We start from the raw sequence: 54,427 nt of genomic DNA on the forward strand, positions 1-54,427 counted from the left end.
ACGTCGCCTTGCCGGTGGTGATGTTGTAGAAAACATCCGCGCCGGATTTCGAGAGATTGATGAGCTGGGAATCGACGGTCGGATCGGTCAGATCGTAGGTCTGCTCCATGATCACCTGCGCGGTGCCGCCGGCATCCGCCAAGACCTTCTTGAACGGGCCGAGGAAGTCACGGCCGAAATCGTCGTTCTGGTAGAGGATGCCGATCTTGGCATTCGGCTTCACGCCGACGACGTGCCGCGCCAGAATGCGCGCCTCGGTTGGATAGAGCGGCAGGCCCGCCATCGTCCATTTGAACTCTTTCGGGTTGTTCCACTTCGACGCGCCGGTGTTAAGCAGCAGCTGCGGCACACCCTTGGAATTGAGATATTTGTGTACCGACGTCTGCGGTGCGGTGCCGAGCGAGCCGTAGAGCGCGAGCACTTCCTCCTGCTCCACGAGCCGCCGCGTCGCCTCGACGCATTTCGGCGCACTGTAGGCGTCGTCCATGGTCAGGAACTTGACCTTGCGTCCGTTGATGCCGCCCTTCTCGTTCAGCATCTGGAAATAGGCCTCGCCGATACGGCCGAGCACGCCATAGAGCGAGCCGGGACCCGAATGCGGCACGGTCTGCCCGATCTTGATCTCGGTGTCGCTGGCGCCCGCGTCGTATTTTTTCTCCGCAGCCCAGACGTAAGGCGCGGGCAGGACGGATGCGGCAATGGTGGCAAGCGCGGCGGCGCTGATATCGCGCCGCGATGGATTCTTCGTCATTGTTGTTTCTCTCCCTGGTGCGCGCATTGTGCTGGCTTCGACCAGCGGCTCGCAAGTGGGAAGTCGTCGCTTTGCGACGCAATGACGCTCAAATCGCCTCCAGGCTAGCGCCTAGACTCAAGTTTTCTCGGCAACGACGACGAGGCCGCGCACCGGCTCGTTGTTCTCGATGCGCGGTGAGGCCGGCTCCAGTGTCAGCAACTTGAGTCCGGCCTTCGCAATGGCACCGCGCGCATATTCCGCGGAATGGGCATAGCGCAGGCCTTCGCCGAGAACGATGCCGCTTCCGTCATGCGTCTCCAGCGTGAAGGCGAGCACGCCACTTGGCGCAAGCACGCGCCTGGCCTCGATCAGCACTGGAGCGAGGTCGGAGAGATAGACGAACGCGTCCGCCGCAACGACGAGGTTCGCGCTCGCGTCAGTCTTGCCGCGCAGGCCGTCGATCATGTCGGCGACTTCGAGCTCAACGTAGAGCTCGGTGGCGCGCGCCTGCTTGATCATGCCGGCCGACAGATCGATGCCGGTGAAATGATCGACCTGCTTGGCGAAGGCAGCGGCAGCAAGCCCGGTGCCGCAACCGAGATCGATGGCGCGCTTGAACAGAGCGGGCTTCTTCGCGGCGACGCGCGCGGCCACCACCGCCTTGAAGATCAGCGACGGCGCGCGATAGTCGAGATCGTTAATCAGCACGTGCTCGAAGCGCGGCGCATATTGATCGAACAGCGCCTGCACATAGGCCTTGGGCATCTCGGACAATTGCGCGTCGCCGAGGCGTATCAGATGCAAATGGGCGCCGTGCTGGTCATCGGGATCGGACTCGCGCGATTTTCGAAAGGCCCCAATGGCCTTGTCGCGTTCGCCGAGCTGGCTGCGGATTTCGCCGAGCGTGAACCAGGCGGACGTAAAATCAGGTGCGAGTTCGAGCGCCTGCTCAAGCAGGTCGGCGGCGGCGGGCAGATCGCCCTTGAGCTGGAGGTCGCGCGCGAACTCGAAGCGGCGGTCGGCCATGAGATCGCCGGAGGAGTGGAACAGGCGGAGCGGCATTGGGGACCAGAGAGAGGCGGGCGGATGACTCGAAGACGGGTTGGCGCAACCTATATAACAGGCATGCGTCCGCAAGACATCCTGCTGCCAGCTGCTGCCGGCCTGTGCTGCAAGCCCGGCGGCTTCCATATCGACCCTGTCCGCCCTGTGGAGCGGGCCGTGATTACCCACGGCCATTCCGACCATGCCCGCGCCGGCCATGGTGCGGTGCTGGCGACGCAGGAAACGCTCGACATGATGCGGCTGCGCTATGGCGAGAACTTTGCCGGCTCGACGCAAGCGATCCGCTATGGCGAGCAGATCCGGCTCGGCGATACCAGCGTCAAGTTTCACCCGGCCGGCCATGTGCTCGGCTCGGCGCAGATCGCCGTGACGTGCAAGGACACCTGCATCGTCGCCTCCGGCGACTACAAGGACGCACCCGATCCGACCTGCACGCCGTTCGAGCTGGTGCCCTGCGACGTCTTCATCACCGAGGCCACGTTCGGGCTGCCGGTGTTTCGTCACGGCGATGCGGCCGACGAGGTGAAGAAGCTGCTGGCCTCGGTCGCGCTGTTTCCCGAGCGCGCACATCTCGTCGGCGCCTATTCGCTCGGCAAGGCCCAGCGCGTGATCGCACTGCTGCGGCAGGCCGGCTACGACGCGCCGATCTATCTGCATGGCGCGATGGAGACAATCACGCAGTACTACAAGAGTCGCGGGATCGCGCTCGGCGAGCTGCGGCCGGTCATGGGCGTGAAAAAGGCGGCGCTCGCCAGCACCATCACGCTGGCGCCGCCCTCGGCTACGTCCGATGTCTGGACGCGCCGCTTCCCCGATCCCGTCACCGCCTTTGCATCGGGCTGGATGCGGGTGCGCGCCCGCGCCCGGCAGCGTGGCATCGAGCTGCCGCTGGTGATCTCGGATCACGCCGATTGGGACGGCCTCACGGCGACCATTGCCGCAACCGGCGCCGGCGAGATCTGGGTCACCCACGGCCAGGAAGACGCGCTGGTGCATTGGTGCCAAAGCAAAGGCCTGCGGGCAAAGCCGCTCGATCTCGTCGGTTATGGCGACGAGGAGGAGAGCGAGACGCCGCTTGCGGACGAGGCCGAGGCATGAACCGTTTCGCCGAACTGCTCGACCGCCTCGCCTACGAGCCCGGCCGGAACAACAAGCTGCGGCTCCTCACTGGTTATTTTCGCGAGGTCGGCGATCCCGACCGCGGCTACGCGCTGGCGGCGCTGACCGGCGCGCTCAGCTTCAAGCACGCCAAGCCTGCGTTGATCCGCGATTTGATCGCGGCGCGCACTGATCCGGTGCTGTTTGGATTGTCCTACGACTATGTCGGCGACCTTTCGGAGACGGTTGCGCTGATGTGGCCGAAGGCGCTGGGCGTCCACAACAATCCGCCGCCCCCGACGCTGACCGAAGTCGTCACCACGCTCCGCACGCTCGGCAAGACCGAATTGCCGAAGCAGCTGGAACGCTGGCTCGACGAACTCGACGAGACCGGCCGCTGGGCGCTGCTGAAGCTCGTCACCGGTGCGCTGCGCATCGGCATCTCCGCGCGGCTGGCAAAGACCGCGGCCGCGGCACTCGGCGACAAGGATCCGCATGAGGTCGAGTTGATCTGGCCGGGGCTCAGCGCTCCCTACCTCGACCTGTTCGCGTGGCTGGAGGGGCGCGCCGAGAAACCGGTCAACCGCGATCCCGCGCCGTTCCGCCCCGTGATGCTGGCGCATGCGATCGAGGACAGCGACTTTGCCACGCTCGATCCCGCCGACTATATCGCCGAATGGAAATGGGACGGCATCCGCGTGCAGGCGGTCGCGGGCCGCGACGAGCACGACCAAATCACGGCGCGGCTCTATTCGCGCACCGGCGAGGACATCACCGGCAGCTTTCCGGATCTCGTGCCGTCGCTGCGCCTGCCCGGCGCGATCGATGGCGAGCTGCTGATCCTGCGCGAGGGCCGCGTGCAGAGTTTCAACGTCCTGCAACAGCGCCTCAACCGCAAAGCTGTCTCGCCGAAGCTGATCAAGGAGTTTCCGATCCATCTGCGCGCCTACGATCTTCTGGGCGACGACGAGAACGATCTGCGCGAACTGCCGTTCGCCGAGCGGCGCGCGCGGCTGGAAACGTTCATCGGGAAGCTCGGCGATCCCCGCATCGATCTGTCGCCCACCGTCCCCTTCGCAAGCTGGGACGCCCTTACCGCCGCACGAGCTGATCCGGCGAGTGCTGGTGCGGGGGAGGACGCGGACGCCGTTGAAGGCGTGATGCTGAAGCGGCGCGATGCGCCATATCTGCCGGGACGGCCGAGAGGCCAATGGTGGAAATGGAAGCGCGACCCGCACATCATCGACGCCGTGCTGATGTATGCGCAGCGCGGCCACGGCAAGCGGTCGTCCTATTATTCGGACTATACCTTTGGTGTCTGGACCCAAAGCGAGACCGGTGACGAGCTCGTGCCGGTCGGAAAAGCCTATTTCGGCTTCACCGACGAGGAGTTGCTTCAGATCGACCGCTTCGTCCGCCGCAACACCACGGAAAAATTCGGCCCCGTCCGCCACGTCGTGCACGAGGCGGACAAGGGGCTGGTGCTGGAGGTCGCCTTCGAGGGGCTGCAGCGCTCGCCGCGGCACAAATCCGGCGTGGCCATGCGCTTTCCCCGCATCAGCCGGCTGCGCTGGGACAAGCCGCCGCGGGAAGCCGACCGGCTGGAAACGCTGGAAAAGATGCTGAAGACGGACGAATCCCTACCAACAATTAAGGTCGCAGCAGCAGCCGGCGGCCATTGACGGGGAAATGCGGGTTCCCCATGTCCCCCGCCGTGACCTATAATCGGGGCGAATCCCCGCGAGGAGTTTTTGCGATGGCCCAAGACGTCAGAGATTTGCCGGCCGGCCGCAGTGATGGCCTGCACCGCTTTCTCGGCGGCTCGCCGCTGGCGGTCGCGTTCCGGCTGATTCTGCTGTCGGTGCTGGTCGGCGTCGTGCTGGCGGCGATCGGCTTCGATCCCTGGAACATCATCTACAGCATCCGCCTGCTGTTCCAGCGTCTCTGGGATCTCGGCTTCGATGCCGTGAACTGGCTGTGGCGCTACTTCCTGCTCGGCGCTGTGATCGTGATCCCGATCTGGCTGCTGATGCGCGTGTTCGGCACGCCGCGCCGCTAGACCCTCACGGAGTGCGCAGCCGATGCAACTACGTTTCATCGGCTGCGGCGACGCCTTCGGGTCGGGTGGCAGGCTCAACACCTGCTTCCATATCTCGGGGCGCGAGGCCAAGTTCCTGATCGATTGCGGCGCGTCGGCCCTGCCGGCGCTGAAGCGGCTCGAGATCGAACGCAACGACATCGACCTCATTCTGATCACCCATTTCCACGGCGACCACTTTGCCGGGCTGCCGTTTGTCCTGCTCGACGCGCAATTTTCGCGGCGGACGCGCCCGCTCACAATCGCGGGCCCGCAAGGCATCGAGACCCGGCTCAGCCAGGTGATGGAAGCGCTGTTCGAGCACTCCTCCAAGACCAAGCTGCGCTTCGAGCTCTCCATCGTCGAGCTCGCTCCGGAGCAGCGCCAAACCTTCGGCGCGGTGACAGTGACGCCCTACCCGGTCGTGCACGGCGAATCCGGCGGGCCGTTCCTCGCCTACCGCATCGAGACCGAGGGCCGTATCCTGGCCTACAGCGCCGATACCGAATGGACGGAGACGCTCATTCCGCTGGCGCATGGCGCCGACCTTTTCATCGCGGAAGCCTACATGTACGACAAGGTGGTCAAGAACCATCTCAGCCTGAAGACCTTGGAACAGCATTTGCCAGAGATCGGCGCAAAACGCATCGTCCTCACCCATATGAGCGACGACATGCTGTCGCGCCTCGACGATGTGGAGCACCTCGCCGCCGAAGACGGCATGGTGCTGGTGTTCTGACATGCACGCGCCCGCGTATCCCAAGGTCGGCTCCCGCCAGGTCTTCGCCATCGCCGGCCCCGCGATGATCGCGAACCTCACCACGCCGCTGATCGGCGTGGTCTCGACCACCGCGATCGGACGGCTCGACGATGCCGCCCTGCTCGGCGGCGTCGCGATGGCCTCCGTGATCTTCGACTGCCTGTTCTGGCTGTTCGGTTTCCTGCGCATGAGCACGCTCGCCTTCACCGCGCAGGCGCTCGGCGCCGGCGAGGCGCGCGAGCTGACCGCAATTCTCGTGCGCGGCTTCATCGTCGCAGGCCTGATCGGCGCCGCGCTGATCGCACTGCAATTGCCGCTGACCACCGCGCTGTTCGACCTGATGGGCGGCAGCGAAGGCGTCACCCGCGCCGCCAAAACCTATTTCATGATCCGGATCTGGTCGTCGCCGCTGGCCTTCGCCAATTACGTCATCCTCGGCTGGCTGGTGGGACAGGCGCGCGCCAATCCGGCGCTGCTGCTCCAGATCGTCATCAACCTCATCAACATGGTGGCGACGATTTTGCTGGTGCTGGTCTACGACACCGGCATTGCGGGTGCGGCGGTCGCCGCGCTGCTGTCGGAGACGGTCGGATTCATCCTCGGCGTCATCGTATGCCGGCGCTACGCGGAGGGCGGCTTTGCTGTTCCGTACGCGACCCTGTTCGACCGGGCAAAGCTGATGCGGATGCTGGCGGTGAATTCCGACATCATGATCCGCACTGCGGCCCTCATCGCAGTGTTCCTGTTCTTCACCGCCAAGGGCGCACGCGCCGGCGACGTGACGCTGGCCGCAAATTCCGTGCTCAACAATTTCCTTTTGGTCAGCGCCTTCTTTCTCGACGGTCTTGCCAATGCGGCGCAGCAGCTCTGCGGCCGCACCTTCGGCGCGCGCGACGCCAAAGGCTTTGCGGATTCGACGCGGCTGGTGCTGCTGTGGGGGCTCGGCTTCGCGCTGGTCGTCTCTGCGCTGTTCGCACTGTTCGGGCCGGCGATTATCGACTTCATGACGGCGAGCGAAGGCGTCCGCCGCGCCGCGCGCGATTTCCTGCTGTTCATCGTGCTCGCACCGCTGCCCGGCGTGTTCGCCTTCGGCTTCGACGGCATCTATGTCGGCGCGACCTGGGCGCGCGAGATGCGCAACCTGATGCTGGCTTCGCTCGCGATCTTCCTGGGCGTGTGGTGGTCGCTGCAATCGTACGGCAATACCGGGCTGTGGTGGGCGCTGATCGCATTCTACATCGCGCGCGGCGGATTGCAGGGCGCGCGCTATCCGGCGCTGTTTCGGGCGACGTTCTCTCCTCCCTCGCCCCGCTTGCGGGGAGAGGGTCGGGGTGAGGGGGAGTCTCCGCAGGGACGGTGAGAGCTGGACTCGCGGAGACTCCCCCTCACCCGGAATTTGCTCTCGCAAATTCCGACCTCTCCCCGCACACGGGGAGAGGCGAAGAGCTACATCCCTGGCCAGTCTTCCGCGGTGAGCGTGGCAGCATCGGCGCCGACGATCTCGGACAGCGAATCCCGTCCCGTGCGCAGCAGCGTCGAGGTCAGGTCGCGCTTGATCTCGTCGACGAGGCCGAGACCCTTGTAGACCAGCGATGAATAGAGCTGGATAAGGCTCGCGCCGGCACGGATTTTCGTCAGAGCTGCGCCACCGGAATCGACGCCGCCGACGCCGATCAGCGGGAATGCACCTTCGACGCGCACATAGGTTTCCGCGACCATGCGCGTCGACAACCGAAGCAGCGGCCGGCCGGACAGGCCGCCCTGTTCCTTGGCGCGCATCTCTTCCCGCAGCGTGCTCGGCCGCGCGATCGTCGTGTTCGACACGATCATGCCGTCGACCCGGCGCGAGCGCGCGACCTGCACGACGTCGTCGAGCTGTGCGAGGCTCAGATCCGGCGCGATCTTCAGCAGCACCGGCGTATCGCCGGCCTTCTGGCGCACCCGCTCGCGCGCGTCGATCACTTTTGCGAGGAGATCGTCGAGCAGCGCGCCTTCCTGCAAATTGCGAAGGCCCGGCGTGTTCGGCGAAGAGACGTTGACGGTGAAATAGCTCGCGACCGGCGCGAAGGTCTCGATCAGCTTGACGTAGTCGGCGACACGGTCGGGCGAATCCTTGTTGGCGCCGACATTGACGCCGACGATGCCGCCGTGCTGCGCGCGCGCGGCGAGCCGGCGCAGCGCGACTTCGGCGCCGTCATTGTTGAAGCCCATGCGGTTGATGACGGCCTCGTCGCGCTCGAGGCGAAATAGCCGCGGCCGCGGATTACCAGCCTGCGGCTTCGGCGTGACCGAGCCGATCTCGACGAAGCCGAAGCCGAGCCGCAACAGCGCATCGGGCACTTCGGCGCTCTTGTCAAAACCCGCGGCCATGCCGATCGGATTGGAAAAGTTAAGTCCGAAGGCGCGAACCGCGAGCTTGGGATCATCCGGCCGCGGCTTGACCGGCGGCAGGAAGCGCAGGCCCTGGATCGCAAGGCGATGGGCGTCCTCCGGATCGAGCCAGCGCAACACCGGCAGCGAAAGGGCATCGAAGGCGCGGATCACGGTGCAAGCTCCGGGGTGTCGTGGCCGCCGTCGGAGCGCATGTTGAGGTTCGTCACCGCGATCACCGCGCCGAGATCGAGCTCGCCATAGAGATGCGGAAACAGCTCTTCGTTACGCGAACGCTCCCAGCGCAGCTGGCTGCCGAGCACATCGCCGTCGACCTCGACCAGGAACAGCGCGCGCTGCCCGAAATAATGCTTTCGCAGGGTCTCGGGAACCTGGGGCGCGGTCGAGAAATGGATGAAACCATCGCGCGCATCGTCTGCGCTGCCGAGGTACACGCCCTGCCGTTCCGCCTCGCGCCAGGCCGAGGCCGGGCAGATTTTGTAGATCTTGACCACCGGTTACGAAGCCCTTTGAGTCTCTTGGGTTTTTTCGTCTCGTGCGGGTCTGAAAACCCGGGCGCGACCGTAATGGCCACCCCCTCCGAACTCAAGCGTTAGAGCCTATTCCGTCCCGATGAAATCGGAACGGGGCTCTAGATTCTTGTTTTTGACGCGTTTTCTTGACGCGAACCGGCATCCACTTCGCTTGAAAACGCTTTCCTCGCCGCCTCTTGCGCGAAAACCGGAAAACCGGTTGATTTGAGGACAGTTTTCCTGAGTTGCGACGGGCTGGACCTTCCATGGTCAGGCAGGCCAAAGCGCAGAGGATTCTCTCTCACGACCAGATCTGGGTCGCGCTGGATCGGCTGGCGGAGCGTGCCGGCCTGTCGCCGTCCGGCCTCGCCAAGCGCGCCGGGCTCGATCCCACCACCTTCAACAAGTCCAAGCGCGTCACCTCCGACGGCCGCGAGCGCTGGCCCTCGACCGAATCGATCGCGAAGGCGCTCGCGGCGGCGGATTCCTCGATCGACATTTTTGCCAGGCTGATCGGTGACGATTCCGGCGACGGCCGCTCGGTGCCGCTGCTCGGCTTCGCGCTCGCCGGTGCGAGCGGCGCCTTCGACGAGTCGGGCTTTCCAGCGGGCAAGGGCTGGACTGAATTTGCGCTTCCCACCACTGAAGACAGCCACACCTTTGCGCTCGAGATTTCCGGCGACGCGCTACAGCCGGCCTATCGCGACGGCGACGTCATCCTGGTCTCACCGGGTACGCCGGTCCGCAAAGGTGACCGCGTGGTGGTGAAGACCAGCGACGGCGAGGTGACGGTCGCCACGCTGAAGCGCCGCACGGCTAGGGCACTGGATTTGCAGCCGCTCGATGCGGCGCAAGCCGAGCGGACGATGGCGGTGAGCGAGGTGGCGTGGATGGCGCGGATTGTGTGGGCGAGCCAGTGAGGGGGCTCCGCTGTCATTCCCCGCGAAGGCGGGGAATCCAGTACGCCGCGACGTCTCGAATCAATCACGGCCGCCTCTGGAATACTGAATCGCCCGCCTTCGCGGGCGATCCACACCGAGGATGGTCTACCCACTCCTTGCCAGCGCGCCGTCGATCATGTTGACCGCGTTCTGGATGCCATACACCGCAACGAAGGACCCGAAGCGCGGGCCCTTCTCCTGTCCCAGCAGCACCTGATACAGCATGTTGAACCAGTCGAGCGTGACGCCGGGGCGACCGTCCTTGCCCTTCTTGACCTGGTCGAGGAAGGGATCGCGGCGGCCTATCTCGTAGACAACATTCTGGATCTCCTCGGCCGAGGACTCCGGCCGCAACTGCGACAGCGCATCGCGCAGATCCTGAAGCGCGGCGCGCTCAACGTCGGTCGGTTGGCGGAACTGCTTCGTCGGCGCCACGAAGTCGCGGTAGTAGTTGATGGCATAGCCGACCATCGCGTCGAGCTTGGGATGCGTCTGCGGCGACACGCCGGGGCGGTAGCGGCCGATGAAGCCCCACAGCGTCTCGGCATTCTCCGCATTCGACGACGACACCAGCGTCAGCAGCAGCTGGAAGGTGACGGGCATGTCGGCCTTCGGCGGATGGCCGCTATGGATGTGCCAGACCGGATTGCCGAGCTGCTGCTTGCCATCCTGCTTGGCAAAGCCGTCAGAGAACTGCTGATAGTCGTCGACGTTGCGCGGGATGACGTCGAAATACAGCCGCTTGGCCGCCTTCGGCTCGCGATACATGAACAGCGTCAGCGATTCCGGCGAGGCGTAGCGCAGCCATTCGTCGATGGTGAGGCCGTTGCCCTTCGACTTCGAGATCTTCTGGCCCTGCTCGTCGAGGAAGAGCTCGTAGTTGAAACCCTCGGGCGGCGTGCCGCCGAGCGCTTTCGCGATCGCACCGGACAGCTTCACAGAGTCGATCAGATCCTTGCCGGCCATCTCATAGTCGACGCCAAGCGCGACCCAGCGCATCGCCCAGTCGGCCTTCCATTGGCATTTTACATTTCCGCCGGTCACCGGCGTCTCAACTTCCTCGTTCGTGTCGGGATCGACATAGGTCACGGTGCCCGCCGCGACGTCGCGGCGGATCATCGGCACCTGGAGCACGATTCCGGTGGTCTTGCTGATCGGCAGGAACGGCGAATAGGTGGCGCGGCGATCCGGTCCCAGCGTCGGCAGGATGATCGCCATGACCTGGTCGTAGGCCGCCAGCATCTTCAACAGCGTCGCGTCAAAGCGGCCTGATTTGTAATAGTCGGTCGAGCTCGCGAATTCGTAGTCGAAGCCGAAATGATCCAGAAACGCGCGCAAGCGCGCGTTATTGGCGGCGCCGAACGAGGGATGTTCGTTCGAGAACGGGTCGGGCACGGCGGTGAGCGGACGTCCCAGATATTGCGCCAGCAGGTCCTTGTTCGGCACGTTGTCCGGCACCTTGCGGAAGCCGTCCATATCGTCCGAGAACGCAAGCAGGCGCGTCTTGATCTTGTCCTCGGTGAGCACGCGGAAGGCATAGCGCACCATCGAGGTGCGTGCGACTTCGCCGAAGGTACCGATATGCGGCAGCCCCGACGGGCCGTATCCGGTCTCGAACAGCACCTCGTCCTTCGGGCTTTTCTTCAGCCGCGCGACAATGGCCTTCGCCTGCTCGAACGGCCAGGCGTTGGATTGTTCGGCAAGCGCACGAAGATCGCTCGGACTCATGTTGGGATCGATAACGGACATCAAGGGGCCTCCGGGCCGCGGAAAATAGCGATTTCCGGGCAGAATGCAATTTTGCGGGATGCTGTTGCCGCGTACGCCGTCATTGCGAGCGAAGCGAAGCAATCCGGAGTCTTTCCGCGGAGACACTCTGGATTGCTTCGTCGCTGCGCTCCTCGCAATGACGGTGGAGGAGACAGCGCGAGACTAAAACGGGCTCACCGAAAAATACCGCAGCCACAAATCCGTGTAGCGGCCTTTTTCCCAGACGCGGAACAGGGCCCAGTTCAGGGCCTGGCGCAGCACGTCGTTGCCCTTGCGCACGGCGATGCCGATGCCCTCGCCGAAGAAGCGGCTCTCGACGAAGGGGCCGCCGGAGAAGGCGCAGCAATCGCCGGAATCGGTGCCGTTGATCCAGAACGCCAGCGAGATGGCGTCGCCGAAGATGAAATCGACCTCGCCCTTGCGCAAGGCGCCGCGCATGGCGTCGTCGTTGGGATAGCCGTGCAGCTCGGCGTCGGTGAACATCGCCTTCAGATACGCTTCATGCGCGGAGCCCGCGATCGCGCCGACCTTCTTGCCCTCGAGAAATTCGGGCCGGATCTCCGGCATCACCGCATCCTTGCGCGAGGCGAAGCGCGCCGGCATGCGATAATAGGGATCGGTGAAGTCGACGCGGGCGCGGAGCTGCGGGCTCACCGCCATCGAGGCGATGATGGCGTCGCCCCGATTGGAGGCGAGCGCGTCGACCAGCGTCTCGAAGCGGCGCATCTGCACGGTGCAGGTGACCTTGATCTCCTCGCACAGCGAGCGGGCGAGATCGACGTTGAAGCCGGCCGGATTGCCGTCGGCGCCGGTGTAGTTGAACGGCGGATAGTCGGTCTCGGTCAGGAAGCGGATCACGGTCAGGCGCGACAAATCCGGCCGTTCCGGGCGCCGCCGCGGATCCCAGAAGCCGGGCACGGCCTGGGGGGCCGCCTGGGGTGCAACCTGAGGCGTGGCTTGAGACGTCCCTTGAGACGTCCCTTGGGGTGCTGCGGGAGGCTGCATGGCCGGAGCCTGCGCCTTTGCGCACGGCGCGGCTGCGAGCAGGCAGGCGCCGGCCGCCAGCCCGAGCAGGACACGGCGGACGGATTTAGGCGATTTTACCTGTCGCGATGCGGCCATCGGCGGGAAATGAACGAATTTCATTGGGATCGGAGGGCCTTATAGACCATCCGGCCGGGAACGCGAGCGCCGATTGCGGTTGATGGGGGAGCCTACAGATACCGCTTCAGCTCGGTCGCAGCCTCTTCGGGGCTTCGCTTCAGGTTGAACGGCGAGACGAAGCGGGCGTCGCGGTCCATCAGATAGATCAGCGCGGTGTGGTCCATGGTGTAGTCGCCGTCCTTCATCGGGACCTTCTTGGCATAGACCCGGTAGGACGTGATCACCTTGGCGGTCTCGGCGGGATCGCCGCTCAGGCCTTCGAGATGCGGATCGAAGCTCGACAGATAGTCCTTCATGGTCGCCGGCGTATCGCGCTCGGGGTCGACCGAGATGAAGACGGCATTGACCTTGTCGGCGTCCTTGCCCATTGCGCGCATCACTTCCGAGATCTCGAACAGCGAGGTCGGGCAGACGTCGGGGCAATGGGTGTAGCCGAAGAAGATCAGCGTCGGCTTGCCCTTGAGGTCCTTGTCGGTGACCGCCTTGCCGTTCTGGTCGGTGAGCTGGAACGGACCGCCGATCGCGGCGGGCTGCGCCACCTTGCTGACCCCGCCCATGGCCCAGAACAGCACGAGCAGACCGACAATGAGGCTTGAGGCGAAGGCGGTCGCGATCACCAGCGGACGGGCAGTGGAGTTCATGGGCGGAAAACTTCCTGTCGCGGGTTAGAAGCAGGCGGCAAAGCCGGTCCTGATCATTTCGAAGAACACCTGGCTGCCATAGTGGAACCAGAGCACGAGCGCTGCGGTCACGAAGAGCCCGGCAACACAAGCACCAGCGAACAGCAGCACGGACGGCATCCGGCCGGCAGTGGGCGAATTGTCCGACACTGGATGGGCGGGGTGCAGTGGTTGAGCCATGACAACGATCGGAGCGAAGGCCCCGGTTCCCTAGCCTTCAGATAGGCCTTGGGCCGCCTGCGGGCAAGGCGCCGCTGGCGGGCCAAAGGGATCCCGTCATGCTGAGGATGTCAGTGAAGGAGCTGGCCCCGGGCGGACTCAAGCTGTTCCGCTCGCGGGACAGACCCGCGCGGCGGCTTGATCGCCGAGGCCTGCGCGTCCAGGTAGCAGGGCTTGTACATCGACTGAAGCTGCCTGCCCTTCAGGAACAACATGTGCGGGGTGAGGCCGCCGCGCTGGTTGATCCAGCGCTTCACCTGCGAGGGATACATCGCATAGAGCATCTGGGTCGCCTCGGCATTGGTCACGGCGCGGCCGTTGGTGCCGAAATCCCAGGCGGCATGGAAGCCGAGCGTTGCGTGCGAGGTGACGCAGATCCGGTCGTGCGGGATGGCGCCGAGGACGATAGTGCAGGCGGAGGCGCAGAGGCCGTCGATGATGACGGTGTCACCGGACTGGCGCAGGTCCTGGTACCTATCGACGTAGGTTCCGATCCGGCCGCCGCGGTCATCCGCGATCCGGACCACGGCGTGAGAAGCCCCCATAGCAGCGATCAGAAGAACCGCCGCAAGCAACCCCGTCAGAAACTTCATTATCCCCCGCCCCAGTCGAATTCGAATCTGCGTCTCAGGTGGTGATGCATTGGTAGCGTCTGTCGTAACCGCGGTTTTGTCTAGGCACGCCGGCTCGCTCAAAACAAATTCAGATCCAGTGTTGCGTCCGCGCTGCACTCGGCAGGCCTTGGTCCCAAGCCTTGGTCCCAAACTGGAACAAGTTAATGATGTCTTACGCGACAAGCCCTTGATCTCAGGTGCAACCGCCGGCTTCAATCCGGGCAACTACAGGGGGGAACTCATGAGCGAGCAAGCGGACGTTATTGTCGTCGGCGGAGGACTATCCGGACTGGTGGCCGCGACCGAGATTGCCGACGCCGGCAAGCGCGTGATCGTGGTCGACCAGGAGGGCGAGCAGTCGCTGGGCGGCCAGGCGTTCTGGTCGTTCGGCGGATTGTTTCTGGTCAATTCGCCGGAGCAGCGCCGGCTCGGCATCAAGGACTCCTTCGAGCTCGCGATGCAGGACTGGCTCGGCACTGCCGGCTTCGACCGCGACGAGGATCATTGGCCACGCAAATGGGCCGAGGCCTATGTCGCATTCGCCGCCGGCGAGAAGCGCGACTGGCTGCGCGCGATGGGTCATCGCATCTTCCCCGTGGTCGGCTGGGCCGAGCGCGGCGGCTATGACGCGATGGGCCACGGCAATTCGGTGCCGCGCTTCCACGTCACCTGGGGCACCGGCCCCGGCATCGTCGAGCCGTTCGAGCGCCGCGCGCGCGAAGCGGCCAAGAGCGGACGGCTGATCTTCAAGTTCCGCCACCGTGTCGATGCGCTCTCCATCACCAACGGGACAGTCGATGGCGTCAGCGGCGTGATTCTCGCGCCCGACGATGTCGAGCGCGGCAAGAGCTCGTCGCGCAATGTGGTCGGCGAGTTCGCGCTGAAGGCGCAGGCCGTGATCGTCGCCTCCGGCGGCATCGGCGGCAATCATGACCTGGTGCGGCAGAACTGGCCGGATCGGCTCGGCAAACCGCCAAAGTTCATGATCTCCGGCGTGCCCGAGCATGTCGACGGCCGCATGATCGGCATTACGGAGAAAGCGGGTGCGCGGCTGATCAACCGCGACCGCATGTGGCATTATGTCGAGGGTATCCAGAACTGGGATCCCATCTGGCCGCGCCACGGCATCCGCATCCTGCCCGGCCCGTCCTCGATGTGGTTCGATGCCACAGGCGCGCGACTGCCGGCGCCGCTGTTTCCCGGCTCCGACACGCTCGGCCAGCTCAAATACATCATGTCGACCGGCTATGATTATTCCTGGTTCATCCTGACGCAGAGCATCATCAAGAAGGAATTTGCGCTGTCGGGCTCGGAGCAGAATCCCGACCTCACCGGCAAGAGCTGGCGCATGACATTGCGCCGCGCCATCAACAAGGGCGCGCCGGCGCCGGTCGAGGCGTTCAAGCGCCATGGTGTCGACTTCATCGTGCGCGACAATATCGAGGACCTCGTTGCGGAGATGAACAAGCTCGCCGGCAACGACCTGCTCAAGATCGAAGAGATCAGGATGCAGATCGAGGCGCGCGACCGCGAGATCGCCAATCCCTACGTCAAGGATGCGCAGGTGATGAACATCCACAATGCGCGGCGCTATATCGGCGACAAGCTGATCCGCACCGCGACGCCGCACCGCATCCTCGATCCCGCGCAGGGGCCGCTGATCGCGGTCAAGCTCAACATCCTCACCCGCAAGACGCTCGGCGGTTTCGAGACCGATCTCGAATCGCGCGTGTTCGGCGAGGACAGACAGATCATTCCCGGCCTCTACGCAGTTGGCGAGGCCGCCGGCTTCGGCGGCGGCGGCGTGCACGGCTATCGCTCGCTGGAGGGCACATTCCTCGGCGGCTGCCTGTTCTCGGGCCGCAATGCGGGCCGGGCGGCTGCGAAAGCGGTCGGGTAGATGATGCGATGGCGGATGCGCATCGCGGCGTTTGTTGCGGCGCTCGCCGCCGCCCCGGCCGCGTTCGCCGATACGATCGACGTCAACGGCGTGATGCGGTCCTACACCGCGCAAGTGCCGGCCAAGAAGCCGGCGCCGCTCGTGATCGTGCTGCACGGCAAGACCCAGCGCGGCGCGGACATGATCACGCGGACGGCGTGGCCACAGATCGCCAAGCGCGAGCGGCTCGCCGTGATCTTTCCCGACGGGCTCAACCATGCCTGGGCCGACGCGCGGACGAAGGCGGGACCTGAGCTGCGCGGACCGCCCGCAGGCACCGATGACGTCGCCTTTATCGCAAAACTCGTCGAGAAGTTCGTGGCCGACGGCACGGCCGATGCCAAGCGCGTCTATGTCACCGGCGTCTCCAACGGCGGCGCCATGGTGATGACGCTGGCCTGCGCGCGCGCCGATCTGTTCGTGGCCGGCGCCAGCGTGATCATGAATCTCACCGATGAGGCTGCCGTCACCTGCCATCCGTCGCGGCCGCTACCAATGCTGATCATGAACGGTACGGCCGACCCGCTGATCCCCTACGAAGGGGGACGCGGATCGAGCTATTTTGCCGCAGACGGGTTCTGGTCCACCGAGAAGACCGTTGCGTTCTGGCGCGAACTCAATGGCTGCGAGGCGGACGACGCCAGCGTGACGGACCTGCCTGACAGAGCGCCCTCAGACCAATCTACGGTCACGCGGATCACGTCACGCTGCCCGGCAGGGCACGATGTCGTGCTCTATCGCGTCAACGATGGCGGCCATCGCATGCCCGGATTTGCTCCGGATGCCCGCTTCCCGAAGGTCGCAACGGGCTTGCTCGGGCCGCAGAACGGCGACATCGACGGCGCCGAAACGATCTGGACTTTCTTCAGCCAGTTTCCGTGAACCGCCACGCATGCGTCGACGCCGGCGCATGCGTGGCCGGCAACGCATGCGTGCCCGGGGTGGCACAGCGCAAGCCGCTGGGCTAGACAGGGCCGCCATTTACAGGAGCCCCCCAATGAGCATTCAGCGTTTCGAAGCCGGTCCGCGCATGAGCCAGGTCGTCGTGCACGGCAACACCGTCTATCTCGCCGGTGTCGTCGCCAACAACGCCGCCGGCGAAAGCGTGACCAAGCAGACCCAGGACATCCTGAAGACCATCGACGGCCATCTCGCCAAGGCCGGCACCGACAAGTCGAAGCTGCTGTCGGCCACGATCTACATCACCGATATGAAGACGTTCCAGGAAATGAACGCGGTGTGGGACGGCTGGGTGTCGCCCGGCAACACCCCGGCGCGCGCCACCGTCGAAGCCAAGCTGGCAGCGCCGCAATACACCGTCGAGATCATGGTCACGGCGGCGAAGTAATTTTCGCGGAAATATTCACGCGCGCTGATGACTTCAGAGGTAATCGATCGGCGCGCGTGAACCTTCGATAGTAGCGGTCAGCCGAACACGGCGCCATCGAAGGAGAGCACCATGACCGATCCCATCACCATCGCCCGCCGTTACATCGATCTCTGGAATGAGCGCGCGCAAAGCCGCCGGCGCGAATTGCTCAGCGAGAACTGGACTGCGGATGCGAGCTATGTCGATCCGCTGATGACCGCCGACGGCCATGACGGCGTCGACGCCCTGATCGCCGGGGTGCAGCAGCGTTTTCCCGAGTTCAAATTCAAGCTGATCGGCGAGCCCAACGGCTACGGCGATCATGTGCGTTTCAGCTGGGGCCTCGGCCCCGATGGCGTCGACAGCCCGATCAAGGGTACGGATTTTGCCGTGCTGAAGGACGGCCAGATCAAGCGCATCACGGGATTTTTGGATCAGGTGCCTACAGGGGTGTGAGCGCGCGGCTCGTTACTGCGCCCTCTCCCTTGTGGGAGAGGGCATCTCCACTCGTAAGGAGAGAAGGGGGAGCGCGTTCGCGGCTCACGTCCTCGGCAACCGGTACGCAGCCCTCGCATTCACCCCGAACGCCTTCTCCCGCGCGTTCGAACCAAGCTGCGCGAGGCACGCCTCCAGCGCGCTCTTGATCTCGCCATAGCTTCCCGCCAGCAAACACACCGGCCAATCCGAGCCGAAGATCAGGCGATCCTCGCCGAAGCACTTTGCTGCGTGCGCGACGAACGGAAACAGCCGCGCCGCATCCCAGTCGTTCCATTTGGCTTCGGTCGCGAGACCCGAGATCTTGCACCAGACGTTGCCGCAGGCCGCGAGCGCGGCGGTGCGATCGGCCCAATCCGTACTCCAGTCATCGGCGATCGGCGGTTTGGCGGCGTGGTCGAGGACAAAGCGCGCTTGCGGAAAGGCCTTCGCTGTCGCGATGGCGGCGGGCAGCTCGCGGGTGCGGACCAGGAAGTCGTAGGCGAGACCGCAGGTGAACACGGCCTGGAGACCGCGCTGGACATCTGCGCGCAACAGCCAATCGGGATCAGGCTCGTCGTGGACCTGATGACGGATGCCGACGAGCTTTTCGCCGCCGGGCAAAGCACGCAGCCGGTCGAGCGTGTCGCCGAGCACGGCATCGGTCAGATCGACCCAGCCAACCACGCCGATGACCGACGGCGTCACACTCGCGATGCGCAAAAACGCCTCGGTCTCCTCCACCGCGGAGCGGCATTGCACCACGATGCTCGCGTCGATGCCGTTGGCTTTCAGGAGCGGCGCGAGATCGGCGGGGCCGAAGGCGCGGCGGATCGGCTTGAGTTCAGGCGCGTCCATCCAGGGATAATCGGCCTGCGCGGGATCCCAGAAATGCTGGTGGCTGTCGATGATCACGGCTCACGCCCCGCCCGGTAGCGGCGCCCGCGCATCGACAAGCTTTCGCGCACGCAACTCCTGCCAGAAGGCTTGCGGCACCGCCCTCTCCGACATCGCAATGTTGTCGGCAATCTCGGCAGCGTTGCGCGCGCCGAGCACGGCGACCGTCACCGCCGGATGGGCCATGCAGAACTGGAGCGCGGCGGCCTTCAGCTCAGTGCCGTGCTTACGGCAGAGTTCGTCAAGCTCCAGCGCCCGTGCAATCAGCGCCGCGTCGGCATCCTGATAGTTGAATTTTGCGCCCGTGTGCGGATTGGCCAAAATGCCGCTGTTGTAGATGCCGCCGAGCAGGATGCCGATATTCTTCGCAGCGCAGACCGGAAACAGCGCATCCAGCGCGCCCTGGTCGAGCAGCGTGTAGCGGCCGGCGAGCAGGAAGCAGTCGACCGGCACGGCTTCCGCGAAGCGCACCAGCATTTCCGACTGGTTCATGCCGGCGCCGATCGCCTTGACCGTGCCGTCCGACCGCAAGCGCTGGAGCGAGCGGAAGGCGCCGGCGACGGCGTCGTCATAGTGATCGTCGGGATCATGCACGAGCAGGACATCGACACGGTCCAGCCCGAGGCGTACCAAGCTCTCCTCGACCGAGCGCATCACGCCGTCATAGCTGAAATCGAACACCGGCCGCTCGCGCGACGTGCCCTTGTAATGATCATCCTCGGCAGCCGCGCCGTCCGGCGCGCGCAGCAGGCGGCCGACCTTGGTCGAGATGGCGTAGGACTCGCGCGGCTGCTGCCGCAGGAAAGCGCCGAGCCGTCGTTCCGCGAGGCCAAAGCCATAGAGCGGCGCAGTGTCGTAGAAGCGGATGCCGGCCGACCAACCCTGCGCGATCGTCGCTTCCGCATCGGCATCGCTGACCGGTGCAAACAGCCCTCCGAGCGGCGCGGTACCGAGGCCGATTGAGGTGACGTCGAGTGAGCCGAGCCGCGACCGTTTCATTCCCATTCCTTCCGAAAAGCCAGTGTCTCTCCCGCTTGCGTACGCCGCAAGCGGGAGAGCGCATAGGAGTGTGGGGCTGGCGACACTCCTATTTCAACATCTGCTATTTCAACATCTGCGCGACGTTGTCCTTGGTCACGAGATCGAGGCCGGTATAGACGATCTCCGGCACCTTCTCGCCCTTCTTGATGGCGAGCAGCGTGTCCATCGCCTTCTCGCCCATCTCGAACGGACGCTGGCCGACCAGCGCATTGGCATAGCCGTCACGCAGCAGCTCGAGCTGCATCTTCAGCGTATCGGCGACGACGAGCGTGAACTTGCCACTGTCGATGTCCTTCTTGGACCTCGAGGCAAAGGCCTTGAAGCCCTCGGGGGCGAACATCGGCCAACCGCCGACGGGGACGATCGCGGCGAGATCGGGGGTTGCGGTGCGCACGTCGGTCATCTGCTGAACAGCGAGCGCGGGATCGTCGTTGCAGAAGGTCGGCGAGCCCGCGACCTCGGTCCATTTCGACCCCTTCAGCGCCTCGCGGACGCCATCGACGCGCTCGGCGAGGTTCTTCGCGCCAGGGCCGCCCGAGACCATGGCGTATTTGCCGCCATCGGGCCGGAGTTTCAGCAATTGCTTGCCGAGCGCGACGCCGAACTCCTTGTTGTTGGTGCCGATATAGGCGATGCGCTTGGAGCCCGGCGCGTCGGCATCGAAAGTGATGACGGGGATGCCGGCCGCAGTCGCCGCCTCGATCGTCTTGGTCATGGCTGCAACGTCGGCGACCGAGATCGCGAGCCCGTCGACCTTCTGGGTGACGAAGTCCTGGATGATCTGGGCCTGCGTCGCCGGCTCATGCTCGACCGGGCCCTTGTAGATGCACTCGATATTGCCGAGCTCCTTGGCGCGCTTCTGGCAGCCGTCGCGCGCAAAGTCGAAGAACGGATTGTTCATCGCCTTGGGCACGATCACGAAGCGGTAGTTCGCAGCAAACGCCGGCGTAACCATCATCGCGACGGCAATGCCGGCAAGAAGAATTTTCCTCATTGTCTCCTCCACCCTTTTTCTGGCGCCTATCCTCTCGAAATTCGTCCGGGAAGCGGATAGGCGACATTTTCGTTGCCATCCCGAAACGACGTTACGTCAAACCATCCGCGAGCGAATACGATCGACCAGCACCGCCAGGATGATGATCACGCCCACCAGCGTCTGCTGCCAGTAGGAGCTGACCTGCGCGAGCACGAGGCCGTTGCGGATCACCTCGAGCAGCACACAGCCGACGATGGCGCCGAGCGGGCCACCGATGCCGCCGGCCAGATTGGCGCCGCCGATCACGGCGGCCGCGATCACGTTGAGCTCATAGGAGGTCGCCATGTTGGCCGGCGCAGATCCGAGCCAGCCGGAAATGATGATGCCCTGAAGCCCCGCGGCGAGCGCGCAAATCACATAGACCTCGATCTTCACCCGCACCACCGGGATGCCGGTGAGTTCCGCCGCCTTCTCGTTGCCGCCGAGCGCGAAGACATGGCGACCAAAGGCGCTGTGGTGCAGGATCACGGCCATGGTGAGCGCGAGCATCACGAGATAGATGAAGGGCGCGGGGACGCCGAGCACGTCACCCGACGTGAGCGCGTAAAAATAATCGGCGTCCGGACCACCCGGAAAACTGCCGCGGCCGTTGGAGACGACATAACCGAGCCCGCGCACGATCGAGAGCATGCCGAGCGTGGTGACGAACGGCGATAGGCCGAGCACAGCGATACAGAAGCCGTTGACGAGGCCGGCGATCAGCGCGACGCCGAGCCCCGCCGCGATCGAGACCACCAGGATCAGACCAGGGATATTGGCCAGCACGGTCTTGCCGTCGGCCGCCAGGTGCACGAACAGCGAGGCGCCGAGCCCGCCGGGCGTCGACAGCTCGGTCATCACCATCGAGGTGATCATGGCCGAGAAGCACATCATCGAGCCGACCGAGAGATCGATACCGCCGGTGATGATGACGAAGGTGACGCCGAGCGTCGCGATGGCGATGAAGGAAAAATTCTTCGCCACGTTCTGCATATTGCCTTCGGTGAAGAAATAAGGACTGGCGAAATGCATGATCACCAGCAGCACCGCCAACGCGACCAGGACGTAGCCGGTCTGGGACGCGAAGATGCCGCGCTGCCACCACTTGGTCTTGCCGACGTTCGAGAACGTGACGGGAGATTCCAGGGGCATAGCCATCACGCAGCCTCCTTCGCGCCGGTGATGAGGGCGGTGATTTCCTCAGGAGATGTCGCGTGGATCGGCTTGTCGGCGCGCTTCTCGCCGCGGCGCATGACGATGACACGGTCGCACACCGCGAACACGTCAGGCATGCGGTGCGAGATCAGCATCACGGCGACGCCTTGCTCCTTCAGCCGATGAATCAGGCCCAGCACCTGCTCGACCTGGCGTACCGAAATCGCGGCCGTCGGCTCGTCCATCATCACCAGCCGCGCATTGGAGAGCCGCGTCCGCGCGATCGCGACCGCCTGGCGCTGGCCGCCCGACATCTGCTTGACGAGATCATCGGGGCGCGTCTCCGAGCGCAGCTCTCCGAACAATTCCAGCGCGCGCGCCGCCATCGCCTTGTGGTCGAGCAGGGCAAGCGGGCCGAACTTGCGCTTCAACTCGCGGCCGAGAAACACGTTGGCAGCCGCGGTCAGATTGCCGGCCAGCGCGAGGTCCTGATAGACGACCTCGATCCCGACCGCGCGGGCATCGATCGGCCGATTGAAATGGACCGCACTCCCGGCAAAGCGGATCTCGCCATGGCTGGGACGGAAATTGCCGGCGATGATCTTGACCAGCGTCGACTTGCCGGCCCCGTTGTCGCCCATCAGGCCGACCACCTCACCGGGCAAGACATGCATGTCGACACCATGCAGCGCACGGATTGCGCCGAACTCCTTGCCGACACCGGTGAGCTCGAGGACCGGCGTTGCGTCAGTACTTGCCATCAGAGACCTCGTTCAGACGTAGCGATTGACGAGTGATTCCAGATATTCCTGCCGCCCCGAGCGCGGCTGCGGGTCGAAACCGGGACCGAGCGCACGGTCGGCGAGATCGGCGAGCGAACGCTGGCCGCCGAGAATGGCCCGGCCCTCAGCGCCGGCCCATCCCCTGTAGCGCTCGGCGAGCGGCGCTCTGAGGGCACCGGCATCGACCATGTCGGCGGCGGCGAGGAACGCCCGTGCGCAGGCATCCATCGAGCCGACATGGGCATGGATCAAATCGTCGGGGTCGATCGACTGGCGGCGGATCTTGGCGTCGAAATTGAGACCGCCCGAGGTGAAGCCGCCGCGGTTCAGGATTTCATGGAACACCAATGCCAGCTCGGGCACATTCATCGCGAACTGGTCAGTGTCCCAGCCGAGCAGATCGTCGCCGCGATTGATGTCGAGTGAACCGAACACGCCGAGCGCCTCGGCAAGTGCGACCTCGTGATGGAACGAATGGCCGGCGAGGATGGCGTGGTTCTGCTCGATGTTGAGCTTGACGTCCTTCAGCAGGTCGTAGCGCGCCAGGAAGCCGTAGCAGGTGGCGACGTCAAAGTCGTATTGATGCTTGGTCGGCTCCTTCGGCTTCGGTTCGATCAGGATCGGCCCCTTGAAGCCTATTTTGTGCTTGTGCTCGACGACGAGCGACACAAAACGGCCGAGCTGGTCGAGCTCGCGCTTGAGATCGGTATTGAGCAGGGTCTCGTAGCCTTCGCGGCCGCCCCACAGCACATAGTTTTGGCCGCCGAGCCGGTGCGTCACGTCCAGCGCGGCGCGGACCTGGCCCGCGGCATAGGTGAAGATTTCGGGGTCCGGATTGGTCGCCGCGCCCGCCATATAGCGGCGATGCGTGAACAGGTTTGCGGTGCCCCAGAGCAGGCGGACTTTGGCTGAGGCCATCTTCGCTTCGAAGAGATCGGCGATTGCGTTGAGATTAGCGACGGATTCGCTGAGCGAAGCGCCTTCCGGCGCCGCATCGACGTCATGGAAGGTGAAGAAGGGCACATCCAGCAGGCGGAACAGCTCGAAGGCGACATCGGCCTTGGCCCGCGCCATTGCCATCGGATCGGTGCCGTGATGCCAAGGGCGCAGGAATGTCTCCCCGCCGAAGGGATCGCCGCCCGGCCAGCACAGCGAATGCCAGTAGCAGACCGCAAAGCGTAAATGATCCTCGAGCCTCCGGCCATGAACCATGCGGTCCTTGTCGTACCAGCGGAAGGCGGGCGCTTGTCCGGCATCCTTGCCGGCAAAGGCTACGGGTGCGCTTGCATCGAAGAATTTGGCTGACGCGTTCACTTAAAGACTCTCCTTTAACGCGGGATAAAGCTGGCGCCATCGGCGATAGGCATCGTCATAGGCGCTCATCGCGGATGCGCGGGGTTCGAACGTGGCTAGCCGGCGCGGACGGGTGCAGACCTGCGCTGGATTTTCGCCGGTGACCGCGAGCCGGCCGAGCCGCGCAGCACCGAGCGCCGCGCCGACCTCGCCTTCCTCGACGCGATGGACGGCAATGCCGAGCACGTCGGCGCAGATTTGCGCCCAGAGCGGCGAACGGGAGCCGCCGCCGACGAGATCGACCTCGGCGATCGGTCCGCTCGCCGCGCTCAGCGCCGCCAGATTGTCGCGCGCGGCGAAGGCGACGCCTTCGAGCACGGCCTGGACGATCTCGCCGCGCCCGGTCGCACCACGTAAGCCCACCAAGGCGCCGCTCGCGGCAGCGTCGTTGTGCGGCGTGCGCTCGCCGTCGAGATAGGGCAGGAATTTGATCGGGCTCGGCCCATCGACGCGCTCGCCGAGCGGCGCCAGCAGCGCAGCCGCCGGCACCTCCATCACGCCGGCAAGCCAGGCGAGCGAGGCCGCCGCCGACAGCATCACGCCCATCTGGTGCCACAGGCCGGGCAGCGCGTGACAGAACGCATGCACGGCCGAAGCCGGCGCCGGTGCAAAGCGATCGGTGACGCGGAACACCACGCCTGAGGTGCCAAGCGAAAGAAAGGCATCGCCGGGCGCAATGGCGCCGAGCCCGATCGCGCTCGCCGCGCAATCGCCGGCGCCGCCGGCGACCACGACATCCCTCGCCATGCCCCAGCGCTGCACGAGTTCCGGCGCCAGCACCGCGCTGACCTCGCTGCCTTCGACGAGGCGCGGCATGTGATGGAGATCGAGCCCTGTGGCATTGAGCAGTTCCGCAGACCAGCGGCGCTGGCCGACATCGAGCCACAGCGTACCAGCCGCGTCCGACATGTCCTCGACCATCTCGCCGGTGAGGCGGTAGCGGACATAGGCCTTCGGCAGCAGCACCTTTGCGACGCGCTTGAAGATGTCCGGCTCGTGCCGCGCGACCCAGAGCAGCTTTGGCGCGGTGAAGCCGGGCATCGCCAGATTGCCGGCGATGGCATGCAACGACGGACAGCGCCGCTCAAGCTCGCCGCATTCGTCCTGCGAGCGGCCATCATTCCAGAGGATCGCAGGCCGCAGCGGCCGGCCGTCGGCGCCGAGCAGCGTCGCACCGTGCATCTGGCCGGATAGGCCGATGCCGCGCACCTGCGCGACCTCGCCCGGATGGCGAGCGGCGAGATCATCGACCGCGCCGATCGCAGCATCGACCCAGGCATCGGGATCCTGCTCGGACCACAGCGGCGCCGGATGCGACAGCGCGAGCTCGCGGGCCGCCGTCGCGACAATCGCGCCGGCTTCGCTCACGAGCACCGCCTTCACACCGGACGTGCCGATGTCCATTCCGAGATACACGCCATCCTCCCATTCGCCTGTCGCGGTGGGCGAGCTTGCGTCGCCCTTTTTCCCGCAACCGGCTGTTTGAAAACCCGTCCTGCCGCTACGGCAGATTGTCCCGCATTACGATGTCGATCCTGATCTTCTCCTGTTCGCGCAAGATCGGCTCGCCGCGGGCGAGCGCGAGCAGCACCCGCACCGCGGCGCGCGCCTCATGTCCCGGATTCTGCGAGATCGCGGCATCCATCACGCCCTGCAGCAACAGCCGGCGCGTCAGCACGGTGACGTCGTGGGCGACGAACACCACTTGCTTCTCGCGGCCGGCCTCGCTCAACGCATTGGCGACGCCTTGTGTGCCGGCGCCGACGTTATAAAGGCCGACAATGTCAGCATGTCTGCCGAACAGCCGCGTCAGAAGCTGCTCCGAGCGACCATCCTCGTCGCGGCCTTCCAGCACCGGCAGCACGCTGAGTTCGGGAAATTCCGACGTCATGACCTGGTTGAAGCCGAAAATGCGCTCGGCATGGTCGCGCAGGCCCTGCGAGCCGGCGACGATCGCGACCTTGCCGGACCGTCGGCCGACCAGCCGCCCGACCAGCGCGCCGGCGGTGCGCCCAGCGGCGATATTGTCGATGCCGACATAATGGTGGCGGCGCGACGACGGCACGTCCGAGACCAGCGTCACCACCTTGGTGCCGGCATCGACGAGATCGTCGATCGCGGCGCGAACGCCGGGATGGTCGAGCGCGACCACGGCAACGCCGTCGCAGTCTTCGGATAACGCCTCCAGCGAGGCGGCGAGCACCGAAGGATCGAACACGTCGGTTGCGATCATCTCGACATTGAGGCGGCGTGCCGAGAGCCAGGCCGACATCTCGCCGAGATAGGCCTCGATCTGCTGCATGAACGGATTTGGCCCCGACGGCATCACGAAGGCGAAGCGGCGAGCGCGGCCACGCGCGAGCTCGGCGGCGGCCACATGCGGCTGGAACGCGTTGCGCGCGATCGTCTCCTTGACGCGGCGAACCGTATCCGGCCGGACGCCCGGACGGTTGTGCAGAACGCGGTCGACCGTCGCGAGGCTGACCCCCGCCTCGCGGGCGATGTCCTTCAGCGTCAGTGCGGTGGCTGTCAGAACTTCTTCGGCCATCGCTGAAGGCTAGCAGAGGTACTTTGAGGTACGCAACTCATTTTGAGGGGCGGGGCAGCATTTTCGAGCCAAGGTTGCACTGCGGCCGTCCGGCCCGCAGGCTCAGTGACCGCTCAGATCGAGCGTCAGGAACAGGCTGTTGGGATCCTCGGCATAGCCCTCGAAAGGGCCGCAGAGCACAAAACCGTGCGCCTGGTAGAGCGCGTGCGCGGGTTTGAAATAGTCCCACGAGCCGGTCTCGAGGCTGAGCCGCCTGAGGCTGCGCGCGCGACCCTCGGCAATGATGTGGCGGAGCATCTCGCCGCCAAACCCGCGCCGGCGCGTGGTCTGCAGCGTGTGCATCGATTTCACCTCGCCATGGGTGGCGGAAAGCGTCTTCAGCGCGCCGGTGGCGACCAGTGCCTCGCCGTCCCAGCCGGTCCAGAACGCGACATCGCTGGCGCGAAGCCCGGCGAGATCAAGCGCATGCGCGCTGCCCGGCGCCGTCTGCGCCCGCGCAGCCGCAACGTGATGGTCGAGCAGCGCGACGACGCGCGGATCAAAGGTGTCGCCGGTGCGGATCTGCATCGTCACGGCGCCACCTCGTTCGCGAGCGGCCTCTGCATCAGGACCAGATCGAGCCAGCGGCCGAACTTGCAGCCGACCTCCGGCATGCGGCCGACCTCGGCAAAGCCGAGCGAGGCATGCAATCCAATCGAGGCGGCGTTGGCGGCTTCGATGCCGGCGATCATCGCATGCTTGTTCAGCGCGGTGGCGCGCTCGATCAGCGCGGCGACGAGGCTGCGGCCAATGCCGGCCCGGTGGTGCCGCTCGTCGACATAGACGGAACTCTCCACGGTGTGACGATAGCCGGGCCAGGGACGAAAATCGCCAAACGAGGCGAAGCCGAGGACATCCCTGCCCTTCATCGCGACCAGCACGGGATAGCCGGCCTGCTGCCGCGCGGACATCCACTCGCGCCGCGAGCCGAGGTCGGCCGGGCCGTCGGTCCAGACCGCCGTGGTGTTGAGCGCGGCGTAATTGTAGATGGCGAGGATATCGGCAGCATCCTCCAGCGTGGCATCCCGCACGATCAGCGACATCACATTTTCCCGTAAGAGGTGCCGCGCCGCGTGATGATGACGTAGCGGGCGTCGTGTTTGGTTTCGTTCTCGAAGGTCACGGAGCGCATCACATCAAAGTCGAGGCAGTCGCCTTCACGCAGGCGCACCGCCTTGGCGTCGATATGCACGCAGACCGCGCCCTCCAGCATCAGCAGCTGCTGGGTGAAGGCGTTGCGGCCCCAGGGGCTGTAGGCCACGCGTGCGCCGGCCGGCAGGTCGACGACGATGATCTCGATGCCGCTCGCCGCATCGGCCGGCGAGGCATGACGCCGCCGGTAGCCGCTGTCCGGATCGCGCCATTGCGGCTGGTCGGCAAGCCGCGTCAACCGCTCCGGGGGCTTCTCCGAAAGCGCGACGACGTCGCTCAGCGAGACATCGAGCGCGGAACAGAGCTTGTTGAGCAGTGCTGCCGTGGCACTGCTCTGCGCCCGCTCCACCCGCCCGATCATGGCCCGGCTGACACCGGAGCGCGCTGCGAGTTCGTTCAAGGTCATGCCGGCCTGCGTCCTCAGCGTCTTCAATCGGCGACCGATCGCCCTGTCGAGTTTCTGCTGGTCCATTTTGCGGGTCCTGGCCTTCATTCGAACGCTGCCCGGCGAGACGGACCGCCCCCGCCAAGGCGTGAGGCAGCTTAGCGCGGGCAGAGGCGAGCGCCGGGAGCGAGGGGCTAATATATTAGAAATTTCTAGCCAGGCTATCTGCCTCGGAAGACTGCACGGCGCTTGGCTATTTAAAACCAATGGCGTCATCGCCCTCTCGATTCGACCGTCGCATTCGGCCAGCGGCAGGCGCTTGCGATTTTGGTGCGGACGACATCGATGCCGGCGAGGTCGAAGATCGCGCCGGCGCTGCGGCCGGTGCCGTCGGCTACGGAAATCGAAATCGCTCCGCCGCCCAGCGCGCGCACGACATCGACCGGGTCCTCCGGCATCGAGGCCGTGCGACCGTCGGCCGCCAATCGCCAGCGCATCGGTTTTGCCGCAGGTTGATCGGACGCGATGGTGACCTCGATGTCCCCACCGCGCAAAGCGCGCCAGACGCCATTGGCGCCGAGGGACATCTCGGTCTGCTGGTTCCGGCAACGCAGCATGAGGATTCCGGGCGCATCGGCTGCGACCGGGGCGAGCGCGTACAATTTGGCGACGAAAAGCGGAGAGAAGTCTCTTGGGGATGTGGTCTCGCTGATCAGCCAATTTTTGGCGATTGGACGTCCCGCGCTGGTGTCGTCCCGACGGGGCTGGATTGGCGGCGGTACCGGCGACTCCGGTGCGGCAGGCCCCGGCGGCGTACGGGCGCGTGGCATGGAAGGCGTATCGCCCGGCTGCCGGACCTCGTCCTTGTTCGCGAACAAGCTATCGAGGCACTGTTTCTCCGCACTGTGCGCCCTCAACCTGCATCCGAGACGGGTCGTGCTCTCATTGCCCGCCTGATCGCAGATGGTTTCCGCTGCGCGCGTCTGGGCGAAGCACTCGTCGAGCCCCCTCAGCGTGCTGGATGCGGATTGGCCGCGCGCTTCCGCGAGGCCAAGGCTGGCGAGAAGGCTGGCGAACAGGACGACGGCGAGCCGCCTCATCGAGGTCCCGTCCGGTTGGCGTTGGCCACCTGGGGATCCTGCCAGCTCTCGGCCGCCTTCAGGCGCTGCAGTCCGGGGACATTGGCCGCGGGATCGGCATCCCTCCACTTCGGGTCGAAGCCGGACGCACGCAGCTGGTCGAGCCTGCCGAACAGTTCGCTCACGAATGCCGTGACGCGGTCATAGCGCGGGGTTCCGGGATTCCAGTTATAGGCGACCAGCACCGTCGGCACTGCGATCGTCTCGATATCGTGCCCTGCCTGCACCAGCGCGGGATAGTCTGTCGGCGTCAGCGAAGCCGGCACGTAATAGTCTGCCAGCTTCGGACTCCAGGGTACCGGCAGGAATTTGAAACCCTCGTCCCATTTGCGCTTCACGAACGCGTCCACCGGCTTCGACGTGACGAAAACCACGGCCGCCATGTCGCCTTTGCGCATCATCTCCAGCGCGGCCGGGTGAGGCACGAAGGTCTTCTCCACCTCGATGCCGAGCCGACTGAAGATGAGTGGACCCGAATAGGCGGCGGCGGTCCCTTGCGTATTGAAGTTCACCTTCTTGCCCGCGAGGTCGGCGAGCGAGTTGATCTCGGGACGCACGAAGACATGCAGCTCGGACGGAAACAGATTCATCACATGCACGATGCGCTTTCCGATTTCCGGCACCTGCGCGCGATACTCATCGAGCGAATCGCTGTTGATGATCGCGATGTCGATCCCCTTCAGATAGAGCAGGTCGTTGACGTTCTCGGTCGGTCCGCGCGTCACGACCGGAAGCACGTGCACCTTTCCGCTCTCGTTGACCACGCGCGAGATCTCCGTGGCGAAGCGGAGCGGTGCGCCTTCAAGGAGCCCGGCAGCGAGTCCGACGGTGCCAGCATTGATGCGATCTCTCACGTCCTCTTCCGCCGTCCGCGGTTGGACGGCCCGCACGGTATGGCTGCCGCGCGCGGGCGCAGAAGCGGCCGGCCCAGCGGGTCGTTTGTCACCGCCGGCGGTGGCGGCCGTTTGAGCAGAAACGGGCAGCGTGAGCAGCGAAAGGACCAGCATGAACAGCAGCTTGCGCATCATCGCAGGCCTCCCGTCGCATCCGTCGTCATGGCCGGACGTAGCTCCAGCCCTTCTCCTGCAGCTCCATCATGCGTACGACCCCCGAGGGGACCATGGAGGCCTCGGGCAGCAATTCGAGTGGCTTGCCCTCCTTTTTCTCCATCCCTTCTTTGGTGACGCCACAAGCGGCGAAGCGAACCTTGTTCGGAAAGGCGATATCCGTCATGGCGTGGATGCGATCTGCAACCGGCGTCGTGTCCTTGCGCAGCATGTGCAGTCCCGGACCGAACGCCACGATCTCGACATCGGCCTCTTCACCCCTCTTGCGGTAGTAGTCGAGCACGTTGGTGGCGTTGTTCAGCGCCAGATTCATCACAGCAGGATCGTTCTGGTTGACCTGAATCACGAGCCGATGCGACGCCGGCTTGGCGGGACGCACCGCGGTCTGGCGTTTCGGAATCATGGCGTGCGCCGAGATCGCAGAGTCCTGCTGCTGTTGCATCGAGGTCATGGGATACGCCGGGCTCAGGGCGAAGGTCGCGAGCAGGGCTGCGGTGATATGGATTCGAGCATCAGGCATGGGCCATCTCCCGTCCGCGCGCTGAGCGCAAAGCATGAACTTCGGGCATGCCCCTCGACAGCCTGCAGTTCGTGCTAAGCCCAATGGATTAAGCGCGGGGAGCGTCAGCTCAACCTGTAGTCCTAACAGGACCCCAACTTATCGAGGCGCGCTTGATGGCGACCGCCGTCGAATGTCGTGCTCAGGAACATCTCGACGCAGTCTTTCGCCACCGCTTCGCCGATCATCCGTCCGCCCATCGCCAAAACATTCGCGTCATTGTGCTGGCGGCACAACCGCGCGCCCGTGACATCGTGCACAAGCGCGCAACGGATATGTGCATGGCGGTTGGCGGCGATCGAAATGCCGATGCCCGATCCGCAGATCAGAATGCCGCGCCCGGCCTTGCCGGACTTGATGGCATCGGCCAGCTTGCCGGCGAAATCGGGATAGTCGACGGACTCGGCACTGTTCGTGCCTAGGTCCAGCCACCTCACATCGGGCAGTGCGACCTTCAGGGCTTGCTTGAGGGCAAAGCCCCCGTGATCACAGGCAATGGCTACCATGCGTTCGTCGGCCAATTGTTGCCCCATCAATCAATGGAGCGGGCGAAGGGAATCGAACCCTCGTATGCAGCTTGGGAAGCTGCCGTTCTACCATTGAACTACGCCCGCGGATGCGCGGTAGCCGACGCCCGTCCTGATTAGCCGAGACGGCGCCTCGCGCCAAGCGCTTTGGCGCGTTTGGCCGGACGCTTGTTAACGTCCCGGTAAGATTCCAGGTGCGCCGGATTGTGGCAGTGTTATGATCGCTCCGGGGTTGAGGAACGTACAGCGTGTGGGGCGTGCGCAGGTGGGGCGTGCTTACGCAATATTCGACACGGCCGTAGGCCGTTGCGGCATCGTCTGGAGCAATTCCGGCGTGGTGGCCGTGCAATTGCCGGAGGCGCGGGAGATCGGCACCCGCCGCCGGATCTTTCAGGTCCATCCCGAGGCGCGCGAGCAGCCGCTTCCCCTTAATGCCGAGCTTGCGATCGACGGCATCGCGATGTTGCTGCAGGGCAGCGATCCCGACTTCTCCGATGTCAGCCTCGATGCCGGCGACGTGCCCGCCTTCAACCGGCGGGTCTATGAATACACCTGCACCATCCCGCGCGGCGAGACGCGCACCTATTCCGAGATCGCCAAGGCGTTGGGCGCCTCCGGTGCGGCGTATTCAGTGGCGCAAGCGATCTCGAAAAATCCCTACATGCTGATCGTGCCCTGCCACCGGGTGCTGGAAGCCGGCAGTTATGCCGACCGGATCTCGCCTTACGGCGGGGTGATCTCCAAGCGGCGGTTGCTCGCGCTCGAGGGCGCCCATCCGATCGCCAGCAAGACGCTGTTCGAGGTGCTGCTGCCCGTTGCCCCGCCGCGGCCGAGCTGAAGTGCGATCCAGATCGCGCTTTAGCTTTATCGTTTTGGGCATGATCTTGTCGGAAAACCGCTGACACTTTTCCGGATCATGCCTAGATAGGTGCGATGGATGCGACCAGGCTGCTGACCTCACAATCGATCACGGTCTCCGAGTTTCGCTGCGATGCGGGACCGGGTGACGAGCCGTTCGCCGAATGCCGCTTGGGCCATTCCATCGCCTATGTCCGCTCGGGGAGCTTTGGCTGCCGTTGCCGCGCCGGCTTCTTCGAACTGGTGGCGGGCTCGCTGCTGGTCGGCGCGCCCGGCGACGAATACACCTGCACGCATGAGCATGTCAGCGGCGACGTCTGCCTTTCGTTCTTCTTCAGCGAGGACCTCGTCGATGCGCTGGGCGGACGACGCGAGGTCTGGCGTGTCGGCGCAACGCCGCCGCTCCCCGAACTGATGGTGCTGGGCGAGCTCGCTCAGACGGCGGCAGATGGCAACAGCGACCTCGGCCTCGACGAGATCGGCCAGATCCTTGCCGGCCGCTTTGTCGATGTGGCCTCGGGCAAGCCGCGCAAGCAGGCGACGCCGACCACGCGCGACCGCCGTCGCGCGGTCGAGGCCGCGCTCTGGATCGACGAGAATTCGCATGCCGAGATCGACCTCGAGCAGGCCGCACGGCAGGCAGGCCTGAGCTCGTTCCATTTCCTGCGGCTGTTCTCGAACGTGCTCGGCGTCACCCCCCATCAATATCTGGTGCGCTCGCGGCTGCGGCACGCGGCGCGCCTGCTCGCTGACGACGACATCGCCATCACCGACATCGCCTACGATGTCGGCTTCGGCGACCTCTCCAACTTCGTCCGTACCTTTCATCGCGCCGCGGGCGTGTCGCCGACGAAATTCCGGCAAGCCTCGCGCGGCGAGCGTGAGATTTTTGGGGAACGTCCGGCCCTCAACTGAGGCTGGCTTCCGGTTTGCCGGTAACCGTCTGTTGACCAGGCCAGACGCTACAGGCTGATCCCTGCGGACCATCGCGCTATATTGCAACTGAAGGGTGATAGATCACCATTTGAAGCGATGAGCCAATAGATGGACAGTGCCCCGAGTGACGTGATTGCGGCCACGCTGATGGCGTTGGCGATCGGACTCGCCTTCATCGCGGGCTGCGCCATCTATTATGGCCGAAAGATCACTGCGCCGCGCGTTCCGATGCAGTGGGGCACCAATGGCCGGCCGACCTGGTTTGCACCTCGCCTCGTCGGTCTCTGGTTCAGCTTTGGTTTCACTGCGATCGTCTCTGTCGTCCTGCTCGTTCTCGCTCATTATGAACCGCAGAAGCTCACAGGCTTGATCGTCGCGATAGCCATCGTGATCGGGACCAACATGTGGGTCCAGGCCTATCATCTCAAGCGCGTCAGCCAGTGGCAGACCGAGCCGCCGGCGAACTAGCCGGGCGCGCCCGAATTCGCGCCAACGAAGCGCAAGATTCTCCAAGAGCCTCCTGCCCTGTCCCGACTAGGTTCGTTTCCAGCGTGCGCCACCACACAGGCGCGCTTTGCAGATGGAGACGATAATGTACGACCATATCGGATTGCGCGTTGCCGACCTCGACGCCGCCACGCGATTCTACACCGCGGTGCTGGCCCCGCTCGGTTACGTCCTGTGCTCGAGCGGCGACGGCTATGCCGGCTTCGGGCCGAAGGGCGCGCCGGCGCTCTGGCTGCATCTGAACAAGGGACGCAAGGCCGACGGTGCGCACATCGCGTTTCGCGCAGGGGATCACGACGCGGTGAAGGCGTTCCACGGCGAAGGGCTGAAGAGCGGCGGCCGCGACAATGGCGGCGCGGGGCCGCGCAAGGATTACAGCCCGACCTACTACGCGGCGTTTTTGATCGATCCCGATGGCAACAATGTCGAGGCGGTTTGTGTGTGAGCTCTCTCCTTTGTCATTGCGAGGAGCTCTTGCGACGAAGCAATCCAGACTGTCTCAGCGGATACATTCCCGGATTGCTTCGCTGCGCTCGCAATGACGGCGTTTGTGGCGGCGACTTTCTCAATCAAGGACACTTTCCAAATGGCTTCCATTCATAACGACATTCCCCTCCCCGTCCCCGCCTGCGACGTCTGGGATGCCGTGCGCGATTTCGGCGCGCTGCCTCAGCGGCTGGCGCCGGGCTTCGTCACCGCCTGCACGCTTGACGGCGATGCGCGCATCGTCACGTTCGCGAATGGCTCGGTGGCCCGCGAGGTGCTGGTCGACTGCGACGATGCACGGCAGCGGCTGGTCTACGCGATCGACAATGAACGGCTGAAGCATTACAGCGCCTCGGTTCAGGTGATCGCCGAGAGCGAGACGAGGTGCCGCCTGGTCTGGATCATCGACATGCTGCCGAACGAGCTTGCGCCCTATGTGCAGGGACAGACCAAGGACGCGGTCGCCGCCATACACCGCGCGTTTCCGGCTGCGGCTGCGTGATCTTTCTCACAGAGCCCTGCCCTCAACGGCCGTAACCATGGCGGCGTGCGTCCGGTTGGCTCCGCTCTCCCGGCTGAGCCACGCACGCGAGGAACATGCCATGAGAGGTGCTGACAAGGTGGTCTGCCAGGCAGCTGCCGTGCTGCTGTTGTTTTCGGTCGCAAGTTCGCCGGCTAAGGCGCAGTTCCTCGGCGGCGGCGGCGCCGGCGGCGAGGACATGATGACCCAGATGGCGCCGATGCTGGAGATGATGAAGGCGAAGATGGGCAAGCGCCGCTTCGCCATGATGATGCAGACCATGGGCCCGATGATGAGCCGCATGATGGAGAATGGCGGCGGCGGGATCGGCGGCATGACGGGCGGCGGGGGCATTGGCGGCCTCGCCGGCGGAGGGTTCGGCGCACCCAATTACGGCGGCTACGCGCCGATGGGCGGAGGCGGCAACATGCCGATGGGGATCGGCGGCATGGGCGGCGGCGATATCATGGGCATGCTCGGCGGCGCAGGCGGCGGCGACATGATGGCGATGATCCCGCAATTGATGCGGCTCGCCAATGTCGGCGGCGGTGGCGGCCATCGCCGCCACAGGCATCGTTAGTCGGCGATACCCGAGAGAGCGGGCCTGATTGCAGGCTTCGTCTCGCGCGGCCCCCAGCGTGTCAGCACCACGCTGGAGCATGACAGCAGGCCGAGCACGACCATCGAGCTTGCGGCCAGCCAGAAGAAGTTTTGCGCGGTGGCGTCATGCGTCGACAGCCACCAGCCGCAGCTGGCGATGTAGATCAGCCGCGCGGTCTGCGCCAGCACCGGCCCGATCACCTTGGCCGCACCCTGCGACGAGAAATACATCGTCGAGGCAAGGCCAATGAAGGCGTAGAACGGTGCAACCGTCGACAGATATTGGTGGCTGGTCGCGCGCACGGTTGCACTGTCGGTGAAGATGTTGACCCAGAGGTCGGGGAACAGCGCGACCAGACAGGCCGGCGCGCCGACGGCAACGAAAGCACTCGCGCCGGCAATCCAGGCGATGCGCCGCGCCCGCGCGATGCGGCCGGCGCCAACGGCCATGCCGATCATCGGCACCGAGGCGATGCCAAACGAGAACGCGATCGAGGTCAGCAAAAACTCCAACCGCGCGCCGATGCCGTAGCCGGCGAGGATCGCGGTGCCGAACTTCGCCAGCATGTGGGTGAAGATCGAAATCGTCAGCACCGATTGCAGCGGCGAGAAGCAGGCGATCGCACCCACCTTCAGGATGTCGAAAAACATTGCCCATTGGATGCGAAGCCCACGCAGCTTCGGCACGACGCGGGCGCGGCCGGAGAACAAATACCAACCCATCACGCAGATGTTCATGGAGTAGGCGATCAGCGCGCCAGCGGCGACGCCGCGCATGCCGAGCTGCGGCACGGGTCCGAGACCGAGGCCCATCGTGCCGCCGAGCACGATCTGCCAGACCGCGGAGTTGAGGATCAACAGCGACGGCAGCTTCATGTTGCCGGTGCCGCGCAGCACGCCGGCCATGGTGTTGAGCAGCCAGGGCAGTACGGCGCCGCCGAAAAACACCTGGGTGTAGGCGACCGCATGCGCCAGCACATCACCGCGGCCACCGAGCATCTCGAGCACCTTGGGCCCGAAGATCAGCATGCCCAGCATGAAGACGAGGCCGAAGGTGATGCCGATCAGGAGCGCATGCGCAGCGAGCGTGCCGGCGCGCTCGCGATCGCCGGCGCCGAGCGCGCGTGCGATGGCGGACGCCACGGCACCGCCCATGGCGCCGCCCGACATCGTCATGGTCAGGATCACGGTCGGAAACACCAGCGCCATCGCGGCCAGCGCCTCGACACCAAGACGCCCGATATAGGAGGTCTCCGCGATCACCACGCAGGTGCCGGCCGAGAGTGCGACCACGTTCGGCCAGGCGAGCCCGAGCAGCGTGCGCAGGATCGGGCCGTCGGTCAACGCGCTCCTCAGCGGCCGCAGGGGCGACGGCAGCGGACGCTCTTGTTCATCGACCGGGATTTCGGCGATGTCGGACATTTCCTCTCCCGGGGCATAAGCGCCATCTGCGGCGTCGCAATGCGTAGGTGTGGCAATGAATTTGTTCGCGCGAAAGGCGCGTTCGCCGCTTGTTAGCACGGCAGGTGCCGATTCCTCCTGCGCCGGGCGCAGGCGTGCCCTGCGGCAGCGCATTTCAGCAGGTGGAATTACCCGATGGTCCACACCAGTGGCGACCGGCCATCGCCAGTCGGACGCATATACACACCGATATGCCGCCCACATCCGGCAGCCAGTCCCTCGAACAACCCCTCCAGCACCTTGGCGCAAGCGCGGTGATAGTCGGCGACATCGTCCATCAGCTTCCAGCTCTCCTGGCGGATTTCGAACGCGCCTTCGGACGTTGTCGTCTCGGCCACATCGTCCTGCGCGGCGAATAGTGTGTTGAGGAACGATGCGAACTCGCTCGCGCCGCCGCGGCTCATCGACAGTGCGGCTGCGACCTCGTCAAAATATTGCATGCCGATCAGCTTGCCGGTGAGGTGCAGGAGATAGCCGGCATCCTCAGGCCCGAACAGTTGCACCATCACCGGCGCGGCGGTGCGCACATATTCCATCGCGTAGTTGCGATAGGCTTTCTCGAGCCGCGGCTTCGGCCAGCTCGAGACCGGCAGAGCCGGCGCGGTCCTGGCGTCGAACAGTGGTGCTTCCAGATGCCGCGCGAAGACGAGGCGCTGATCGATCTCGAGCGGGTGGTCGTATTGATGGTAATAGCCCTCGAGCCCGTCCTGGCCGTCGACGCTCTGCTTGGTGCAGACAAAGCCGAGCCTGATATCTCCCAGCGCGACGCCATTGTTGGCGTGCCAGCCGCGCAGCATCGCGCGTGAGACTTCGCCCGGCACGCCGCAGATCGCGGTGCCCTTCCAGATCCAGCGCGGCGGCGGATAGCGGATCCAGGCCTTGGTATCGTTCTCATACATGTATTCGACATGCACGCCGCCGATCCAGTTGGAGAGATAGTGATATTGCGCGGCCGCGACCGCCGGCGGCAGATGGCTGAGCCCGAGCTTTCCCAGCCCCGGCAGGAAGCGCTCCTGCTGCTGGCGGCGAAATACGCGGAAGACGAACTCGGCCGCGTCTGCCGTGCCGCGCCGCGTGACCACGGTGAGGATGAGGCCGGTGAAATAGGCATGATAGAGATCGGCGACCGCGCGCCAGCGCTTCCATTGAGCTTCCTGCGCGGAGTCTGCTGCGGCGGTCATGTTCACTCCCGGCTTGTTGTTTTGCGGGAGTGTGTCATCGCGGATGGGGCGACGCAACCAGACGCGTATTCGCTGTCATCGCCTTCGCGGGGAATGACAGCGGAGAATGTAGCTACACCCGGAAATGCTTGCTCAGCTTCAGGCCTTGCGCCTGGTAGTTCGAGCCGATGCGCTGGCCGTACATCGCGTCGGGGCGGGCCAGCATCTTCTCGTAGACGAGGCGGCCGACGATCTGGCCGTGCTCGAGAATGAACGGTACTTCGCGCGAGCGCACTTCGAGCACTGCGCGCGAGCCTTGTCCGCCGGCGCCGGCATAGCCGAAGCCGGGATCGAAAAAGCCGGCATAGTGCACGCGGAATTCGCCAACCAGCGGATCGAACGGCACCATCTCCGCGGCGTAATCGGGCGGCACCTGCACGGCCTCTTTCGAAGCAAGGATGTAGAACTCGCCGGGATCGAGGATTAGGCTGCCGTCGGGACGCGCCGAGATCGGCTCCCAGAAGTCTTGCACCGAATAGCCGGCGCGACGATCGACATCGATGACGCCGGTGTGGCGCTTGGCGCGGTAACCGACGAAGCCAGTCCCCTTCTCGCCGGAGAGATCGACGGAGACGGCGACGCCGCCGGACAGATCGGCATCGTCGACATCGACGAGGCGCTCGGAGGCATGCAACGCGTCGAGCTCATCGGGATTGAGGATGGCGTCACCGGTGCGGAAACGCACCTGCGACAGCCGCGAGCCTTCGCTGACCAGCACCGGAAACGTCTTCGGGCTGATCTCGGCATAGAGCGGACCGTGATAGCCGGCGCCGATCATGTCGAAGCGGCGAGTACCGTCGGCGATCACGCGGGTGAAGACGTCGAGCCGACCGGTCGAGCTCTTCGGGTTTGCCGCCGCGACGATCTCTGGCGGCAGCGCGAGGCTCTCGAGCAGCGGCACGATGTAGACGCAGTTGGTCTCCAGCACCGCGCCGTCGGCGAGGCTGAACTCGTGCAGCTTCAATTCGTCGATGCGTTCGGCGACGGTGGCGCCGGGGCCGGGCAGGAAGCTCGCGCGCACACGATAGGCGATGTCGCCGAGGCGCAAATCAAGGCTCGCCGGCTGGATCTGGCTTTCGACGAAATCGTAGGCGGGCAGGATGAGGCCCGCGTCCGCCATCGCCGCGATCATGCGGTCGGGCAGGATACCATTGGCGTCGGCGGCAACCGTGAACGTCAACCGGGGGTCCTCATCAGGGGGCAAATGTATCCGGACATGCGGAAAATACAGCTTTTTACGGCTATCCGATGGACGCCTTGACGAAAAGGGCATTGCGGAATATGAGCATGACTTATCCCGTGGTGATTTGAGCCGGCCGGCTTGCAGCCACGTTAAATAAGTCGCTAAACAGGCCGGGGACCTCTGTGATCCCGGCCCGTGGAGATATCCAGGCCGGTTTTTTGTGACCATTTTCGATGGTCACGCAGAGGAGGTCCTATGTCGAAGTCCCCGGCGTCCACCGCCCACTATCGCCCCGAAACCCGTCTGGTCCATTCCGGCACCCTGCGCTCGCAATATGGCGAGACGTCGGAGGCGCTGTTCCTGACCCAGGGCTATGTCTACAACAGCGCCGAGGAGTGCGAGGCGCGGTTCAAGGGCGAGGACCCCGGCTTCATCTATTCGCGCTATTCGAACCCGACCATCGCGATGTTCGAGCGTCGCATGATCGAGCTCGAAGGTGCCGAGGCTGCCCGCTCGGCCGCAACCGGCATGGCCGCGGTGACCACCGCGATCCTGGCGCCGCTGAAGACCGGCGACCACGTGGTGGCTTCAAAGGCGCTGTTCGGCTCGTGTCTCTACGTCATTCAGGATCTGCTGCCGCGCTACGGCATCGAGACCACATTGGTCGACGGCTTCGATCTCGACCAGTGGCAGCGCGCGCTCAAGCCGAACACCAAGACGTTCTTCCTGGAGAGCCCGACCAACCCCACGCTCGACGTACTCGACATTCCCGCGATTGCCGAGATCGCGCACAGCGGCGGCGCGCGGCTCGTCGTCGACAACGTCTTCGCGACGCCGATCTGGCAGAGCCCGCTCGCGCTCGGCGCCGATGTCGTGGTTTACTCCGCGACCAAGCACATCGACGGCCAGGGCCGCTGTCTCGGCGGCATCATCCTGTCGTCGGAAGCCTTCATCGCCGAGCACATCCACAATTTCATGCGCCAGACCGGCCCGTCGATCTCGCCGTTCAACGCCTGGGTCCTGCTCAAGGGCCTGGAGACGCTCGGCGTGCGCGTGCGCGCGCAGACGGAGACCGCGGCGCGCATCGCCGACGTGCTGGCGAGCCATCCAAAAATTTCGCGGCTGATCTATCCCGGCCGCGCCGATCATCCGCAGGCAGCGCTGGTGAAGAAGCAGATGCGCGGCGGCTCGACGCTGGTCGGCTTCGAGGTCAAGGGCGGCAAGCAGGGTGCGTTCCGCGTGCTCAACGAGCTCAAGCTCGCCAAGATTTCCAACAATCTCGGCGACGCCAAGAGCCTCGTCACGCATCCGGCCACCACGACGCATCAGCGCCTGAAGCCGGAAGACCGCGCTGCGCTGGGCATCAGCGAAGGCTTCATCCGCTTCTCGGCGGGGCTGGAGCATGTTGATGACCTGATCGAGGATCTGACCGCGGCGCTGGAGAAGGCGTGAGCGAAGATCGCGGAATCCAGGGTGGGTTAGCCGAAGGCGTAACCCACCTCTTCTGCCTCTGCGGAGATAAACAGTGGTGGGTTGCGCTTCGCTAACCCACCACTACGACATCACATCGGCCGATACGTCCGCACGTCCGCTGGCACGTTCACCCCGAGCTTGATCTGGCCGACCGAGCGGATGATGTCATCGCCCAAGAGCTGGGCGAAGCAGGCATAGCCCCAATCGTTCATGTGCAGACCGTCGGAGATCACAAAACTCTCGACCGGGATCGCCTGCTTCTCGTGCCAGTCGCGCATCACCTCGAAACGCGGGAAAATGCCGACGTGACGGAGCTCGGCGACCTTGCCGAGCAGCTTCACCATCTTGCCGGCGCTCTCGGCGCGCTGGGTGACTTGCGGCGAATATTGCGGGTCGACCAGCACGACATCGGCGTCGCCAGCGGCCTGGATGCGGGTGATGCCGTCCTCGACCATCTTAGCGGTGTCGCCGGGATCGAGGTTGCGCAGCACGGCGTTGGTGCCGACCTGCCAGATCACGAGATCCGGGTGCACGTCGATCACCTCCTTCTGGAGGCGCTTCATCATCTCGGGCGCGTCCTCGCCGCCGATGCCGGCATTGATGACGGTGATGTCGGCGGTCGGATATTTCCGGCGCAGCTGCGCGGCGAGACGGTTCGGATAGTTGAAGTCCGGCGAGCTCGCGCCATAGCCGGCGGTCGACGACGAGCCGAACGCGACGATCACGACCGGCTTGCCGGCGACGAGTTTGTTCGCGACATGCGGCAGCGAACCCATCGCCTTCGCGCCGCCCTTCGGCGACAGGCAGGGCACGCGGCTGAAGATGTCGCCGGCGGAATTGGCGACCTGCTTCACCTTGTCGATGGCACGCGAGGTGAGGCCGCGCTGCTCGGCAGCCGGCTGGCCGGCCGCTGCGGTCTGCGACGGTGATGCGGGCGCGGGATTAGCAGCCTGTTGCGGAGCCGGCGTTGCCTGCGCGGCTTGTGCGTAAGCAGGTACCTGCAGCGTCAGCACCAGCAGCGCTGCCGCTGCGGACGCAGCCAGCCATGCCGACAGGCAAAAAGGGCGGAGAGAACTCATTAACGCTAGACCTCAATTTTGCTGCTGGGCCGGTCCCAGATGGGCAGCGTCGATCACGAACTGCGCCAACGCCCGGCCAAGGCAATCATGAACTTGTTTCGCCAGCTCGGGGCCGCGGGACGGGCTGAACAGGTCGAACTGACCCTGATCATTCCATTGCCGCATCATCGCGAAACGGTCGAACAGCGGGACATCATGCTCCTGCGCCACCACCCGCATATTGTCGAGATAGGGCGGCGCCGAGATCATGGTTTCGGTACGCGGGCTGTATTGCAAATTCATCAAGACGACGTCAGCCCCCGCATTTTGCAACGCAGTAACCCCATCGGTCACCGCGCCGCGAAAATCGTCGGGATCGATGGATCGGATAGCATCCACGGTCCCGGTCTGCCAGATGACCAAAGTAGGTGCTTTTGCTTCCATCAGCTTAACAAAGGTGCCGGCGGCCTCCTCCGCGGTCTTCTTGCTCTGTATTTCTACGGAGACGTGCACCGCCTCCGTAGGCGGCAGCTTCTCCTTCAGAATGGCCTGCATCCGCGCCGGATAGGAGCTGTCCTCCGAGGCCGGAATCGTCGTCGAGCGGCTGCCGATCACCAGGATTTCAAGCGGTTTGCCGTCTTTGACGGTATCGGCGACCTTATGGAGCTGGCTCTCGGTGGTGAGCAGATAGGACGGCAATTCGCAGGCTGCGGGGGCTGCGGGGGCTACAGACGCAGCATCGCCCGCGCGCGCCAGAGGCGCGGCGAGGTTACCGCACAGCAGGATCAGGCTCAGGAGAACCTTCGCCTTCATCAGCCCCCTCCCGCCATATCGGCGTTGCCGACGGCGATTTTGGTCTTCGCACCGCTCTTGTCAGCTACGCGTTTGTACCACGAAATCACCCAGGCCACGCCCCACATGATCAGGATTCCGGAGAGACTAATCAGCGCATGCATGCCCGGGCCGGCGGAGACCTCGGCCAGGATGAAATGGCCGGCAAAGGCCAGGAAGACGCCAAGGCAGAAGATCTCCAGCGAATGCTGGCCGCACAGGATCAGCGGCCGCAGCCAGGGTGATCTCAGGCCCGGCCACTCCCGCGGCAGGAAGCGCACGGTGAGCGCGGCCAGCGCCAGGAAATGCGTGAAGCGCAGCACGTCGAGATCAGTCTTGTCGATCGGATACATCCACTGCTCGAGCCGCTTCGGCATGAAGTGCGAGAGCTGCGGCACATACCAGGTCAGCGTCACACAGAATGCGGCAACCAGATAGGCGATCGAGATCCACATCGTCACGGGCGAAGCCAGAATGCGCGACATGCGTCGCGCACCTCCGAGCGCACACCATGCACCGAACACGAAAAGCAATTGCCAGGCCAGCGGATTGAACGCCCAGAAGCCGTTCGGATAGGCCGAGAAATAGAGGTCGTATTGCCAGGTGACGGCATAGAGCAGCACCGAGAAGCCGAGCGTGACGTCGGGCTTCCACTTCATCGACCACAGGATCAAGGGCAGCGCCAGCATCAAGACGATATACAGCGGCAGCACGTCCATGTTGACGGGACGGAAGCGCAACAGCAGCGCCTGCACGATGGTGACGTCGGGCTGCTTGAGGAAATCCATGATGCCCATCTCTTCGGTGTAGAGCGGGTTCTCGAAGCTGGTCGCGACGTAGGAGATCTCGGCGAGGAAGATCGTGAACAGGAAGACGTGGGCGACATAGATCTGCCAGACCCTGCGCAGGATGCGCGCGGTGGCGATGACGACGCCGGACTCCAGCATCGCGCGGCCGTAGACGAAGGCGGCGGTGTAGCCGGAGATGAAGATGAAGATTTCGGTGGCGTCGCTGAAGCCGTAATTGCGGATCGTGAACCAGGTCAGAAGATTCGGCGGCAGATGATCGATGAAGATCAGCCACAGCGCCAGCCCGCGGAACAGATCGAGCCGCAGCTCGCGCTCGCCGATGACGGGCAGCGTGATGGCCGGCGCGGCCACACGCGCCTTCGTGTCCACGGGCCTAGCCTCCGCAGGCTTGGCACCCGCGGTTCCCGCGATCGTCGATCCCGTCACTTGATCGGCAATGGTCATCGGGGCCCTTAAAACCCTTCCGCAAATCGCGACGTATGAGGAGTGTACCGGTCCAGTCGCCGCCTCGCAAAGCGGCCGGATCACATCCAGGTGTATTTCTTGCAAGTCTATTTCTTGCAGGTGCATTCGTTGGAGGTGTACTTCCCTGTCAATTCTGGCGGGACGATGTCGCCGAAGCCGCTTGGGCGTTTGGTTCCCGGCCGGGATTTCGTTATGATGGCAGCCATGTACCGTGCCGTGACCCGCCAAATCGAAGTGACCGTCGAGCCGAACTTTGTTCCGGAGCAGTCGTCGGCCGACCGCTCGCGCTATTTCTGGTCCTACACCATCGTCATCACCAATTCCGGCGACGAGACCGTGCAACTCAAGACGCGGCACTGGATCATCACCGACGCCTCCGGCCGGCAGCAGGAGGTCAAGGGCGAAGGCGTAGTCGGCGAGCAGCCGACCTTGGCCCCCGGCGAGCGCTTCGAATACACCTCCGGCGTCCCGCTCTCGACCGCCTCCGGCTTCATGACCGGCCATTACCAGATGGTCAGCGCAAGCGGCGAACGCTTCGAGATCGACGTGCCGACGTTCTCGCTCGACAGCCCGGATAATAAGAGGGTGTTGAATTAGGGCGGACGTAGGGTGGGCAAAGGCGCGAAGCGCCGTGCCCACCACTTCAATCAACGTGCACCAAGCGGTGGGCACGCTTCGCTTTGTCCACCCTACAAGAGCTTACGCGTCTTCCACGCCCGCATCCCGCGGCGTGAACTCGTACACCGAGCTACAGAACTCGCACGTGACGACGACCTTGTCGTCCTTGACCATCGCGGCGCGGTCGTCGGGCGAAAAGCTCTTCAGCATGGCGCCGACCGCGTCGCGCGAGCAGGAGCATTGCGCTTTCAGGACCAGCGGATTGAACACGCGGACGCCGCGTTCGTGGAACAGGCGGTAGAGCAGCCGCTCTCCGGAGAGATCGGGATCGATCAGCTCGACGTCCTCGACGGTTTCGATCAGCGAGCGGGCCTCGACCCAGGCATCGTCCTCGGCGACAGCGTGCACTTCGACGCCTTCCGGCGCATCGCCGGGATGCAGATCGGCCTGCCGCGCGCGCTCCGGCGCCTTCGGCAAGAACTGCATCAGCATGCCGCCAGCGCGCCAGCGATGCTTGCCGCCGTCGCCCGAGCGCCACTCCTCGCCGACCGCGAGGCGCACGCGCGTCGGAATCTGCTCGGAGCGCAGGAAATATTCATGCGCGGCGTCTTCAAGGCTGCCGCCGTCGAGCGCGACCAGGCCCTGATAGCGGCTCATGTCGGGCCCCTGGTCGATGGTCATGGCGAGATGGCCATGGCCGAGCAACGCGCCGGAATCCTTAGCGTCGCCAAGACGCGACGCGTCGTAGCGAGCATAGGCGCGCAAGCGATCGGGCGCATTGTAGTCCACCACCAGGAACGACACCGGACCATCGGTCTGGGCCTGGAGTATGAAGCGCCCTTCGAATTTCAGCGCCGAGCCGAGCAGCGTGGTCAGCACGATGGCCTCGCCGAGCAGCTTGCCGACCGGCGCGGGATAGTCGTGCCGGGTCAGGATCTCGTCGAGCGCCGGGCCAAGCCGCACCAGCCGGCCGCGCACGTCGAGCGCGTCGACCTCGTAAGGCAGCACCGCATCATCGATCGGAACCGCGGACGGCGCGCGAACCGGGCCCTCAGGCTCGGTTTTCATGTCAGGGGATTGGGAAACCATGGCGCTTTATCTGGGGTCGGAGGGCGGAAATGGAAGGGGGCGTCGCATGCACGCACCACGCCCCAGTGTCGTCCGGGCTAAAGCCAGGACGACGAGGAATACCTACGTGACCGCGCCGTTACTTCACCGCGTCGAAGCACCAGGCCAGAATGCCCTTCTGCGCGTGCAGGCGGTTTTCGGCCTCGTCGAACACGACCGATTGCGGGCCGTCGATCACCTCGTCGGTGACCTCCTCGCCGCGATGGGCGGGCAGGCAATGCATGAAGAGCGCGTCGGGTTTGGCCAATGACATCAGCTTGGCATTGACCTGATAGGGCTTGAGCACGTTGTGGCGGTGCTCGCCCTCCTTGTCGCCCATCGACACCCAGGTGTCGGTGACGACGCAGTCGGCGCCGCGCACGGCGGCCTCCGCATCGGTGCCGAGCACGATCGGCGCGCCGGTGGCCTTGATGAAGTCACGCATCGCCTTCTTCGGCGCGAGCTCCGGCGGGGTGGCGACATTGAGCTGGAATTTGAAGCGTTCGGCCGCATGGGCCCAGGACGCCAGCACATTGTTGTCGTCGCCGGTCCAGGCCACGGTCTTGCCTTCGATCGGGCCGCGATGCTCCTGATAGGTCAGGAGGTCGGCCATCACCTGGCAGGGGTGCGAGCGCCGCGTCAGGCCGTTGATGACGGGCACGGTCGCGTTCGCCGCAAGCTCCAGCAGCGCCTCGTGATTGAGGATGCGGATCATGATGGCGTCGACATAGCGCGACAGCACGCGCGCGGTATCGGCGATGGTCTCGCCGCGTCCGAGCTGCATTTCCGCACCGGTGAGCATGATCGGCTCGCCGCCGAGCTGACGCATGGCGACGTCGAACGAGACGCGCGTGCGGGTCGAGGGGCGCTCAAAGATCATCGCCAGCGTCTTGCCTTCGAGCGGCCTGACCGGCTGATGCGCCTTCTGCTTCGCCTTCATGGCGGAGGAGGCGTCGAGCATGCTCTTGAGCTCCGACAACGGGAGCTCGTTGATATCGAGGAAATGTTTTGGCGTCTTGCTCATCAGCTTGCCGCCCGCTTGGTCTGACTGGCAGAAATCGCGGAGCAGGCCCGTTCGAGCCGCGCCACGCCGTCCTCGATCTCCGCTTCGGTGACGATCAAGGGCGGCAGGAAGCGCACGACATTGTCGCCGGCGCCGACGGTGAGCAGTTTTTCGTCGCGCAGCGCGGCGACGAGATCGCCCGACGGCACCACGGCCTTGATACCGATCAGAAGCCCCTCGCCGCGCACTTCGCTGACGATGTCGGGATGACGATCGATCACGGAGGCGAGCTTCTGCTTGAGCAGCAGCGACATCCTCTGCACGTGGTCGAAGAAGCCGGGCTTGAGCATGACGTCGAGCACGGCGTTCGCGGCAGAGACTGCCAGCGGATTGCCGCCGAAGGTCGAGCCGTGCGAGCCGGGCGTCATGCCGGAGGCCGCTTCCGCGGTCGCAAGGCAAGCGCCGATCGGGAAGCCGCCGCCGAGCGCCTTGGCCAGCGACATCACGTCGGGCGTGATGCCGAAACGGCGATGCGCGAACAGATCACCGGTGCGGCCCATGCCGGTCTGCACCTCGTCGAAGGCGAGCAGCAGGCCCTTCTCGTCGCAAAGCTGGCGCAGCGCGCGATAGAACGCCGGCGGCGCCGAGCGCACGCCACCCTCGCCCTGGAGCGGCTCGATCAGGATGCCGGCGGTCTGCGGGCCGATCGCCTTCTTCACGGCGTCCAGATCGCCATGTGCAACCTGGTCAAAGCCGTCCATCGGCGGACCGAAACCTTCGAGATATTTTGCAGATCCCGTCGCAGCCAGCGTTGCGAGCGTGCGGCCATGGAAGGCGCCCTCGAACGTGATCATGCGATAGCGCTCGGGATGGCCCTTGGCTGCGTGATGGTGGCGGACGAGTTTGATCACGCATTCCAGCGCCTCGGCGCCGGAATTGCAGAAGAACACGAAGTCCGCAAAGCTCTCGTTGCAAAGGCGCGCCGCGAGCTTCTCGCCGTCCGGGCTCTGGAACAGGTTCGACATGTGCCAGAGCTTGGTGGCCTGCTCCTGCAACGCCTTGACCAGCGCGGGATGGGCATGGCCGAGCGCATTCACCGCCACGCCAGAGGTGAAATCGAGATAGCGATCGCCATTGGTCGCAATCAGCCAAGAGCCCTCGCCGCGCTCAAAACCGATGTCGGCCCTGGCGAATACGGGGAGCAAATGCGGCGCGGCGCTGTTGGTCATGACGGTCTCTTTGGCGGTCGCCTGGATGTTTCGGACGGCCTGAACGTGCGTTGCGCAGCGCGTCATTGGTCCGGAAAACGAAACGTGCCGCCTTTTAAGGGCGGCACGCGTCACCATCTTATGCTTGGTACCACGGGTGTCAATGCCGCCCGGAAAGCCCCGCGAAATGCTGAATCCGTAGTCTTGCGGTGCCGAATTTGCGGGTTTTCACCACGGAACATGTGGACGCGAGTCGGCGGACTCTTGCGCGGGAGTCACGCCATATTGTAGCGTTTGGCTTGTCAGATACGACATCTCGTGCAGCGGTTCTGATCCTCTAAGTCCTCATGTACCGGCGTAAACGTTCGGGAGCGCTTCTGCGCCCGGCGAACTTCAAGGGATTCTGGCGGCACGGGTTTTTCGAGACTTAGGCATTCGCAGCGCAGCCCCAGCAAGGCGGCTCGTAGCGAGGGAAAGGGCGCAATGACGGTTTTGACATGGTCGGACGATCGCGTCGAGCAGTTGAAAAAGCTTTGGGAGGCCGGACTTTCGGCCAGCCAGATCGCAGCTGAACTCGGCAATGTGACCCGCAATGCCGTGATCGGCAAGGTGCACCGGCTGGGCCTGTCCGGCCGTGCCAAGAGCCCGTCGTCGGCAGCTCCGCGGCCACGCAAGGCGCGTCCCGCGCAGCACATGATGCGGGTGACCCGGCCGATTGCGCGCGGCAACACCGCGCTTGCGCAGGCCTTCGAGGTCGAGGCTGAGCCGGATCCGGTCACCTACGACAACGTGGTGCCGATGAGCCAGCGGCTGTCGCTGCTCGAATTGAACGAGGCGACCTGCCACTGGCCGGTCGGCGATCCCTCGAGTCCGGACTTCTTCTTCTGCGGCGGCAGGGCGCTCTCGGGCCTGCCCTATTGCGCCCAACACTCGCGCGTCGCGTACCAGCCGGCGTCAGATCGCCGCCGCGCGCCGGTGAAGCCGTCACGGTGAGTTAGTCTGCTTCCAAGGTTTCGCCGTCCAAGCGACGGCGGTTCGACAAATTCAGTGTCGTCCCGGCCTAGTGCGTAATAGGCCTGGACGACATCGGAGATGGTAGCGGCAGTCAGCAACTAACCACAGAACCCTACGCCTGCTCCGCCTTCGCAAACCGATCATCCAGCGCATAGCCGGCGCCACGGACGGTGCGGATCGGGTCCTGCTCGCGACCGAGATTGAGCAGCTTGCGCAGGCGACCGATATGCACGTCGACGGTGCGCTCGTCGATGTAGATATCGCGGCCCCAGACGCTGTCGAGCAGCTGCTCGCGCGAGAACACGCGGCCGGGATGCTCCAGGAAAAACTCCAGCAGGCGATACTCGGTCGGGCCGAGATCGATCGGCCGGCCCGAGCGCGCCACGCGGCGCTTGTCACGGTCGAGTTCGATGTCGCCAAACGCCAGCACGGTGGCGAGCCGCTCCGGGCTTGCGCGCCTGAGCAGGCCCTTTACGCGGGCGAGCAGCTCAGGGACCGAGAACGGCTTGACGATGTAATCGTCGGCGCCGGTCGCCAATCCCCGCACTCGCTCACTCTCCTCACCGCGCGCGGTGAGCATGATGATCGGGAGCTGCTTGGTATCGGACCGCGCGCGCAGCCGCCGGCACAGCTCGATGCCGGATAGCCCCGGCAGCATCCAGTCGAGCACGATCAAATCGGGGATGTGCTCCTTGAGACGGGTATCGGCGTCGTCGCCGCGCATCACCGTCTCGACGTCATAGCCGTCGCCTTCGAGGTTGTAGCGGAGAAGCTCGGTCAGAGCTTCCTCGTCCTCAACCACCATAATGCGTGCGCCCATGGGGTCGTCGCTCCTTAATTATTCAAGTATTCGGGAGGGTCGTGGCGAAGGTCGTCATGTCGCCCTTCGGCCGCTTGTCGGTCATGGCCTGACCTTCGATCATATAGAACACGGTCTCGGCGATGTTGGTGGCGTGATCGCCGATCCGCTCGATGTTCTTGGCGCAGAACATCAGATGGATGCAGAACGAGATGTTGCGCGGATCCTCCATCATGTAGGTGAGGAGCTCGCGGAACAGCGAGGTGCAGATGGCGTCGACTTCCTCGTCGCCCTTCCACACCGCCATCGCCGCCGGCAGATCATGCGCGGCATATGCGTCCAGCACCGATTTGACCTGCTGCTGCACCAGGTCGGTCATGTGCTCGAGGCCGCGGAACAGCTTGAGCGGATGGAAATCGGTCTCCAGCGCCGCGACGCGCTTGCCCATGTTCTTGGCGAGGTCGCCGATGCGCTCGAGATCGGTCGCGACGCGCATGGCGCCGACGATCTCGCGCAGATCGACCGCCATCGGCTGGCGGCGAGCGATGGTGAGCACGGCGCGCTCCTCGATGCGCTTCTGGAGCGCGTCGAGCTCGACGTCGGTGGCGACGACGCGCTGGCCGAGCGCGACGTCGCGGCGGATCAGCGCGTCGACGGAATCGACGATCATGCGCTCGGCAATCCCGCCCATCTCGGCGACCAGGCGGGTAAGTTCCTGGAGGTCGGTGTCGAAGGCCTTTGCGGTATGTTCAGAACCCATGTCCCGTCTCCTCAGCCGAACCGGCCGGTGATGTAATCCTGCGTGCGCCGATCGGTCGGCGACGTGAAGATCTTGCTGGTGTCGTCGAACTCGATCAGCTCGCCGAGATACATGAAGGCGGTCTTGTCGGAAACGCGGGCCGCCTGCTGCATGTTGTGGGTAACGATCGCAATCGTGTAACTCTCGGACAGTTCCTGGATCAGCTCCTCGACCTTGGCGGTCGAGATCGGGTCGAGCGCCGAGCAGGGCTCGTCGAACAGGATCACCTCGGGCCGCACCGCGACGGTGCGGGCGATGCAGAGGCGCTGCTGCTGGCCGCCGGACAGCGAGAGGCCGGAGGCGTTGAGCTTGTCCTTGACCTCGTTCCACAGCGCGCCGCCGCGCAGCGCCTTCTCGACGCGGTCGTCCATCTCGGACTTCGAGATCTTTTCGTAAAGGCGGATGCCGAAGGCGATGTTCTCGTAGATCGTCATCGGGAACGGGGTCGGCTTCTGGAACACCATGCCGACGCGGGCGCGCAGCAGATTGAGGTCGAGCTTGCCGTCGAGGATGTTGGTCTGGTCGAGCATGAGCTGACCGGTGGCGCGCTGGCCGGGATAGAGATCGTACATCCGGTTGAAGATGCGCAGCAGGGTCGACTTGCCGCAGCCCGACGGGCCGATGAACGCCGTGACGCGGTTGGCGCCGAGCGTCAGGTTGATGTTCTTCAGCGCGTGGTGCTCGCCGTAATAGAAGTTGAGATTGCGCACGGTCACCTTGGGGGGCGCCTCGGGCAGCACCGGCGCGTGGGGCAGGCCGCCGGCCGCGCTCATCGATACGGAAAGATCACTCATTTTGCGGTCCTCTCGGCGCCAAGGATGCGCGCACCAATATTCAGGGCAAGAACGGTCAGGGTGATGAGCAGCGCCCCGCTCCAGGCCAGCTGCTTCCAGTAGGCGTAGGGGCTCTGCACGAAGTTGTTGATGGTGACCGGCAGGTTCGCCATCGTCTTGTTCAGGCTCAGGCTGAAGAACTGGTTCGACAGCGCGGTGAACAGCAGCGGCGCGGTCTCGCCGGCGACGCGGGCGGTGGCGAGCAGCACGCCGGTGATGAGACCGGAACGGGCAGAACGATAAGCGATCCGCTTGATCACCAGCGAGCGCGGCAGGCCGAGCGCGGAGGCCGCCTCACGCAGTGCGTTCGGCACCAGAAGCAGCATGTCCTCGGTCGTGCGCAGCACCACCGGGATCACGATGACGGCGAGCGCGAGACAGCCGGCGAGCGCCGAGAAGCCGCGCATCGGCACCACCACCGCGCCATAGATGAACAGGCCGATGATGATCGAGGGCGCCGAGAGCAGGATGTCGTTGATGAAGCGGATTACGGACGTCAGCCTGTCGTTGCGGCCGTATTCGGCGAGATAGGTGCCGGCGAACATGCCGAGCGGCGCGCCGATACCGACGCCGAGCACGGTCATGATCACGGAGCCGACAATGGCGTTGAGCAGGCCGCCCTCGTTCGATCCGGGTGGCGGCGTATTCTCGGTAAAGAGCTGGAAGTTGAGTCCGGCGAGGCCATTGTAGAGCAGCGTGATCAGGATCAGCGCAAGCCAGGTGACACCAAAGGCGGTTGCGGCGATGCAGAGCCCGCGAATGACGACGTCCTTGCGGCGGCGGCGTGAATAGATCGGGTTCATGGCTTCAGTTCCCCGCCTTCTTTTCCAGCCGCATCAGCATCAGCCGCGCTCCGGCCAGCACGAAGAACGTCAGCACGAACAGGAGCAGGCCGAGCAGGATCAGGCCGGACTGGTGCAGGCCGTCGCTCTCGGCGAATTCGGAGGCGATCGCTGCCGAGATCGTGGTGCCCGGCGCGAAGATCGAGGACGAGATGCGGAACGAGTTACCGATGATGAAGGTCACCGCCATGGTCTCGCCGAGCGCGCGGCCCAGCGCCAGCATGACGCCGCCGATGACGCCGACGCGGGTGTAGGGGATCACCACGCTGCGGATGACCTCCCAGGTGGTGCAGCCGACGCCGTAGGCAGCCTCTTTCAGCACCGGCGGCACGGTCTTGAACACGTCGACCGAGATCGAGGTGATGAAGGGCAGCACCATGATGGCGAGGATCAGAGCGGCGTTGAACAGGCTGAGATAGGACGGCGGGCCGGCGAAGATCGCGCCCAGCACGGGGATGCCGTCGAATATCTTGATCATGAAGGGCTGGAAAGTGTTTGCCAGGAACGGGCCCAGCACAAAGAAGCCCCACATGCCGTAGATGATCGAGGGGATGCCGGCGAGCAGCTCGATCGCCATGCCGATCGGGCGACGCAGCCATTGCGGGCAGAGCTCGGTGAGGAAGATCGCAATGCCGAGACCAACGGGAATGGCGATCAGCATCGCGATGAAGGAGGTGACGAGCGTGCCGTACATCGGTCCGAGCGCGCCGAGCACGGGCGGATCGGCCGACGGCGCCCAGCGCTGCGTCCACAGGAACGCGAAGCCATATTCCTTCATCGCCGGGAAGGCGCCGACGATCAGCGACAGGATGATGCCGCCGAGGATGAGGAGCACCGATATCGCGCTGAGCCGCGTGATCCAGTAGAAGGTGACGTCGCCGAGCCTGAATGCGCTCAAGGCCTTGGCGCGATCATATGGTCCGGCGTCGTCGACGATATCGCTCTGAACGGCCATCTCTGCCACGCCGATCCCCTGTACCAAATTATATACGCTTGTTGCCGGTCTCGCGCCCCGGATGCAGCGCGACACTGATCCGGGGCCGAAGTCGCGTGGGTCGCGGCGCGCCCTTGCAGGCCGCGCCGCGCCTTGAGAGCAGGAGCTTAGCTCTTGATCTCGGCAGCCCAGGTCTTCTCGATCAAGGTCACGACGCCCTCGGGCATCGGGATGTAGTCGAGCTCTTCAGCCGCCTTGCCGCCGTTCTTGAAGGCCCAGCGGAAGAACTTGATGGCTTCCTGCGAGGACGCCTTGTCGGTGGCATCCTTGTGCATGAGGATGAAGGTCGCCGCCGTGATCGGCCAGGACTTGTCGCCGGGCTGGTCTGTCAGGATGACGTAGTAGCCCGGAGCCTTGGCCCAATCGGCGTTGGAGGCGGCTGCCTGGAAGGCTTCGACCGTCGGCTGCACCGTCTTGCCGGCCTTGTTGACGAGACCGGTATAGGTCAGCTTGTTCTGCTTGGCGTAGGCGTACTCGACATAACCGATCGAGTTCTTGGTCTGGCTGATGTTGCCGGAGACGCCTTCGTTGCCCTTGGCGCCGACGCCGACCGGCCACTCGACCGCCGTGCCTTCACCGATCTTGCTCTTCCAGTCCGCGCTGGACTTGGCGAGATAGTTCGTGAAGTTGAAGGTGGTGCCCGAACCGTCGGAGCGGCGGACCACGGTGATCGCATCGGACGGCAGCTTCACGTTCGGATTGAGCTTCTTGATGGCCGGATCATCCCACTTGGTGATCTTGCCGAGATAGACGCTCGCCAGCGTCTCGCCGTCGAACACCAGCTCGCCGGCCTTCACGCCCTCGATGTTGACGACGGGAACGATGGCGCCCATCACCATCGGCCACTGCGCAAGACCGTCCTTCTCGAGCTGATCGGCCTTGAGCGGCGCGTCGGTCGCGCCGAAGGTCACGGTCTTGGCCTGGATCTGCTTGATGCCGCCGCCGGAACCGATTGACTGGTAGTTCAGACCGTTGCCGGTCTCCTTCTTGTAGGCGTCAGCCCATTTGGAATAGATCGGGAACGGGAACGTCGCACCGGCACCGGTGATATCGGCAGCAAAGGCCGCCGTCGTCGATGCGGCGACCAAGCCAGCAGCGACGATAGTTTTGATGAAATTCATGCTGGTCTCCATACAGGGGAGCGAAGCGCATTCGCGCCCGATCGCGCTCCCCGTGCCGCCCCTTTAGGAGCGGTCGGCTGTGCTTTTACGAAGGTTTAGTGACAGTCGGATGACAGGCTTAAGCTACTGAAATCGCAACAATTTCAAGCGGGAGTCAGTGGCCTCGCCTGGGGAAAACAGGCGGTGAAAGTGGCGCCCTGTTTGGGCACGCTTTCGA

Annotated in this window: 59 protein-coding genes, 1 tRNA gene and 1 riboswitch (2 of these 61 running past the window's edge); of the genes, 19 read left to right on the forward strand and 41 right to left on the reverse strand. The window is 64.7% G+C overall.

Annotated features, from left to right (window positions below; translation table 11 throughout):
- Together ACPPVR_RS40025 and ACPPVR_RS40030 are read right to left on the reverse strand one after the other, a co-directional pair.
- A protein-coding gene (locus ACPPVR_RS40025) for an ABC transporter substrate-binding protein (RefSeq protein ID WP_426611975.1) crosses the window boundary here: on the reverse strand, nucleotides 1-751 show its 5' portion. Its footprint begins 479 nt before the window's first position; 751 of the gene's 1,230 nt are visible here — the first part of the coding sequence; it begins with the start codon at nucleotides 749-751; the stop codon falls past the left edge of the window.
- A 117-nt stretch (nucleotides 752-868) separates the two neighbouring features.
- Entirely contained in the window at nucleotides 869-1,795 is a 927-nt protein-coding gene (locus ACPPVR_RS40030; RefSeq protein ID WP_426611976.1) for a methyltransferase domain-containing protein, read from the reverse strand.
- 63 nt (nucleotides 1,796-1,858) lie between these two features.
- Here ACPPVR_RS40030 and ACPPVR_RS40035 point away from each other — a divergent pair, with 63 nt between their 5' ends.
- The 5 genes from ACPPVR_RS40035 (at nucleotide 1,859) to ACPPVR_RS40055 (ending at nucleotide 7,093) form a co-directional block, all read left to right on the forward strand.
- Nucleotides 1,859-2,896, forward strand: a complete 1,038-nt coding sequence (locus ACPPVR_RS40035) for a ligase-associated DNA damage response exonuclease (RefSeq protein WP_426611977.1) — start codon at nucleotides 1,859-1,861, stop codon at nucleotides 2,894-2,896.
- Entirely contained in the window at nucleotides 2,893-4,578 is a 1,686-nt protein-coding gene (locus ACPPVR_RS40040; protein ID WP_426611978.1) for a cisplatin damage response ATP-dependent DNA ligase, read from the forward strand. Before ACPPVR_RS40035 ends, ACPPVR_RS40040 begins: the two co-directional genes overlap by 4 nt.
- A 74-nt stretch (nucleotides 4,579-4,652) precedes the next feature.
- Nucleotides 4,653-4,955 (forward strand): DUF6460 domain-containing protein, encoded by a 303-nt coding sequence (locus ACPPVR_RS40045; RefSeq protein ID WP_426611979.1) that lies wholly within the window; start codon nucleotides 4,653-4,655, stop codon nucleotides 4,953-4,955.
- A 22-nt stretch (nucleotides 4,956-4,977) separates the two neighbouring features.
- On the forward strand, nucleotides 4,978-5,712 hold the full coding sequence (locus tag ACPPVR_RS40050) for an MBL fold metallo-hydrolase (protein ID WP_426611980.1): 735 nt from the start codon (nucleotides 4,978-4,980) through the stop codon (nucleotides 5,710-5,712).
- Nucleotide 5,713: 1 nt separating this feature from the next.
- Entirely contained in the window at nucleotides 5,714-7,093 is a 1,380-nt protein-coding gene (locus ACPPVR_RS40055) for an MATE family efflux transporter (RefSeq protein ID WP_426611981.1), read from the forward strand.
- An 86-nt stretch (nucleotides 7,094-7,179) separates the two neighbouring features.
- On the opposite strand, the gene ACPPVR_RS40060 is transcribed toward ACPPVR_RS40055, so the two are convergent.
- The gene (locus tag ACPPVR_RS40060) at nucleotides 7,180-8,277 is read right to left on the reverse strand and encodes a quinone-dependent dihydroorotate dehydrogenase (RefSeq protein ID WP_426611982.1); all 1,098 of its coding nucleotides are present in this window, start codon (nucleotides 8,275-8,277) and stop codon (nucleotides 7,180-7,182) included.
- Nucleotides 8,274-8,618: a DUF952 domain-containing protein gene (locus ACPPVR_RS40065; RefSeq protein WP_426611983.1), complete on the reverse strand. Its 345-nt coding sequence runs from the start codon at nucleotides 8,616-8,618 to the stop codon at nucleotides 8,274-8,276. The genes ACPPVR_RS40060 and ACPPVR_RS40065 overlap by 4 nt, the downstream gene beginning before the upstream one ends.
- Nucleotides 8,619-8,902: 284 nt before the next feature.
- Here ACPPVR_RS40065 and ACPPVR_RS40070 point away from each other — a divergent pair, with 284 nt between their 5' ends.
- Nucleotides 8,903-9,556, forward strand: a complete 654-nt coding sequence (locus ACPPVR_RS40070) for a S24 family peptidase (RefSeq protein ID WP_426611984.1) — start codon at nucleotides 8,903-8,905, stop codon at nucleotides 9,554-9,556.
- 126 nt (nucleotides 9,557-9,682) lie between these two features.
- Here ACPPVR_RS40070 and ACPPVR_RS40075 read toward each other — a convergent pair whose 3' ends face one another.
- From ACPPVR_RS40075 to ACPPVR_RS40095, 5 genes are all read right to left on the reverse strand, one after another.
- Nucleotides 9,683-11,326, reverse strand: coding sequence for a lysine--tRNA ligase (locus tag ACPPVR_RS40075; protein ID WP_426611985.1), 1,644 nt, complete (start codon nucleotides 11,324-11,326; stop codon nucleotides 9,683-9,685).
- 183 nt (nucleotides 11,327-11,509) lie between these two features.
- The gene (locus ACPPVR_RS40080; protein WP_426616282.1) at nucleotides 11,510-12,469 is read right to left on the reverse strand and encodes a transporter substrate-binding domain-containing protein; all 960 of its coding nucleotides are present in this window, start codon (nucleotides 12,467-12,469) and stop codon (nucleotides 11,510-11,512) included.
- Nucleotides 12,470-12,561: 92 nt separating this feature from the next.
- Nucleotides 12,562-13,152, reverse strand: coding sequence for an SCO family protein (locus ACPPVR_RS40085; RefSeq protein ID WP_426611986.1), 591 nt, complete (start codon nucleotides 13,150-13,152; stop codon nucleotides 12,562-12,564).
- Between the two features lie 24 nt (nucleotides 13,153-13,176).
- Complete coding sequence (locus ACPPVR_RS40090) at nucleotides 13,177-13,371, reverse strand: hypothetical protein (protein WP_426611987.1); 195 nt, start codon at nucleotides 13,369-13,371, stop codon at nucleotides 13,177-13,179.
- A gap of 110 nt (nucleotides 13,372-13,481) precedes the next feature.
- Nucleotides 13,482-14,003 carry a hypothetical protein gene (locus ACPPVR_RS40095; protein ID WP_426611988.1) on the reverse strand — a complete coding sequence of 174 codons (522 nt, stop codon included), beginning with the start codon at nucleotides 14,001-14,003 and terminating at the stop codon, nucleotides 13,482-13,484.
- A 262-nt stretch (nucleotides 14,004-14,265) separates the two neighbouring features.
- On the opposite strand from ACPPVR_RS40095, the gene ACPPVR_RS40100 reads away from it, so the two are divergent.
- From ACPPVR_RS40100 to ACPPVR_RS40115, 4 genes are all read left to right on the forward strand, one after another.
- Nucleotides 14,266-15,924, forward strand: a complete 1,659-nt coding sequence (locus ACPPVR_RS40100; RefSeq protein WP_426611989.1) for an FAD-binding dehydrogenase — start codon at nucleotides 14,266-14,268, stop codon at nucleotides 15,922-15,924.
- Nucleotides 15,925-16,845 (forward strand): alpha/beta hydrolase family esterase, encoded by a 921-nt coding sequence (locus ACPPVR_RS40105; RefSeq protein ID WP_426611990.1) that lies wholly within the window; start codon nucleotides 15,925-15,927, stop codon nucleotides 16,843-16,845.
- Nucleotides 16,846-16,960: 115 nt separating this feature from the next.
- Entirely contained in the window at nucleotides 16,961-17,311 is a 351-nt protein-coding gene (locus ACPPVR_RS40110) for a RidA family protein (protein WP_426611991.1), read from the forward strand.
- 111 nt (nucleotides 17,312-17,422) lie between these two features.
- Nucleotides 17,423-17,788, forward strand: a complete 366-nt coding sequence (locus ACPPVR_RS40115; protein WP_426611992.1) for a nuclear transport factor 2 family protein — start codon at nucleotides 17,423-17,425, stop codon at nucleotides 17,786-17,788.
- A gap of 84 nt (nucleotides 17,789-17,872) precedes the next feature.
- On the opposite strand, the gene ACPPVR_RS40120 is transcribed toward ACPPVR_RS40115, so the two are convergent.
- The 16 genes from ACPPVR_RS40120 to ACPPVR_RS40195 form a co-directional block, all read right to left on the reverse strand.
- Nucleotides 17,873-18,721 carry an amidohydrolase family protein gene (locus tag ACPPVR_RS40120; protein WP_426611993.1) on the reverse strand — a complete coding sequence of 283 codons (849 nt, stop codon included), beginning with the start codon at nucleotides 18,719-18,721 and terminating at the stop codon, nucleotides 17,873-17,875.
- Between the two features lie 3 nt (nucleotides 18,722-18,724).
- Entirely contained in the window at nucleotides 18,725-19,702 is a 978-nt protein-coding gene (locus tag ACPPVR_RS40125; RefSeq protein WP_426611994.1) for an aldo/keto reductase, read from the reverse strand.
- A 103-nt stretch (nucleotides 19,703-19,805) separates the two neighbouring features.
- On the reverse strand, nucleotides 19,806-20,738 hold the full coding sequence (locus ACPPVR_RS40130; RefSeq protein ID WP_426611995.1) for a sugar-binding protein: 933 nt from the start codon (nucleotides 20,736-20,738) through the stop codon (nucleotides 19,806-19,808).
- A gap of 96 nt (nucleotides 20,739-20,834) precedes the next feature.
- Complete coding sequence (locus tag ACPPVR_RS40135; protein WP_426611996.1) at nucleotides 20,835-21,917, reverse strand: ABC transporter permease; 1,083 nt, start codon at nucleotides 21,915-21,917, stop codon at nucleotides 20,835-20,837.
- Entirely contained in the window at nucleotides 21,917-22,675 is a 759-nt protein-coding gene (locus ACPPVR_RS40140; RefSeq protein WP_426611997.1) for an ATP-binding cassette domain-containing protein, read from the reverse strand. The genes ACPPVR_RS40135 and ACPPVR_RS40140 overlap by 1 nt, the downstream gene beginning before the upstream one ends.
- 12 nt (nucleotides 22,676-22,687) lie before the next feature.
- The gene (gene xylA, locus ACPPVR_RS40145) at nucleotides 22,688-24,010 is read right to left on the reverse strand and encodes a xylose isomerase (protein WP_426611998.1); all 1,323 of its coding nucleotides are present in this window, start codon (nucleotides 24,008-24,010) and stop codon (nucleotides 22,688-22,690) included.
- The gene (xylB, locus tag ACPPVR_RS40150) at nucleotides 24,011-25,465 is read right to left on the reverse strand and encodes a xylulokinase (protein WP_426611999.1); all 1,455 of its coding nucleotides are present in this window, start codon (nucleotides 25,463-25,465) and stop codon (nucleotides 24,011-24,013) included.
- 85 nt (nucleotides 25,466-25,550) lie between these two features.
- A complete protein-coding gene (locus ACPPVR_RS40155) occupies nucleotides 25,551-26,597 on the reverse strand; it encodes a LacI family DNA-binding transcriptional regulator (RefSeq protein ID WP_426612000.1) in 1,047 nt (348 codons plus the stop codon).
- A 102-nt stretch (nucleotides 26,598-26,699) separates the two neighbouring features.
- On the reverse strand, nucleotides 26,700-27,164 hold the full coding sequence (locus ACPPVR_RS40160) for a GNAT family N-acetyltransferase (RefSeq protein ID WP_426616283.1): 465 nt from the start codon (nucleotides 27,162-27,164) through the stop codon (nucleotides 26,700-26,702).
- 2 nt (nucleotides 27,165-27,166) lie between these two features.
- Entirely contained in the window at nucleotides 27,167-27,679 is a 513-nt protein-coding gene (locus ACPPVR_RS40165) for an N-acetyltransferase family protein (RefSeq protein ID WP_426612001.1), read from the reverse strand.
- A complete protein-coding gene (locus ACPPVR_RS40170; protein WP_426612002.1) occupies nucleotides 27,679-28,260 on the reverse strand; it encodes a helix-turn-helix domain-containing protein in 582 nt (193 codons plus the stop codon). Before ACPPVR_RS40170 ends, ACPPVR_RS40165 begins: the two co-directional genes overlap by 1 nt.
- Before the next feature lie 185 nt (nucleotides 28,261-28,445).
- Complete coding sequence (locus ACPPVR_RS40175) at nucleotides 28,446-29,273, reverse strand: hypothetical protein (RefSeq protein ID WP_426612003.1); 828 nt, start codon at nucleotides 29,271-29,273, stop codon at nucleotides 28,446-28,448.
- Nucleotides 29,270-30,340, reverse strand: a complete 1,071-nt coding sequence (locus tag ACPPVR_RS40180; protein ID WP_426612004.1) for a TAXI family TRAP transporter solute-binding subunit — start codon at nucleotides 30,338-30,340, stop codon at nucleotides 29,270-29,272. The genes ACPPVR_RS40175 and ACPPVR_RS40180 overlap by 4 nt, the downstream gene beginning before the upstream one ends.
- 25 nt (nucleotides 30,341-30,365) lie before the next feature.
- On the reverse strand, nucleotides 30,366-30,899 hold the full coding sequence (locus tag ACPPVR_RS40185; protein WP_426612005.1) for a DsrE family protein: 534 nt from the start codon (nucleotides 30,897-30,899) through the stop codon (nucleotides 30,366-30,368).
- Nucleotides 30,900-31,021: 122 nt separating this feature from the next.
- Complete coding sequence (rpiB, locus tag ACPPVR_RS40190) at nucleotides 31,022-31,459, reverse strand: ribose 5-phosphate isomerase B (RefSeq protein ID WP_426612006.1); 438 nt, start codon at nucleotides 31,457-31,459, stop codon at nucleotides 31,022-31,024.
- Between the two features lie 19 nt (nucleotides 31,460-31,478).
- Nucleotides 31,479-31,552, reverse strand: a tRNA-Gly gene (locus ACPPVR_RS40195).
- 130 nt (nucleotides 31,553-31,682) lie between these two features.
- On the opposite strand from ACPPVR_RS40195, the gene ACPPVR_RS40200 reads away from it, so the two are divergent.
- The 6 genes from ACPPVR_RS40200 (at nucleotide 31,683) to ACPPVR_RS40225 (ending at nucleotide 35,352) form a co-directional block, all read left to right on the forward strand.
- Entirely contained in the window at nucleotides 31,683-32,303 is a 621-nt protein-coding gene (locus ACPPVR_RS40200; protein WP_426612007.1) for a methylated-DNA--[protein]-cysteine S-methyltransferase, read from the forward strand.
- A 95-nt stretch (nucleotides 32,304-32,398) separates the two neighbouring features.
- Nucleotides 32,399-33,238, forward strand: coding sequence for a helix-turn-helix transcriptional regulator (locus ACPPVR_RS40205; RefSeq protein ID WP_426612008.1), 840 nt, complete (start codon nucleotides 32,399-32,401; stop codon nucleotides 33,236-33,238).
- 129 nt (nucleotides 33,239-33,367) lie between these two features.
- Nucleotides 33,368-33,727 (forward strand): hypothetical protein, encoded by a 360-nt coding sequence (locus ACPPVR_RS40210; RefSeq protein WP_426612009.1) that lies wholly within the window; start codon nucleotides 33,368-33,370, stop codon nucleotides 33,725-33,727.
- Between the two features lie 124 nt (nucleotides 33,728-33,851).
- Entirely contained in the window at nucleotides 33,852-34,211 is a 360-nt protein-coding gene (locus ACPPVR_RS40215; RefSeq protein WP_426612010.1) for a VOC family protein, read from the forward strand.
- 141 nt (nucleotides 34,212-34,352) lie between these two features.
- Nucleotides 34,353-34,754 carry an SRPBCC family protein gene (locus ACPPVR_RS40220; protein ID WP_426612011.1) on the forward strand — a complete coding sequence of 134 codons (402 nt, stop codon included), beginning with the start codon at nucleotides 34,353-34,355 and terminating at the stop codon, nucleotides 34,752-34,754.
- A 100-nt stretch (nucleotides 34,755-34,854) separates the two neighbouring features.
- On the forward strand, nucleotides 34,855-35,352 hold the full coding sequence (locus ACPPVR_RS40225; RefSeq protein WP_426612012.1) for a hypothetical protein: 498 nt from the start codon (nucleotides 34,855-34,857) through the stop codon (nucleotides 35,350-35,352).
- On the opposite strand, the gene ACPPVR_RS40230 is transcribed toward ACPPVR_RS40225, so the two are convergent.
- The 3 genes from ACPPVR_RS40230 to ACPPVR_RS40240 form a co-directional block, all read right to left on the reverse strand.
- Complete coding sequence (locus tag ACPPVR_RS40230; RefSeq protein ID WP_426612013.1) at nucleotides 35,349-36,794, reverse strand: MATE family efflux transporter; 1,446 nt, start codon at nucleotides 36,792-36,794, stop codon at nucleotides 35,349-35,351. The two genes, ACPPVR_RS40225 and ACPPVR_RS40230, sit on opposite strands and share 4 nt — an antisense overlap.
- A gap of 167 nt (nucleotides 36,795-36,961) precedes the next feature.
- Nucleotides 36,962-38,014, reverse strand: coding sequence for a hypothetical protein (locus ACPPVR_RS40235; RefSeq protein WP_426612014.1), 1,053 nt, complete (start codon nucleotides 38,012-38,014; stop codon nucleotides 36,962-36,964).
- Nucleotides 38,015-38,126: 112 nt separating this feature from the next.
- Nucleotides 38,127-39,185, reverse strand: coding sequence for a 2'-deoxycytidine 5'-triphosphate deaminase (locus tag ACPPVR_RS40240; RefSeq protein ID WP_426616284.1), 1,059 nt, complete (start codon nucleotides 39,183-39,185; stop codon nucleotides 38,127-38,129).
- A gap of 157 nt (nucleotides 39,186-39,342) precedes the next feature.
- Nucleotides 39,343-39,422: riboswitch (SAM riboswitch) on the forward strand.
- A 69-nt stretch (nucleotides 39,423-39,491) separates the two neighbouring features.
- Here ACPPVR_RS40240 and ACPPVR_RS40245 point away from each other — a divergent pair.
- Entirely contained in the window at nucleotides 39,492-40,688 is a 1,197-nt protein-coding gene (locus ACPPVR_RS40245; RefSeq protein WP_426612015.1) for an O-succinylhomoserine sulfhydrylase, read from the forward strand.
- 110 nt (nucleotides 40,689-40,798) lie between these two features.
- On the opposite strand, the gene ACPPVR_RS40250 is transcribed toward ACPPVR_RS40245, so the two are convergent.
- From ACPPVR_RS40250 to ACPPVR_RS40260, 3 genes are read right to left on the reverse strand one after another with little or no spacing between them, the layout of a single operon-like run.
- Nucleotides 40,799-41,788, reverse strand: coding sequence for an SGNH/GDSL hydrolase family protein (locus tag ACPPVR_RS40250; RefSeq protein ID WP_426612016.1), 990 nt, complete (start codon nucleotides 41,786-41,788; stop codon nucleotides 40,799-40,801).
- Nucleotides 41,789-41,800: 12 nt separating this feature from the next.
- A complete protein-coding gene (locus tag ACPPVR_RS40255) occupies nucleotides 41,801-42,580 on the reverse strand; it encodes an SGNH/GDSL hydrolase family protein (RefSeq protein ID WP_426612017.1) in 780 nt (259 codons plus the stop codon).
- A complete protein-coding gene (locus ACPPVR_RS40260) occupies nucleotides 42,580-43,851 on the reverse strand; it encodes an OpgC domain-containing protein (protein ID WP_426612018.1) in 1,272 nt (423 codons plus the stop codon). The genes ACPPVR_RS40255 and ACPPVR_RS40260 overlap by 1 nt, the downstream gene beginning before the upstream one ends.
- 213 nt (nucleotides 43,852-44,064) lie before the next feature.
- Between ACPPVR_RS40260 and apaG the strand changes: the two genes are divergently transcribed.
- Complete coding sequence (gene apaG / locus ACPPVR_RS40265; protein ID WP_426612019.1) at nucleotides 44,065-44,469, forward strand: Co2+/Mg2+ efflux protein ApaG; 405 nt, start codon at nucleotides 44,065-44,067, stop codon at nucleotides 44,467-44,469.
- A gap of 102 nt (nucleotides 44,470-44,571) precedes the next feature.
- Here apaG and ACPPVR_RS40270 read toward each other — a convergent pair whose 3' ends face one another.
- From ACPPVR_RS40270 to ACPPVR_RS40280, 3 genes are all read right to left on the reverse strand, one after another.
- Complete coding sequence (locus ACPPVR_RS40270) at nucleotides 44,572-45,579, reverse strand: Hsp33 family molecular chaperone (RefSeq protein WP_426612020.1); 1,008 nt, start codon at nucleotides 45,577-45,579, stop codon at nucleotides 44,572-44,574.
- 118 nt (nucleotides 45,580-45,697) lie between these two features.
- On the reverse strand, nucleotides 45,698-46,621 hold the full coding sequence (gene argF, locus ACPPVR_RS40275; protein WP_426612021.1) for an ornithine carbamoyltransferase: 924 nt from the start codon (nucleotides 46,619-46,621) through the stop codon (nucleotides 45,698-45,700).
- A complete protein-coding gene (locus tag ACPPVR_RS40280) occupies nucleotides 46,621-47,829 on the reverse strand; it encodes an aspartate aminotransferase family protein (protein ID WP_426612022.1) in 1,209 nt (402 codons plus the stop codon). The genes argF and ACPPVR_RS40280 overlap by 1 nt, the downstream gene beginning before the upstream one ends.
- A gap of 462 nt (nucleotides 47,830-48,291) precedes the next feature.
- On the opposite strand from ACPPVR_RS40280, the gene ACPPVR_RS40285 reads away from it, so the two are divergent.
- Nucleotides 48,292-48,801 carry a GcrA family cell cycle regulator gene (locus tag ACPPVR_RS40285; protein WP_426612023.1) on the forward strand — a complete coding sequence of 170 codons (510 nt, stop codon included), beginning with the start codon at nucleotides 48,292-48,294 and terminating at the stop codon, nucleotides 48,799-48,801.
- A 133-nt stretch (nucleotides 48,802-48,934) separates the two neighbouring features.
- Here the strand turns inward: ACPPVR_RS40285 and phoB are convergent, their stop codons facing one another.
- From phoB to ACPPVR_RS40320, 7 genes are all read right to left on the reverse strand, one after another.
- Nucleotides 48,935-49,642, reverse strand: coding sequence for a phosphate regulon transcriptional regulator PhoB (gene phoB / locus ACPPVR_RS40290; RefSeq protein ID WP_426612024.1), 708 nt, complete (start codon nucleotides 49,640-49,642; stop codon nucleotides 48,935-48,937).
- A 22-nt stretch (nucleotides 49,643-49,664) separates the two neighbouring features.
- A complete protein-coding gene (gene phoU / locus ACPPVR_RS40295; RefSeq protein WP_426612025.1) occupies nucleotides 49,665-50,381 on the reverse strand; it encodes a phosphate signaling complex protein PhoU in 717 nt (238 codons plus the stop codon).
- A gap of 11 nt (nucleotides 50,382-50,392) precedes the next feature.
- Nucleotides 50,393-51,214 (reverse strand): phosphate ABC transporter ATP-binding protein PstB, encoded by an 822-nt coding sequence (gene pstB / locus ACPPVR_RS40300; RefSeq protein ID WP_426612026.1) that lies wholly within the window; start codon nucleotides 51,212-51,214, stop codon nucleotides 50,393-50,395.
- Nucleotides 51,211-52,056 (reverse strand): phosphate ABC transporter permease PstA, encoded by an 846-nt coding sequence (gene pstA / locus ACPPVR_RS40305; protein ID WP_426612027.1) that lies wholly within the window; start codon nucleotides 52,054-52,056, stop codon nucleotides 51,211-51,213. Before pstA ends, pstB begins: the two co-directional genes overlap by 4 nt.
- Before the next feature lie 4 nt (nucleotides 52,057-52,060).
- Complete coding sequence (gene pstC / locus ACPPVR_RS40310) at nucleotides 52,061-53,050, reverse strand: phosphate ABC transporter permease subunit PstC (RefSeq protein ID WP_426616285.1); 990 nt, start codon at nucleotides 53,048-53,050, stop codon at nucleotides 52,061-52,063.
- Between the two features lie 146 nt (nucleotides 53,051-53,196).
- The gene (pstS, locus tag ACPPVR_RS40315; protein WP_426612028.1) at nucleotides 53,197-54,210 is read right to left on the reverse strand and encodes a phosphate ABC transporter substrate-binding protein PstS; all 1,014 of its coding nucleotides are present in this window, start codon (nucleotides 54,208-54,210) and stop codon (nucleotides 53,197-53,199) included.
- A 143-nt stretch (nucleotides 54,211-54,353) separates the two neighbouring features.
- On the reverse strand, nucleotides 54,354-54,427 hold the end of the coding sequence (locus ACPPVR_RS40320; protein WP_426612029.1) for an ATP-binding protein. It continues 1,225 nt past the right edge of the window; only the last 74 of its 1,299 coding nucleotides appear in the window; its start codon lies beyond the right edge, outside the window — the gene reads right to left on this strand; its stop codon occupies nucleotides 54,354-54,356.

Origin of the sequence: Bradyrhizobium sp. McL0616 (assembly GCF_049993385.1) — a bacterium.
Classification (GTDB): Bacteria; Pseudomonadota; Alphaproteobacteria; order Rhizobiales; family Xanthobacteraceae; genus Bradyrhizobium.

Excerpts from the sequence above, each read along its gene's own strand:
- ACPPVR_RS40030 (WP_426611976.1), bottom strand. The coding sequence starts at position 1,795 with ATGCCGCTCCGCCTGTTCCACTCCTCCGGCGATCTCATGGCCGACCGC.
- ACPPVR_RS40035 (WP_426611977.1), top strand. The coding sequence starts at position 1,859 with ATGCGTCCGCAAGACATCCTGCTGCCAGCTGCTGCCGGCCTGTGCTGC.
- ACPPVR_RS40040 (WP_426611978.1), top strand. The coding sequence starts at position 2,893 with ATGAACCGTTTCGCCGAACTGCTCGACCGCCTCGCCTACGAGCCCGGC.
- ACPPVR_RS40045 (WP_426611979.1), top strand. The coding sequence starts at position 4,653 with ATGGCCCAAGACGTCAGAGATTTGCCGGCCGGCCGCAGTGATGGCCTG.
- ACPPVR_RS40050 (WP_426611980.1), top strand. The coding sequence starts at position 4,978 with ATGCAACTACGTTTCATCGGCTGCGGCGACGCCTTCGGGTCGGGTGGC.
- ACPPVR_RS40055 (WP_426611981.1), top strand. The coding sequence starts at position 5,714 with ATGCACGCGCCCGCGTATCCCAAGGTCGGCTCCCGCCAGGTCTTCGCC.
- ACPPVR_RS40070 (WP_426611984.1), top strand. The coding sequence starts at position 8,903 with ATGGTCAGGCAGGCCAAAGCGCAGAGGATTCTCTCTCACGACCAGATC.
- ACPPVR_RS40075 (WP_426611985.1), bottom strand. The coding sequence starts at position 11,326 with ATGTCCGTTATCGATCCCAACATGAGTCCGAGCGATCTTCGTGCGCTT.
- ACPPVR_RS40080 (WP_426616282.1), bottom strand. The coding sequence starts at position 12,469 with ATGGCCGCATCGCGACAGGTAAAATCGCCTAAATCCGTCCGCCGTGTC.
- ACPPVR_RS40085 (WP_426611986.1), bottom strand. The coding sequence starts at position 13,152 with ATGAACTCCACTGCCCGTCCGCTGGTGATCGCGACCGCCTTCGCCTCA.
- ACPPVR_RS40090 (WP_426611987.1), bottom strand. The coding sequence starts at position 13,371 with ATGGCTCAACCACTGCACCCCGCCCATCCAGTGTCGGACAATTCGCCC.
- ACPPVR_RS40095 (WP_426611988.1), bottom strand. The coding sequence starts at position 14,003 with ATGAAGTTTCTGACGGGGTTGCTTGCGGCGGTTCTTCTGATCGCTGCT.
- ACPPVR_RS40100 (WP_426611989.1), top strand. The coding sequence starts at position 14,266 with ATGAGCGAGCAAGCGGACGTTATTGTCGTCGGCGGAGGACTATCCGGA.
- ACPPVR_RS40105 (WP_426611990.1), top strand. The coding sequence starts at position 15,925 with ATGATGCGATGGCGGATGCGCATCGCGGCGTTTGTTGCGGCGCTCGCC.
- ACPPVR_RS40110 (WP_426611991.1), top strand. The coding sequence starts at position 16,961 with ATGAGCATTCAGCGTTTCGAAGCCGGTCCGCGCATGAGCCAGGTCGTC.
- ACPPVR_RS40115 (WP_426611992.1), top strand. The coding sequence starts at position 17,423 with ATGACCGATCCCATCACCATCGCCCGCCGTTACATCGATCTCTGGAAT.
- ACPPVR_RS40125 (WP_426611994.1), bottom strand. The coding sequence starts at position 19,702 with ATGAAACGGTCGCGGCTCGGCTCACTCGACGTCACCTCAATCGGCCTC.
- ACPPVR_RS40130 (WP_426611995.1), bottom strand. The coding sequence starts at position 20,738 with ATGAGGAAAATTCTTCTTGCCGGCATTGCCGTCGCGATGATGGTTACG.
- ACPPVR_RS40135 (WP_426611996.1), bottom strand. The coding sequence starts at position 21,917 with ATGGCTATGCCCCTGGAATCTCCCGTCACGTTCTCGAACGTCGGCAAG.
- ACPPVR_RS40140 (WP_426611997.1), bottom strand. The coding sequence starts at position 22,675 with ATGGCAAGTACTGACGCAACGCCGGTCCTCGAGCTCACCGGTGTCGGC.
- ACPPVR_RS40155 (WP_426612000.1), bottom strand. The coding sequence starts at position 26,597 with ATGGCCGAAGAAGTTCTGACAGCCACCGCACTGACGCTGAAGGACATC.
- ACPPVR_RS40160 (WP_426616283.1), bottom strand. The coding sequence starts at position 27,164 with ATGCAGATCCGCACCGGCGACACCTTTGATCCGCGCGTCGTCGCGCTG.
- ACPPVR_RS40165 (WP_426612001.1), bottom strand. The coding sequence starts at position 27,679 with ATGTCGCTGATCGTGCGGGATGCCACGCTGGAGGATGCTGCCGATATC.
- ACPPVR_RS40170 (WP_426612002.1), bottom strand. The coding sequence starts at position 28,260 with ATGGACCAGCAGAAACTCGACAGGGCGATCGGTCGCCGATTGAAGACG.
- ACPPVR_RS40175 (WP_426612003.1), bottom strand. The coding sequence starts at position 29,273 with ATGAGGCGGCTCGCCGTCGTCCTGTTCGCCAGCCTTCTCGCCAGCCTT.
- ACPPVR_RS40180 (WP_426612004.1), bottom strand. The coding sequence starts at position 30,340 with ATGATGCGCAAGCTGCTGTTCATGCTGGTCCTTTCGCTGCTCACGCTG.
- ACPPVR_RS40185 (WP_426612005.1), bottom strand. The coding sequence starts at position 30,899 with ATGCCTGATGCTCGAATCCATATCACCGCAGCCCTGCTCGCGACCTTC.
- ACPPVR_RS40200 (WP_426612007.1), top strand. The coding sequence starts at position 31,683 with ATGATCGCTCCGGGGTTGAGGAACGTACAGCGTGTGGGGCGTGCGCAG.
- ACPPVR_RS40205 (WP_426612008.1), top strand. The coding sequence starts at position 32,399 with ATGGATGCGACCAGGCTGCTGACCTCACAATCGATCACGGTCTCCGAG.
- ACPPVR_RS40210 (WP_426612009.1), top strand. The coding sequence starts at position 33,368 with ATGGACAGTGCCCCGAGTGACGTGATTGCGGCCACGCTGATGGCGTTG.
- ACPPVR_RS40215 (WP_426612010.1), top strand. The coding sequence starts at position 33,852 with ATGTACGACCATATCGGATTGCGCGTTGCCGACCTCGACGCCGCCACG.
- ACPPVR_RS40220 (WP_426612011.1), top strand. The coding sequence starts at position 34,353 with ATGGCTTCCATTCATAACGACATTCCCCTCCCCGTCCCCGCCTGCGAC.
- ACPPVR_RS40225 (WP_426612012.1), top strand. The coding sequence starts at position 34,855 with ATGAGAGGTGCTGACAAGGTGGTCTGCCAGGCAGCTGCCGTGCTGCTG.
- ACPPVR_RS40230 (WP_426612013.1), bottom strand. The coding sequence starts at position 36,794 with ATGTCCGACATCGCCGAAATCCCGGTCGATGAACAAGAGCGTCCGCTG.
- ACPPVR_RS40235 (WP_426612014.1), bottom strand. The coding sequence starts at position 38,014 with ATGACCGCCGCAGCAGACTCCGCGCAGGAAGCTCAATGGAAGCGCTGG.
- ACPPVR_RS40240 (WP_426616284.1), bottom strand. The coding sequence starts at position 39,185 with ATGATCGCGGCGATGGCGGACGCGGGCCTCATCCTGCCCGCCTACGAT.
- ACPPVR_RS40245 (WP_426612015.1), top strand. The coding sequence starts at position 39,492 with ATGTCGAAGTCCCCGGCGTCCACCGCCCACTATCGCCCCGAAACCCGT.
- ACPPVR_RS40250 (WP_426612016.1), bottom strand. The coding sequence starts at position 41,788 with ATGAGTTCTCTCCGCCCTTTTTGCCTGTCGGCATGGCTGGCTGCGTCC.
- ACPPVR_RS40255 (WP_426612017.1), bottom strand. The coding sequence starts at position 42,580 with ATGAAGGCGAAGGTTCTCCTGAGCCTGATCCTGCTGTGCGGTAACCTC.
- ACPPVR_RS40260 (WP_426612018.1), bottom strand. The coding sequence starts at position 43,851 with ATGACCATTGCCGATCAAGTGACGGGATCGACGATCGCGGGAACCGCG.
- apaG (WP_426612019.1), top strand. The coding sequence starts at position 44,065 with ATGATGGCAGCCATGTACCGTGCCGTGACCCGCCAAATCGAAGTGACC.
- ACPPVR_RS40270 (WP_426612020.1), bottom strand. The coding sequence starts at position 45,579 with ATGGTTTCCCAATCCCCTGACATGAAAACCGAGCCTGAGGGCCCGGTT.
- argF (WP_426612021.1), bottom strand. The coding sequence starts at position 46,621 with ATGAGCAAGACGCCAAAACATTTCCTCGATATCAACGAGCTCCCGTTG.
- ACPPVR_RS40280 (WP_426612022.1), bottom strand. The coding sequence starts at position 47,829 with ATGACCAACAGCGCCGCGCCGCATTTGCTCCCCGTATTCGCCAGGGCC.
- ACPPVR_RS40285 (WP_426612023.1), top strand. The coding sequence starts at position 48,292 with ATGACGGTTTTGACATGGTCGGACGATCGCGTCGAGCAGTTGAAAAAG.
- phoB (WP_426612024.1), bottom strand. The coding sequence starts at position 49,642 with ATGGGCGCACGCATTATGGTGGTTGAGGACGAGGAAGCTCTGACCGAG.
- phoU (WP_426612025.1), bottom strand. The coding sequence starts at position 50,381 with ATGGGTTCTGAACATACCGCAAAGGCCTTCGACACCGACCTCCAGGAA.
- pstB (WP_426612026.1), bottom strand. The coding sequence starts at position 51,214 with ATGAGTGATCTTTCCGTATCGATGAGCGCGGCCGGCGGCCTGCCCCAC.
- pstA (WP_426612027.1), bottom strand. The coding sequence starts at position 52,056 with ATGAACCCGATCTATTCACGCCGCCGCCGCAAGGACGTCGTCATTCGC.
- pstC (WP_426616285.1), bottom strand. The coding sequence starts at position 53,050 with ATGGCCGTTCAGAGCGATATCGTCGACGACGCCGGACCATATGATCGC.
- pstS (WP_426612028.1), bottom strand. The coding sequence starts at position 54,210 with ATGAATTTCATCAAAACTATCGTCGCTGCTGGCTTGGTCGCCGCATCG.